Source organism: Marinomonas piezotolerans (genome assembly GCF_003362755.1).
Lineage (GTDB): Bacteria > Pseudomonadota > Gammaproteobacteria > Pseudomonadales > Marinomonadaceae > Marinomonas > Marinomonas piezotolerans.
Window position 1 is genome coordinate 632272 of sequence record NZ_QKRA01000002.1, and the last position, 57671, is coordinate 689942.

At 47.3% G+C, this 57671-nt stretch carries 50 protein-coding genes (2 of these 50 only partly in view); 21 read left to right on the forward strand and 29 right to left on the reverse strand.

Annotation, left to right across the window (positions count from 1 at the left end; translation table 11 throughout):
• Window positions 1-483, forward strand: partial view of a DUF547 domain-containing protein gene (locus DN730_RS06975; protein WP_245957912.1) — the 3' portion only. The gene continues 249 nt to the left of window position 1, outside the view; only the last 483 of its 732 coding nucleotides appear in the window; its start codon lies beyond the left edge, outside the window; its stop codon occupies window positions 481-483.
• A 129-nt stretch (window positions 484-612) separates the two neighbouring features.
• Window positions 613-984, forward strand: coding sequence for a hypothetical protein (locus DN730_RS06980; protein WP_115467378.1), 372 nt, complete (start codon window positions 613-615; stop codon window positions 982-984).
• Window positions 985-1048: 64 nt separating this feature from the next.
• Here the strand turns inward: DN730_RS06980 and DN730_RS06985 are convergent, their stop codons facing one another.
• The 4 genes from DN730_RS06985 to DN730_RS07000 all read right to left on the reverse strand — a co-directional run bounded on the left by DN730_RS06985 (window position 1049) and on the right by DN730_RS07000 (window position 2953).
• On the reverse strand, window positions 1049-1246 hold the full coding sequence (locus DN730_RS06985) for a zf-HC2 domain-containing protein (RefSeq protein ID WP_115467379.1): 198 nt from the start codon (window positions 1244-1246) through the stop codon (window positions 1049-1051).
• Window positions 1243-1869 (reverse strand): RNA polymerase factor sigma-70, encoded by a 627-nt coding sequence (locus tag DN730_RS06990; RefSeq protein ID WP_115467380.1) that lies wholly within the window; start codon window positions 1867-1869, stop codon window positions 1243-1245. Before DN730_RS06990 ends, DN730_RS06985 begins: the two co-directional genes overlap by 4 nt.
• A gap of 87 nt (window positions 1870-1956) precedes the next feature.
• Entirely contained in the window at window positions 1957-2412 is a 456-nt protein-coding gene (locus DN730_RS06995) for a hypothetical protein (protein WP_115467381.1), read from the reverse strand.
• Window positions 2405-2953, reverse strand: coding sequence for a gamma carbonic anhydrase family protein (locus tag DN730_RS07000; RefSeq protein WP_115467382.1), 549 nt, complete (start codon window positions 2951-2953; stop codon window positions 2405-2407). Before DN730_RS07000 ends, DN730_RS06995 begins: the two co-directional genes overlap by 8 nt.
• Before the next feature lie 163 nt (window positions 2954-3116).
• Between DN730_RS07000 and prlC the strand changes: the two genes are divergently transcribed.
• Both prlC and DN730_RS07010 read left to right on the forward strand, forming a co-directional pair.
• Window positions 3117-5147 carry an oligopeptidase A gene (gene prlC, locus DN730_RS07005; protein ID WP_115467383.1) on the forward strand — a complete coding sequence of 677 codons (2031 nt, stop codon included), beginning with the start codon at window positions 3117-3119 and terminating at the stop codon, window positions 5145-5147.
• A 9-nt stretch (window positions 5148-5156) separates the two neighbouring features.
• Entirely contained in the window at window positions 5157-5417 is a 261-nt protein-coding gene (locus DN730_RS07010) for a YheV family putative zinc ribbon protein (protein WP_115467384.1), read from the forward strand.
• Between the two features lie 34 nt (window positions 5418-5451).
• Here DN730_RS07010 and DN730_RS07015 read toward each other — a convergent pair whose 3' ends face one another.
• Entirely contained in the window at window positions 5452-5985 is a 534-nt protein-coding gene (locus DN730_RS07015; RefSeq protein WP_115467385.1) for a DUF3750 domain-containing protein, read from the reverse strand.
• A 110-nt stretch (window positions 5986-6095) separates the two neighbouring features.
• The gene (locus tag DN730_RS07020; RefSeq protein ID WP_115467386.1) at window positions 6096-7022 is read right to left on the reverse strand and encodes a LysR family transcriptional regulator; all 927 of its coding nucleotides are present in this window, start codon (window positions 7020-7022) and stop codon (window positions 6096-6098) included.
• A 198-nt stretch (window positions 7023-7220) separates the two neighbouring features.
• Here DN730_RS07020 and DN730_RS07025 point away from each other — a divergent pair, with 198 nt between their 5' ends.
• The 3 genes from DN730_RS07025 (at window position 7221) to DN730_RS07035 (ending at window position 10838) form a co-directional block, all read left to right on the forward strand.
• Window positions 7221-7421 (forward strand): hypothetical protein, encoded by a 201-nt coding sequence (locus DN730_RS07025; protein WP_115467387.1) that lies wholly within the window; start codon window positions 7221-7223, stop codon window positions 7419-7421.
• A gap of 160 nt (window positions 7422-7581) precedes the next feature.
• Window positions 7582-9522: a TRAP transporter permease gene (locus tag DN730_RS07030; protein WP_115467388.1), complete on the forward strand. Its 1941-nt coding sequence runs from the start codon at window positions 7582-7584 to the stop codon at window positions 9520-9522.
• 2 nt (window positions 9523-9524) lie between these two features.
• On the forward strand, window positions 9525-10838 hold the full coding sequence (locus tag DN730_RS07035) for a sulfatase-like hydrolase/transferase (RefSeq protein ID WP_211313840.1): 1314 nt from the start codon (window positions 9525-9527) through the stop codon (window positions 10836-10838).
• A gap of 97 nt (window positions 10839-10935) precedes the next feature.
• Here the strand turns inward: DN730_RS07035 and DN730_RS07040 are convergent, their stop codons facing one another.
• The 3 genes from DN730_RS07040 to DN730_RS07050 all read right to left on the reverse strand — a co-directional run bounded on the left by DN730_RS07040 (window position 10936) and on the right by DN730_RS07050 (window position 17779).
• A complete protein-coding gene (locus tag DN730_RS07040; protein ID WP_115467390.1) occupies window positions 10936-12849 on the reverse strand; it encodes a putative bifunctional diguanylate cyclase/phosphodiesterase in 1914 nt (637 codons plus the stop codon).
• Between the two features lie 86 nt (window positions 12850-12935).
• Entirely contained in the window at window positions 12936-15968 is a 3033-nt protein-coding gene (locus DN730_RS07045; RefSeq protein WP_158541186.1) for an ATP-binding protein, read from the reverse strand.
• Window positions 15950-17779, reverse strand: coding sequence for a two-component system response regulator (locus tag DN730_RS07050; protein WP_115467392.1), 1830 nt, complete (start codon window positions 17777-17779; stop codon window positions 15950-15952). The genes DN730_RS07045 and DN730_RS07050 overlap by 19 nt, the downstream gene beginning before the upstream one ends.
• Window positions 17780-17993: 214 nt before the next feature.
• Between DN730_RS07050 and DN730_RS07055 the strand changes: the two genes are divergently transcribed.
• From DN730_RS07055 to DN730_RS07065, 3 genes are all read left to right on the forward strand, one after another.
• Entirely contained in the window at window positions 17994-18500 is a 507-nt protein-coding gene (locus tag DN730_RS07055; protein WP_115467393.1) for a glycine cleavage system transcriptional repressor, read from the forward strand.
• Window positions 18501-18616: 116 nt separating this feature from the next.
• Entirely contained in the window at window positions 18617-19837 is a 1221-nt protein-coding gene (locus DN730_RS07060; RefSeq protein ID WP_115467394.1) for an MFS transporter, read from the forward strand.
• A gap of 127 nt (window positions 19838-19964) precedes the next feature.
• Window positions 19965-20258, forward strand: a complete 294-nt coding sequence (locus DN730_RS07065; protein ID WP_115467395.1) for a hypothetical protein — start codon at window positions 19965-19967, stop codon at window positions 20256-20258.
• A 75-nt stretch (window positions 20259-20333) separates the two neighbouring features.
• On the opposite strand, the gene DN730_RS07070 is transcribed toward DN730_RS07065, so the two are convergent.
• The 14 genes from DN730_RS07070 to DN730_RS07135 all read right to left on the reverse strand — a co-directional run bounded on the left by DN730_RS07070 (window position 20334) and on the right by DN730_RS07135 (window position 36868).
• Complete coding sequence (locus tag DN730_RS07070) at window positions 20334-20714, reverse strand: MAPEG family protein (protein WP_115467396.1); 381 nt, start codon at window positions 20712-20714, stop codon at window positions 20334-20336.
• A gap of 141 nt (window positions 20715-20855) precedes the next feature.
• A complete protein-coding gene (gene ahpF, locus DN730_RS07075) occupies window positions 20856-22403 on the reverse strand; it encodes an alkyl hydroperoxide reductase subunit F (RefSeq protein ID WP_115467397.1) in 1548 nt (515 codons plus the stop codon).
• A gap of 199 nt (window positions 22404-22602) precedes the next feature.
• Entirely contained in the window at window positions 22603-23160 is a 558-nt protein-coding gene (ahpC, locus tag DN730_RS07080) for an alkyl hydroperoxide reductase subunit C (RefSeq protein ID WP_115467398.1), read from the reverse strand.
• Between the two features lie 131 nt (window positions 23161-23291).
• Window positions 23292-24350: a response regulator gene (locus DN730_RS07085; RefSeq protein WP_115467399.1), complete on the reverse strand. Its 1059-nt coding sequence runs from the start codon at window positions 24348-24350 to the stop codon at window positions 23292-23294.
• Window positions 24351-24366: 16 nt separating this feature from the next.
• Entirely contained in the window at window positions 24367-28221 is a 3855-nt protein-coding gene (locus DN730_RS07090; RefSeq protein ID WP_115467400.1) for a PAS domain-containing hybrid sensor histidine kinase/response regulator, read from the reverse strand.
• The gene (locus DN730_RS07095) at window positions 28214-29461 is read right to left on the reverse strand and encodes an ABC transporter substrate-binding protein (protein WP_158541187.1); all 1248 of its coding nucleotides are present in this window, start codon (window positions 29459-29461) and stop codon (window positions 28214-28216) included. Before DN730_RS07095 ends, DN730_RS07090 begins: the two co-directional genes overlap by 8 nt.
• Window positions 29462-29718: 257 nt before the next feature.
• The gene (locus DN730_RS07100) at window positions 29719-30642 is read right to left on the reverse strand and encodes a 5-oxoprolinase subunit C family protein (protein ID WP_115467402.1); all 924 of its coding nucleotides are present in this window, start codon (window positions 30640-30642) and stop codon (window positions 29719-29721) included.
• Window positions 30632-31348 (reverse strand): 5-oxoprolinase subunit PxpB, encoded by a 717-nt coding sequence (gene pxpB / locus DN730_RS07105; RefSeq protein ID WP_115467403.1) that lies wholly within the window; start codon window positions 31346-31348, stop codon window positions 30632-30634. The genes DN730_RS07100 and pxpB overlap by 11 nt, the downstream gene beginning before the upstream one ends.
• An 8-nt stretch (window positions 31349-31356) precedes the next feature.
• The gene (locus DN730_RS07110) at window positions 31357-32097 is read right to left on the reverse strand and encodes a 5-oxoprolinase subunit PxpA (protein WP_115467404.1); all 741 of its coding nucleotides are present in this window, start codon (window positions 32095-32097) and stop codon (window positions 31357-31359) included.
• A 12-nt stretch (window positions 32098-32109) separates the two neighbouring features.
• Entirely contained in the window at window positions 32110-33417 is a 1308-nt protein-coding gene (locus DN730_RS07115) for a TRAP transporter large permease (RefSeq protein ID WP_115467405.1), read from the reverse strand.
• Between the two features lie 3 nt (window positions 33418-33420).
• A complete protein-coding gene (locus tag DN730_RS07120; RefSeq protein WP_115467406.1) occupies window positions 33421-33936 on the reverse strand; it encodes a TRAP transporter small permease in 516 nt (171 codons plus the stop codon).
• Between the two features lie 68 nt (window positions 33937-34004).
• Complete coding sequence (locus tag DN730_RS07125) at window positions 34005-34967, reverse strand: TRAP transporter substrate-binding protein (RefSeq protein ID WP_115467407.1); 963 nt, start codon at window positions 34965-34967, stop codon at window positions 34005-34007.
• Window positions 34968-35060: 93 nt separating this feature from the next.
• Window positions 35061-35861, reverse strand: coding sequence for a putative hydro-lyase (locus tag DN730_RS07130; RefSeq protein WP_115467408.1), 801 nt, complete (start codon window positions 35859-35861; stop codon window positions 35061-35063).
• 92 nt (window positions 35862-35953) lie between these two features.
• Window positions 35954-36868 (reverse strand): LysR family transcriptional regulator, encoded by a 915-nt coding sequence (locus DN730_RS07135; RefSeq protein WP_115467409.1) that lies wholly within the window; start codon window positions 36866-36868, stop codon window positions 35954-35956.
• Window positions 36869-37051: 183 nt separating this feature from the next.
• Between DN730_RS07135 and DN730_RS07140 the strand changes: the two genes are divergently transcribed.
• Window positions 37052-37630: a DUF502 domain-containing protein gene (locus DN730_RS07140; RefSeq protein ID WP_115467410.1), complete on the forward strand. Its 579-nt coding sequence runs from the start codon at window positions 37052-37054 to the stop codon at window positions 37628-37630.
• A 1-nt stretch (window position 37631) separates the two neighbouring features.
• On the forward strand, window positions 37632-37964 hold the full coding sequence (locus DN730_RS07145) for a hypothetical protein (RefSeq protein ID WP_115467411.1): 333 nt from the start codon (window positions 37632-37634) through the stop codon (window positions 37962-37964).
• A gap of 21 nt (window positions 37965-37985) precedes the next feature.
• On the opposite strand, the gene DN730_RS07150 is transcribed toward DN730_RS07145, so the two are convergent.
• From DN730_RS07150 to DN730_RS07160, 3 genes are read right to left on the reverse strand one after another with little or no spacing between them, the layout of a single operon-like run.
• On the reverse strand, window positions 37986-39122 hold the full coding sequence (locus DN730_RS07150) for an ABC transporter permease (protein ID WP_115467412.1): 1137 nt from the start codon (window positions 39120-39122) through the stop codon (window positions 37986-37988).
• A complete protein-coding gene (locus tag DN730_RS07155) occupies window positions 39112-40035 on the reverse strand; it encodes an ABC transporter ATP-binding protein (protein ID WP_115467413.1) in 924 nt (307 codons plus the stop codon). The genes DN730_RS07150 and DN730_RS07155 overlap by 11 nt, the downstream gene beginning before the upstream one ends.
• Window positions 40032-40973 (reverse strand): HlyD family secretion protein, encoded by a 942-nt coding sequence (locus DN730_RS07160; RefSeq protein WP_158541188.1) that lies wholly within the window; start codon window positions 40971-40973, stop codon window positions 40032-40034. Before DN730_RS07160 ends, DN730_RS07155 begins: the two co-directional genes overlap by 4 nt.
• A gap of 230 nt (window positions 40974-41203) precedes the next feature.
• Between DN730_RS07160 and DN730_RS07165 the strand changes: the two genes are divergently transcribed.
• The gene (locus DN730_RS07165) at window positions 41204-41932 is read left to right on the forward strand and encodes a glycerophosphoryl diester phosphodiesterase (protein WP_115467415.1); all 729 of its coding nucleotides are present in this window, start codon (window positions 41204-41206) and stop codon (window positions 41930-41932) included.
• A gap of 49 nt (window positions 41933-41981) precedes the next feature.
• On the opposite strand, the gene DN730_RS07170 is transcribed toward DN730_RS07165, so the two are convergent.
• Window positions 41982-44429, reverse strand: coding sequence for a penicillin-binding protein 1A (locus tag DN730_RS07170; RefSeq protein ID WP_115467507.1), 2448 nt, complete (start codon window positions 44427-44429; stop codon window positions 41982-41984).
• A 185-nt stretch (window positions 44430-44614) separates the two neighbouring features.
• Here DN730_RS07170 and DN730_RS07175 point away from each other — a divergent pair, with 185 nt between their 5' ends.
• From DN730_RS07175 to DN730_RS07210, 8 genes are all read left to right on the forward strand, one after another.
• Entirely contained in the window at window positions 44615-45469 is an 855-nt protein-coding gene (locus DN730_RS07175; protein WP_115467416.1) for a hypothetical protein, read from the forward strand.
• Window positions 45466-46170, forward strand: a complete 705-nt coding sequence (locus DN730_RS07180; protein WP_115467417.1) for a hypothetical protein — start codon at window positions 45466-45468, stop codon at window positions 46168-46170. The genes DN730_RS07175 and DN730_RS07180 overlap by 4 nt, the downstream gene beginning before the upstream one ends.
• A 2-nt stretch (window positions 46171-46172) precedes the next feature.
• Window positions 46173-47342, forward strand: a complete 1170-nt coding sequence (locus tag DN730_RS07185) for a type IV pilus secretin PilQ (RefSeq protein ID WP_115467418.1) — start codon at window positions 46173-46175, stop codon at window positions 47340-47342.
• Between the two features lie 41 nt (window positions 47343-47383).
• The gene (locus tag DN730_RS07190) at window positions 47384-47923 is read left to right on the forward strand and encodes a shikimate kinase (protein ID WP_115467419.1); all 540 of its coding nucleotides are present in this window, start codon (window positions 47384-47386) and stop codon (window positions 47921-47923) included.
• A 4-nt stretch (window positions 47924-47927) separates the two neighbouring features.
• Complete coding sequence (gene aroB, locus DN730_RS07195; RefSeq protein ID WP_115467420.1) at window positions 47928-49031, forward strand: 3-dehydroquinate synthase; 1104 nt, start codon at window positions 47928-47930, stop codon at window positions 49029-49031.
• A 25-nt stretch (window positions 49032-49056) separates the two neighbouring features.
• Window positions 49057-50616: an AAA family ATPase gene (locus DN730_RS07200; protein WP_115467421.1), complete on the forward strand. Its 1560-nt coding sequence runs from the start codon at window positions 49057-49059 to the stop codon at window positions 50614-50616.
• Window positions 50617-51027: 411 nt separating this feature from the next.
• The gene (gene gltB, locus DN730_RS07205) at window positions 51028-55479 is read left to right on the forward strand and encodes a glutamate synthase large subunit (protein WP_115467422.1); all 4452 of its coding nucleotides are present in this window, start codon (window positions 51028-51030) and stop codon (window positions 55477-55479) included.
• Between the two features lie 84 nt (window positions 55480-55563).
• A complete protein-coding gene (locus DN730_RS07210) occupies window positions 55564-56985 on the forward strand; it encodes an FAD-dependent oxidoreductase (RefSeq protein ID WP_115467423.1) in 1422 nt (473 codons plus the stop codon).
• Window positions 56986-57070: 85 nt separating this feature from the next.
• Here the strand turns inward: DN730_RS07210 and DN730_RS07215 are convergent, their stop codons facing one another.
• On the reverse strand, window positions 57071-57247 hold the full coding sequence (locus DN730_RS07215) for a DUF6435 family protein (protein WP_115467424.1): 177 nt from the start codon (window positions 57245-57247) through the stop codon (window positions 57071-57073).
• A gap of 86 nt (window positions 57248-57333) precedes the next feature.
• A protein-coding gene (locus DN730_RS07220; protein WP_115467425.1) for an SHOCT domain-containing protein crosses the window boundary here: on the reverse strand, window positions 57334-57671 show its final stretch. 442 nt of this gene lie beyond the right edge of the window; only the last 338 of its 780 coding nucleotides appear in the window; its start codon lies off the right edge, out of view; the stop codon is at window positions 57334-57336.

Below are 57671 nucleotides of genomic sequence, written 5' to 3' on the forward strand. Positions count from 1 at the left end.
GAGTCGATTAAAGACATTGGCGGTTGGTTTTCGAGCCCTTGGAAGCAAGCGTTTATATCGCTGCTCGGCGAAAAAGTGTCATTGGACCATATTGAACATACTTGGATACGTGGCGCAGGGCGCTACGAGGATCCCAGAATTCACTTCGCCGTAAACTGCGCTAGCATCGGCTGCCCCGCGCTGCGCAATGAGGCCTACACTGGCGCTCAGCTAAACGACCAACTCAACCAGCAAACACGACAGTTCCTGTCGGACCGCAGTCGGAATCGTTTGGATCAAGGCACGGTTTACCTATCTTCTATTTTTAAATGGTACCGAGAAGACTTTGAAAAAGGCTGGCGTGGTTATTCTTCTCTCGGCAGTTTCTTAGCCGATTATGGTGATGCGCTTGGGGCGACTGAATCGCAACGTCGATCGTGGCGGGAATCCACACCTGAGGTGTCCATTTTGTCGTACGATTGGCGTTTGAATTCAATTCGTTAGTCGGTTTATGTGACTAAGTGGTGATATCAATATTAAGTTTTTATGAATATTTAGATTTTTGTATTTATTTGCCTAGCTATGGCGTAATTTATAGCTCACTTATTACACCATGCCGTTAGGAGTGATCGCATGTCTAAAAAAGAAGTGAAGGCGATTAAATCAGAGATTAAAGCTCGCAAAGAAAAAGTTGCGAAACAAAAAGAGAAAATTGCCAAGCTTAAAAAAACGTTGGTAAAAAAGCTTGAGAAGAAGGCGGCTAGCAAGTCCGACAGCAAAGGCGCAGTGGAAAAAGCGGCTAAGTCTAATAAAGCCAGTCAGTCTAGCGATGTTGACAGCGCAGTTAAATCAGATCAAGTAGCACAATCTCCAGCTACTGACTCAACAGAACAAAGCCCTGATGTGACGCCTAAGTCTGCTGCTAAAAAAACGACGAAAAGTAAGCCCAAAAAACGGAGCACGACAAAAAAGGCTGAGACGAAAAAAGACACAGATCCTTCGTAATTTTAAGGGAATGTAAGGCGCAAGAACGGAGCATTAAGACTCCGTTGTTTATCAGATAGGCGTATTAGTCTTGGGAATCCGATTGTGAATCGGACTTCATGTAGTCTTGGGTAAGCTCTCTTAACGTGTGCATCTGTTTGCCAAACTGACGGCAAGCAGGGCACATGGCAGTATGGACTTTTAATGCGAACGCTTCTTTTTTGCTGAGCGGTCGATCGAGCGTTTCAGAGAGCAATTGCGTCGCTTGTTTGCACTTAATCATGTTGTCTTCTCCCCGTGAAACCAATTATCTTCTAGGCACTCGCGTAACCGCAGACGTGCACGATATAGAGTGGTGTTCAGGTTGCTAACAGTGACCTCTTCGTTGTCGCAGATCTCGTCCGTTGCAAGTTCTAAAAACTCCCTCATCATAAATAAGCGGCTGTATTTGACAGGCAATGCATTGAGACACGCATCAAATATTTTCCAAAAGTCCGCTGTTTCAACACCGTGATCAGGGGTGTCCCATTTCTTAGGTCGCTCATGTTTTTGCCAATGGCCACTTGCTTCGAATAACGCTTCGATCAGCTCATCGCCATTTTTATTCTGGCCTTGTTCTAACTCGCTGGCGTTGCTGTAGCGCTTTTCTTTACGTAACAGGTCGATGATCTTATTTTTCAAGATCGCGAATACCCATGTTTTGAGCGCTGCTTGTCGCTGAAAGCGATCAATATGGGTAAAAGCCGAGATCATGGCTTCTTGTACAGCGTCCTCTGCCAGTTGCTCGTGTCGTACTTGTAAGATCGCAAACTTGAGCATTTGTTTACGTAGATCCTCAATAAAGGCCGTGTCATGCAAAAGGTTCATGTGTTGCGCCGTATCAAGGCGCTCCGCAGGCTGCGTCATGGGTCATTCTCAACTAGTGATAAGGGTCTCATTAGCAATGTAACGGATTAGACGGTCAAAGCCGAGGGCTTGTTACACTGAAATGGGCTATTTATTCAATTTCTCTAATGCCGTAGCGACACGCCGTGCCGAATAAGGTGGCTGCAGAGAGCCTGCAAATTCGCCTTCAGGGTTGATCAGAAGTACCTTTCCTTGGTGGGCTGAATAGTTTGGCGCACTGAGTGTCGTCTCAATATCGTCGTAGGTTGGGGCTTGAGGTGTTATGACCTTTATACCCCATGACTTAGATTGTGCCATGTCGCCTTGGCAGATGGCGTCACAATAGTCAGGTTGTAACCGAGCCACAAACCATTTGCCTGCGTTCGATGAGTGGAGCGCTGGCAATGGACGTGGAAAGCTAAGTAAGCTTACGTTGATTTTGGCTTGTTCTGCGTCGCTTAATAAGGGCCCAGAAAAGTGCTGTTGGTAGGATTGAACAGCGACCCAAGCAGCGCCAGCGATTAAAGCAACGCCGATAAACGGTGCTGGTAGCCGTTTACTCATTGGTACTCTCAGCTTCTGCAAGGTATTCGTCTTTCAGTTTGACGTAATTCAACCCGGCGTACTGAAAGTACTCAATTTCTTTATCGCTGAGTTTGCGCGCTTGTTTTACCGGAGACCCCATATAGAGATAGCCAGATTCAAGCCGTTTTCCTGGTGGTACCAAAGAGCCAGCGCCAATGATGACTTCGTCTTCGATAACGGCCCCATCTAGAATGGTGGTGCCCATTCCAACCAACACTTTATTGCCGATGGTGCAGCCATGCAGCATTGCCATATGGCCGACAGTGACATCGTCACCTATATGCAGAGGGTGTCCCTCGGGTTTGTAATCGCTCGCATGTGTGATGTGCAGGCAAGAGTTGTCTTGAATACTGGTGCGCTGACCGATGCGAATTCTGTGCATGTCGCCACGAATAGCAACCAGTGGCCACACCGAACTGTCATCACCGATTTCGATGTCGCCGATCAGCTGCGCACTGTCATCGACCCAAACGCGCTGTCCCAATTTAGGCGTGAAGCCACGAAATGTTTTGATTGTCATGTATTTCGACCTTAGCACTCAAGGTGCAGCATTATTGAAAGCTATCGTTCTGATGGGTGGTGCCCATTGAAAAAGCGGAAAGACCACATATGTTATATACCAGAGCCAACCAATTTTAGCAGGCAGCCTTGGCTGTTTGCATGACCAAAAAGGATATCACGATATGACACAATCCGTATGGGATGCGACGACTCTCCCTGAATTTTCGAAAGTCGATCCTGCGAATATTGTAGCGGATCTAGACACTTTGCTAGAGAAGAATCGCGCTGATATTGATGCCGTGGTAAGCAAGAATACAGCACCAACTTGGGCATCGTTGGTACTGCCTTTAGACAACATTCATGATCGACTCAGCCACTTCTGGTCACCGATTAGTCATTTGAATTCTGTGCAGAATACACCCGAAATCCGTGAAGCCTACAATGCAAGCTTGCCAAAATTAAGCGAGTACTACACCGAACTTGGTCAAAATAAAGCACTGTATGAAGCGTATAAAGCATTGGCTAATAGTGATGAGGCAAAGCACTTAACAGCCGCTCAAACAGAAGCGTTGACGCAAACCATTCGTGATTTTGAGTTGTCCGGTGTTGGGTTAGAGGGCGCTGCTAAAAAACGTTACGGTGAGATCAGTGCACGTTTGTCGGAACTGGGCAGCCAGTTTGGGGAAAACGTACTGGATGCAACGCGGGCGTGGAGCAAATTGATCACGGATGAAGCTGAGCTTGCTGGGTTGCCTGAGTCGGCTTTAGCGCAAGCCAAACAAATGGCCGAGGCGAAAGGTAAAGACGGTTGGTTATTTACTCTCGATATCCCGTCTTACTTGCCAGTGCTGAGCTATGCCGATAACCAAGCGCTACGCGAAGAAATGTACACGGCCTATGCGACGCGTGCGTCTGAGCAAAGCGACGACGGTAAGTTTGATAACGCGCCTTTGATCGATGAAATCCTAGCGTTACGTCATGAAATGGCGCAAATCTTAGGCTTTGATAATTATGCTGAATTGTCTGTTGCTACCAAAATGGCGGAAAATGGACAGCAAGTTGTCGACTTTTTGGATGATCTCGCGGTGAAGTCAAAGCCTTCTGCTGAGCAAGATCTGGCGGGGTTGAAAGCGTTCGCTAAACAAGAGCATGGCGTCGATACATTGAATGCATGGGATGTGGGTTACTACGCTGAAAAACTACGCGAGAAGAAATATGCCATTTCGCAAGAGGTGCTGCGCCCTTATTTTCCGATTAATAAAGTAACATCAGGCCTGTTTTACGTGGCACAAACCTTATTTGGTGTCGATATTCGTGAAGAGTCTGATTTTGATACGTACCATCAAGATGTGAAACTGTTCACTATCTCCAAAGACGGCGTTGATGTCGCGCGCTTTTTCTTAGATCCGTTTGCCCGTGAAGGGAAACGAGGCGGTGCATGGATGGACGAATGTCGAGTGCGTCGTCGTATCGATGAGTCGCAGTTGCAACTCCCTGTCGCGTATTTAGTGTGTAACTTTACGCCACCAATCGGAGATCAACCTGCCTTGTTAACGCATGATGAGGTGACGACCTTGTTCCATGAATTCGGGCATGGTTTGCATCATATGCTAACCCAAGTGGATGTCTCGTCCGTATCAGGAATCAATGGGGTTGCGTGGGATGCCGTCGAGCTGCCTAGTCAATTTATGGAAAACTGGTGCTGGGAACCAGAAGCCTTGGCGCACATTGCGGGACATTTTGAATCAGGTGAGCCATTGCCACAGGATCTGCTAGATAAAATGCTGGCGGCGAAAAATTTCCAGTCAGGCATGCAAATGGTGCGTCAGTTAGAGTTTTCTTTGTTTGATTTCCGGTTACACCGAGAATATAAAGCCGGCATCAGTGTACAAGCTGTGCTGGATGACGTGCGTTCAACGGTTGCAGTCATGACGCCTCCTGCATTTAATCGCTTCCAGAATAGCTTCTCGCACATTTTTGCAGGAGGCTACGCTGCGGGCTATTACAGTTACAAGTGGGCTGAGGTTTTATCGGCCGATGCATTCTCTAAGTTTGAAGAAGACGGGATCTTCAATACCGAAACGGGGGCGCATTTCCGTGATACCATACTGGCAAATGGTGGTTCTCGGTCGGCGGCGGAGCTGTTTGAAGCGTTCCGTGGCCGCGAACCCAGAGTTGATGCCTTGCTACGACACAGTGGCATTGCGGCTTAAGAGGTAAATATGACGACCAAGCGCTTTATCGCGGGGGCAGTATGCCCTCGTTGTAGTGAAATGGATAAGATTCGTGCGTGGCGCGATGATGAGGCTGAAAAGCAGTTTCGTGAGTGTGTAGCATGCGGTTACCAAGATGAGCAGTCGACGGTAATACAAGCTCAACCTCAAGAGATTCCAACCCGCGTTAACCAGCCGCACACTTCAGCGCCCGATGTGGAATCTGCGGTGATTAATTTCATCCCTAATCCAGGTGATACCAAGCATTAACATTGGTATCACAAGTTCTTTTAAAGTGGCTAGGCTAATCAGCGTAGCCACTTCCAATCGCCCGAAAGGGCATATCAAGCTCTAATTCAGGCACTTGTAATCCCACCCAAGCAGGAAAGGTGTTGCTGTTCGGCCCCGGGAAGAGCGTGTATTCATTTGCCCAAGGGTAGCGTTGAATGGCTGATTCGATTTTCGGGATCAATTGTTGTGCTTCTTCACCGACAATGGATTGAATCTTCTCAGGCTTAGAACCGTACCAATAACGATCCGGTGTCGTTGTCCTATATGAATAAAGCGCAGGCTGGCCGCGTTCTACTCGCCAACCGACGACTTCGTGTACGGTGTATTCGTCAGCATTGGCTTCTTTGGTCGCAATCCAAGTGTGTACCGCAAACCAACCACGCCAGCTGAATGCATCGGCACCGTAGACTTCTATCACGGCCCGCTTTTCTGTGGTCGGACTCGGTGCGATGCCAGCAGGTTCGCGACTCGCCGTACGCCAATCTGAGTTAGAGGAACACGCGCTGAGCAATGCCGCTGCCACGGCTAAAATGAGACCTTTGTACATTGAAGAATTCCCTCTACGCTGTATCGAATACCATAAAGGCCTACGATAATGGTGTTTTCATAACCCTTTATACGCATTACGGAGACGTTTTGGATTGTTGTCTCCGTCGATTATCGCTCGCTTATTTCCCGCTGGCACTCTGCGAATACTTCATGTGTTATTTCACTAAGTGATTGATAAATAGGCTGTTCTGTGAGGGAATCGTTGCATAAGATGAAGGTGCTTCGGTCAATCGAAAGTGTTGGCATTAGCTGCACTTCCTTGACTTTAAACGTATGGGTTAAGGTCTCGACGGGAAAGCGCGGTAACGCTGCGAGGTATTTGCCAGACGCGAGCATTTTCATCAACATGACCGCATCATTGCGAAAAACGACTTTTGTGTTGCCCGTTCTTATGCCGCGCTTTTCGAGTATGTCGGTAATTTGTTTTTCAAAATACGTTGCAATACTGAGGCTGATCCAATCTTGGTCTTTGAGATCTTCAATCGTAACGTTGGCGACATTGGCCAGAGGATGGCTCTCACCACAATAAATAGTGACTTGATCGTCCATGATCCACTCTTTGTGGATGCTGGCGGTGCTTTTATTGGGGGCTTGTGGCGCAATGATAAAATCTAGTTTGTCATCAATTAAACATTCTATCGCGCTTGATGGGGTAATACAGGTGGCAGTCAGTGCGACTTCTGGATGCCTTTGGAGCACTCGTTCAATGATTCGAGGCATCACTTCTACCGATAGAAGTGAACCCGATGCAATACTCAGGCTCTGTTTGATTCCTAATCGGTAGCGAGAGACTTGCTCTTCTGCGGAGTGAAGCAGTTGCGCAATCGCTCGCCCTTCTCTAGCCAATGAATGCCCTACAGGGGTGCTCGAAACACCAAAGCGACTGCGTGTGAACAGCTGGGTGCCTGCCTGCATTTCCAGCGTCGCCATGGCTCGCGTTAATGTTGGTTGAGCAATATTGAGATGCTCTGCTGCAGCACTGATGGAGCCTTTTTCAAGAATAACAGACAAATATACGAGATGTTTCGATTCCATAATAAACGGCCTATAGCGGTGTCGCGTTCGCTTATCAAAAGATGGAGATAAATGGTTTCTGTTAATGTACCTGAATTTGGTGGTTTTTATTATCCATTATTGATTGATTGACTGTCTAATTTGGTATTTTACGTATAGTTTAAAGTGGCGTAACGTATTTCAATGCTAGAAAAACAATAAAAGTTAGCGGGAGATCACATGTTAAAGTCAAAACAATGGCAGCGAAAAAGTGGCTATGCGTTGAGTGTAGGCGCACTTGTCGTTCCTACGAATCATGCCGAGCAGATTGGAATGGAATCCACATCGTTGAACAGCTCTCAAGGGATGGCACCTAAAGCATTGACACCTTATTGGTCTGCGCAAGGTGTCGACATCCAACCGTTACTTAATAAACCTTAATCAAATTGCTGTAAAACTTGCTAAAGGCAGTTTGGACTCAGCCGTGGTCAGCGTTTTCTGCTCGGTCATTCCTGTAGAACTCGTGCCTTGTTAGCATTCTCAATTTATTAAATCAGCAACACTTGAACGAGGGTACAGCCTTCGTTAAGAGGGGAGATTTATGTCTTCTATTTCAAGTATGTCGCTCCGCGTCGTGTCGGCGTTGGTTGCGGTATTAAGTCTACTCATATGTTTTTATGGCTTGGCGAATGTAATGCCAGCGATTGGCGATTTTCGTTTGGGGCCGTTTCCGATGGTGTCATTCCGAGCTTCGTTCTTCGCATTATGTGTGATCACCATTGCATTATGTATGGTCGAAAACTACCTATTAGGTAAAGCGAACATTGTCGTCGCAGTGATCAGTACGATTCTAATGTTTATTATGCTGTGGTGTTGCTGGTCGTTCTATCAAATCAGCAGTGCATTGGATGACGGCATGATCTTTTTTAGCTCTCATGAAATGTGGATCGCAGTCTTAGCATCCGTTGGTGCATTGTTTTTCTGCTGGCGTATCTGGGGAATCCCTGTCGCGTTATTAGGTGTCTTTGGCATCTTGTATATGGCAACTGGACAATACTGGCCTGGCCCATTACAGACCGTGAACCATGATGTTAACGAGACGTTAGCGCAGAATTTACTCTACAGTTTGGATACGGGCATTTTAGGCAGCACATTTGCCATTGTAATCACCACCGTATTCCCATTCATCATATTGGGTGCATTGCTAGAAGGAGTAGGCGCTGGGGATTCGATGATCCGCATAGCGTTCCACTGGATGCGCAAGACTGCAGGTGGCCCCGCTCATGCGGCGGTTCTATCCTCTGCGCTATTTGGTACCGTTTCGGGGAGTGCCGTGGGTAATGTTGTCGGCACGGGTGTGATTACGATCCCGATGATCAAGCGTCGAGGCTTTTCTGCTAACTTTGCTGGCGCCGTCGAAGCATCTGCTTCAACGGGTGGGCAAATCATGCCTCCGATCATGGGCGCTGCTGCGTTGGTGATGGCGGATTTCGTTGGTGTAAACTACATGACGATTATCATTGCCGTACTGGTCCCTTCTATCGCTTATTACGGCAGCTTGTTCGCTATGATCGTATTTGAGTCACGCCGTCTAAATATTAAAGCAGACGACGAGTTCGAAGGTGTGGATAAGCCAAGCCAACAAGACTATCTCAATCTGTTACTTATTTTTGTTCCGTTAGCCATTATTGTCGCCCTGTTGTTGTATGGATTATCACCGTCAGGTGCATCCATCGCTGCGTTGGTCTGTTTGTTTCCGATGAGTTTAATCAATCCTGAGATTCGCAAAGCACCAGTGAAATTGGTTAAGAGCCTGTGTGTGGGGGGGCGTACATTTGCGGGTCTTTTGATGGCGATTGCCGCAGTGAGTATTGTGATCTCTGCTCTATCGGCAACGGGAGTACCGGTCAAATTCAGCGTACTGTTGTCGAGCATTGTCTCTGATTCGTTGTTGTTGTCGTTGGTCATTGCGGCGGTTTGTTGTGTAGTGCTGGGTATGGGAATGCCGACTTTGCCTGCTTATGTCACGGTCGCAACGATTGCTATTCCAGCAATGGAGTTGCTTGGTTTAGCGCCCATTACAGCGCATATGTTTGTCTTCTTTATTGCGGTGGGGTCCGCCATCACTCCCCCTGTTGCCATCGCAGCCTTTGCCGCGGCTACCATTGCCAAAGGTGGCCCTATCGGTACCTCCGTACAAGCCTCGAAAGTGGGCATCATGATTTTCATTATTCCATTCACCTTTGCTTTCAACCCGCTTTTATTAACTGTAGAAGACTCAGGTGTGTCGTTTGAACTGTTAGCGTGGCTATGGCTACTGGTTAAGCTGGCAGTGGGGATCGTATTAACGGCGACGGCTTTGACTGGCTATCACACTCACAAATTGCGCGTTTACGAAATTTGCCTACGACTTGCTGCGGCAGTGATGTTATTCGCTCCTAGCGTGTTTTGGGACCAAATCGGCATGGCATTGGCAATCGTGGTGTGGATCTGGCACGTGCGCTATGACCTTAAAACAATTCTTAGAACAAAAGGAGCATAACTATGCCTAACATTATTTACATTGTTGCAGATGATCTCGGGTATGCGGATCTCGGATGTTACGGTGGACGTGAGGCGCAGTTTGGCCAAGTTTCTCCAAATATTGATAAGTTGGCAGAGCAAGGGATGATGTTTTTAGACGGGTATGCTAACTCTCCAGTGTGCTCACCGACCCGTTTCGCTTTGATGACAATGGCCTATCAATATCGCTTTCGCGGTGCGATGGAAGAGCCAATCAATAGTAAAAGTCGTGGCAGTGATACGCTAGGGTTGCCTCCACACATTCCAACTCTGCCATCACAATTGAAAAAGGCAGGGTATTACACAGGATTAATGGGCAAGTGGCATTTAGGTTACCCACCACACTTTGGCCCACGTTCGTCTGGTTATGATGAGTTCTTTGGGATTATGGCAGGAGGAGTCGATTACTTCTCCCATAACAGTGGCTATGGCGATCATGACTTATGGATTAATGAAGAAGAACATAGAGAAATTGGGTATCTCACGGACCTTATTTCCGAGCATTCGTTAGACTTCATTCATCGTCGAGCGGGAGAGAATTCAGGCCAACCGTTTTTCTTGAGTATTCATTACACTGCGCCTCATTGGCCTTGGGAAACTCGTGACGATGAACACTTGGCAGACAGCATTGAGTCGTTGTTCCACTTAGAGGGTGGGAATATTCATACCTATCGTAAAATGATACACCATATGGACGAAGGCATTGGACGTATCATGGAAGCTCTAGAACAGCATGGTATTGCAGACGATACATTGATTGTGTTCACCAGTGATAATGGCGGAGAGCGCTTCTCTGATAATTGGCCATTAGTGGGGGGCAAAATGGATCTAACGGAAGGCGGTATTCGTGTGCCTTGGGTCGTTCGCTGGCCTGGAGTTGTTGAGCCCGGCTCGGTGAGTTTGCAGCACTGTATGACAATGGATTGGTCGCGGACTTTGTTAGAAGCGGGTAATGGGCCTTTTGATCCAGAGTACCCAGTAGATGGTGTCTCTCTCATGTCCGTGTTGAAGGGAGAGGAGGAGCGCTTTGAAAGGCCGTTATATTGGCGCATGAATCATCGCGATCAAAGAGCACTGCGTGTGGATGATTGGAAGTACTTAAAAGTTGATGAACACGAGTACCTGTTCAATATTACGAATGATGCACGTGAGCGTGCCAATTTGGCGAAAAAGTATCCTGAAAGGTTGGCTGATATGAGGCAGCAGTGGTTGGCTTGGAATGACACCATGCCCCAGATACCTGACGATGCAAACGTGAGCCTTTGTTATACCTTAGCAGACATGCCCCAGCGCTAAATTGCAGCGTAAAGGTAACTGCGAGAGTTGGCCTGCAAGCCAACTTGATTGCCAGCTATTGACCACGTTAATAGCTGGCTTTTTTGCTTTGAGAAGGCTACGAGAGTCGCAGTGTTAACTCTTCTTCAGACAGCGGCTTTGAAAATAGGAATCCTTGTATATACTTAATGTTGAGTTCACTTAGGATACGACGTTGTGCTTCCGTCTCAACGCCCTCGGCAACTACGTAATAGTCGAATGAGCGCGCAATCTGAGTAACGGCCTCGACGATAGCCAGCCCGCCTTTATCCATTGACCAAATGAATGAACGATCAATTTTGACACAATCCACATCAAACTCTTGCATCGAAGACAGCGAGGAATACCCAGTACCAAAGTCATCGATGGAAACCTGGACACCGCTAGCCTTGAGCCGATTAATATTGTCGATGAGACGGCGTTTATCATGTGCAAACAGAGATTCAGTGATTTCAAGCATTAATCTGTTCGCCTCTAAACCGGTTTGTTTAAGGATCACTGATACGTCGTTAGGGAAGTGGTCATCTAATAACTGTTGAATAGATACATTGACGCATACCGCAAGTTCAGGGCTGAGAGCTTGTAGACGTTTGCCAGCCATACATGCTTCGCCAAGTACCCACAGCCCGATTGGTTTGATTAAGCCGTACTGCTCTGCAATGCTAACGAACTCATCTGGTGGGATGAGTTCAGTATCAAGTTGCCAACGCAACAGTGCCTCGACTGCCACAATTTTATCGCTATTGGTCTCTATAATGGGTTGATACATTAAAAAAAGCTCGTGACGATGGATGGCGTTCTCGAGATGATCGCGTAAGTGTATTTCTCGTAGTAATTGCTCTCGCAGTGACTCGTTAAATAGGCCGACTTTACCCTTTTCATTGCGCTTTTGATCATACATAGCCATATCGGCCCGTTGAATCAAGCGTTCATGATCATTGCCATGTGCAGGGTAATACGCAACACCGATGGTTGCACCGATTTGTAGCTTAGAGCCGTCGATGTGATAAGGCTCTGATATCTGATCAATGAGATGCTGTGCACGGATAAGCGAGTTGTCATTCAAATCGATGGCGATTAAGAATTCGTCTCCCCCCCAACGACAAATTAGATCTTGGCTGTGACTTGATCTTGAAATTCGGTTCGCGGCGTCTGTGATAACGATATCGCCCACCTCATGCCCGAGGGAATCATTAATTGTTTTAAAGCTGTCTAGGTCGATAAATAGAATCGCTAGCTCGTTGCTTGGTTGCGTTTGAAGCCGATAATCGAGCTTTTCGACAAAGGCTTTGCGATTATAGAGTCCTGTTAGGGGGTCGATATTAGACAGAGCATAGATTTCTTTAGTGCGTTTGGAGACTTCTTGTTCCATGTGCTTAAGCAGGTGATCATTTTGATGCTTGAGGTGAATTGCATGGGACGTGAACTTCGCCGCTTTGTTCACACTGATGGCCATAATGATTGAAAATGTGACGGCTAACAGACCAATCTGATTGTGAAACACCGAGTCAGATAGCAGCAAAGCAATGGAATAGGGCAGCGTTAAAATGAGCGAGTAGGTCAGCGATACCCTTCTAGATCCTGAGAGAATATTCGCGGAGCCGCCGGCAAATGCGGAGATAACAATGCTGATAGCGGCGAGTTCAGTGACGGTTGTATAGGGCAGTAGGGCAATCGCATAAACGGCCCATAGAGTCGCTGTTAAGAGTATGCCAATAGAAAATCGAGTAAAGGCTCTGCCGTAATCAAAGTGGTTGGATGAATGTCGAACGCGGCGATAGAAATACACTATATCGACAAGGCGTAGCACTAGTATTGAGATAAATACCGCGAGCCAAGCATACTGTAATGTACGTACGACTCCTTGATGGTCAAACACGTAAACAAGAACCGATGCTGCAATAAAAGTGCTGACAAGCCCTGCGCTGATGTTTGCATAAAGGATGTCTATTGCATCGTTCCGTTCGCTTTGCGATACATTTAGTGATGACATATGAATATTGTTTCGTCCTTAATGAATATTGTCTCTCGATACCAAATGGATATATCTAGGGCGGCTAACGCTTAGTGATCAATATCTCAGTATAGGTTAATCGTCAGGGCTGCGTCGAAGTCGTATTGCTCGATGCTAGCTTTTAACATGGTCAGCTTATCGGCGGGTAAGGATGTATGCTGAAGTTTTTCTAAGAAAAATAAGGCGTCATCGGCATTACCAAGTTGGCAGGCATGTTGAAATCGATTGACCAATGCATGTATCTCACCTTCATCAACGATGTGAGAAGGCGCTGAGGTTGTTGTATCTGGGGGATCGATTTGTGGTGTCTCAGAGTCTGGTTTGGCTGTGGTCACTTGCTGCATTGGCAGAATTTTTTTAATGGCACGGTATAGCTGTTCAAGCTCGACGGGCTTTGGGACAAAGTCCGTAAAGCCATTTTTCAAATAAAAATGTTTTTCGTGCTCAAAGCTTGAAGCCGTCACAGCGATAACAGGCGTTTTAGTTAAATGCTTCTGGGAGCGAATATGATTGATGAGCGTGAGCCCATCCATATTTGGCATGCGGATATCGCTGAATACTATGTCAATGGGGCGGTCTATATAAGTGAGTGCTTGCTCACCATCCTCTGCAATAATTGTCTGAAATCCCATTTGCTCAAGCATGTGTTGCATCAGGCTTCGGCTGAGTTCGTCATCTTCGATGATCAGCGCTGTGACGGTATGTTTCAATCGCCAAGTTTGAGCCTGTAGGGAAACTGGTCCTTGTTGTTCAGAATGTAATTCAATTGGCAATTTAATGTGTACCTGTGTTCCTTCTCCGACGACACTGCTTAATGAAAAGCTGCCGTTCATCGCATCCGCTAAACGACGCGCTAAGACTAACCCGAGTCCAGTGCCCCCATGCTGTGTACCACTTTGTCCTTGGCTAAAGGGTTGGAATAGATGTTCTAATTCATCTTGATTGATACCAGGTCCGGTATCCGACACCGTCATACAAAGGTGTTGCTGCACATATTCCGCTTTTACTGTGACGGAGCCAGTATTAGTGAATTTAATCGCATTATCCACAGCATTTAATACAATCTGCCCAAATTTGGTTCTATCGATTGACGCATAATCTTGAGCACTAAGCCTGATATCTTCTTTAAACAATAAGCCTTTTGCTTCGGCTCGCTGACGGTGAAGCGCTAACAGTTCATCAAGTTCATGGCGTAAGGCGATGTTTTCTGGATTAAATTGCAGCTTCCCTGCCTCAATTTTCGATAAATCTAAAATGTCATTGATTAAGCTGAGTAATCGGCGACCCGCTGAATGCACCCGCTGGACTTGGCGAGCGGCTTCTGGATCTAGGCGTTCATTTTGAGTCAGAATTTGCGCGTACCCTAAAATAGCATTGAGAGGGGTTCGAATCTCGTGGCTCATATTGGCTAAAAAAACGGTTTTACTGGCGTTCGCTTGGTCGGCGATATGTTTGGCAGACTGCAGTTCTTGTTGTAGCAAGAAATTATCAGTGATATCTCGTGCGACTGAAAAAATACCGATGACGTGATTGTGTTCATCAAGAAACGGTATTCGTAGAACACTAAAGTAGGCTTTTGTCGCGTCGGTTGGCGTGAGCCATCCGGAGAAGTGGCTGGTGTGTTTGTGCTTTAGTAACGTTTGCAGTTGTTCCTGCCATACTTTTTTCTGGTCTGGCGGTAGCGTGTCGAGCGGTGTTTTATCTGAAAAGAAGCGTAAGTAAGCCTTATTCGCGATAAGTTCCTTTGGCTCAAATAATTCCAGCCACATAAGGTCAGGCACAGAATCATAAAGTAACGTAATCAATTTGTCGGTGCGGTTTTTCTCGATTTCTATTTGCTTGCTATGCGTCACATTCTCAATCGTGCCCGCTAGATAAGGACGTCTCGTGCTGCCAATCGTGCTGCCTTTTAATCTCAGCCAACAGGTATTTAGACTGTTGAGACGAAATGCGACACTTAATTGAGTGTCAGGGTTATTATGAGCCTCCCGAAATGCGTCGTGCACTGCACCTTGATCACGCGGGTCGATGATTTGTAATAATTCATTGAGGTTTGTCGGGTGTTTGGGTTGGCCCGGTACAATGTTGACAAATCCTCGCGCTAGTTCCAAATGAGCAGAGTGTTTGGGCATTTTCCATTCGACGGCATGGATGGCTGCTAGCGCAGTTTCAAAACGTCGCTTGTGCTGACGTAAAGCGGCTCGATTTGTCAGACCGTATGCAATGAGAGCGAGTAGGATTGCGATGATGAAAGCTAGCCACGCGACGTAGGTCCAGTTTGTCTTTTCTTTGGAGAAAAAGTCTGTGTTGTCGAGATACCAGTTTTCAGCAATTTGATAGCGCTGTTCTGGTGATAGAGAGTTGATCCAACGATTGTATAGCGCGGTTAGCTCTGGCCAGTCATTACGTACGGCGAACGCGAGATGGGTTTCGACGGGTAATTCACCTCGTAAATGCAATCCAGTTTTATCGAGCGCGGCTAATTGAAATTGGCCCAGAGCGTACGTGGTAACGAGGTAGTCAAAGCGATGTGATTCGAGAGCTGCCAAACCCTCCTGAATGTTTTCGACTTCAACAAATTTCGTGTTCGGGTAGCGCTCATATAGCTCCCATGTGTAGCCATAGGCTTTGATAAGTCCGATTTCGACATCACCTAAAGCTGGGATGTCATTGATTGGCGTGCCGACAGCATTGGAAATGAGTACTAAGTTATTTGTTAAGTAGGAATCGGAAAAAGTATGGGTACCAAACAGCACGGCGCTGCCAAGAACATCTGAGATGACATCAACTTGCTGTGAAGAGGCAAGCTCAAGCGTTTCCGCCCAAGTGCGGGTGGGGTGGAAGGAAATCGTTATCCCCGTGTCCTCCGTGAAGTGCTGCAGGAAGGAAGCTACAATCCCTATATATTCCCCGCTTTCTGTAAAGGCTTCAAAAGGGAGCCAGTTTGGATCACCCGAAAATGTGATGGTAGGGTGTTGGTTGATCCAATTTTGTTCGTCCTGAGTTAATTCAAAGCGAGTCTCCAATTCTTCTGCCAGTGCGATTGGAGCAACCCAGAGCAAAAAACTGCAAACAATCGCTAATGTGGTTCCATGCATTCTTGGACTCCCACTAAACATTTTTGCATGTTTTCTACGGTGAGTTCTTCAGGCTTATGGAAAAAGTACCCTTGTCCCCATTCTATTCCCATGTTGGTGAAGCGAGTCGCTAACGCTTCATTTTCGACAAACTCCGCGACGCATGGCTTTTTGAGTTTTTTAGCAACATCTAGTATGGACTGCACCATCGCCAAGCTGGATTCAGAGTGCTCGACTTCGCGCGCAAACATGCCGTCAATTTTGATGTAATCAAATGGGAACTCACGTAAATAGCTGAACGTGGAATAGCCACTTCCAAAATCATCAATTGCAATGCTGCAACCCAGCTCTTTAATTTGTTGGAGTACGGATGAGGTCTCAGAGACATGAATGATTTGCTCTGTTTCTGTGACCTCGAAACAAATCTTACGAGGATCTATTTGATACTGTGCAAGGGTATCGCAGATGTAATTAACCAAATATTTATCGCGTAATGTCGATGGGGAAAGGTTCAGAGCAACGTTATCAATTTTGTTCGTTATGTTTGGGTTGTGACTCATAAATTCGGCGACTTTTCGAATCATCCAACGGTCAATATCGGCAATCAATTGGTAGCGCTCAGCCGCATATAAAAAGCTGTCAGGAAACAGAAGTTTGTCTTGATCAGGTGCATACAATCGCACGAGGGCTTCGAGTCGAATACCGCAAGCGGTTGTACTAAGTGGGCTGATTTGTTGGAAGAAAACGCGAAAGTGGTCATATTTGATGCCATCGATCAGTCGTAATGCCCAATTTTGACGATTGTTTTGCCGCGCATCATCTGCTTCTAAATCATTGGCATAGCGCACACATCGCCCACCGTCACGCTTGGCGCTGTACATAATATCATCAGCCAGCATCAATACTTGATCAAAGGATGTGATGGAGTCATCGATTTGTACCACCGCAATGGTGGTACCGATATCAAATTCACGCTCATCCCAATTGAAAGTGAAATTTTCGAATTCAGAATGGATAAGGTTAGCTAGGGAAATGGCTGCCTCGCGTTCAGACGTCGGGTAAACGACAGCAAAGCTATCACCACTGAGGCGTGATACGAACGCTTGATGACCCGCAATGGTGGAAATACGTTCTGCAGCCTCACTCAATAGTTCATCTCCAGCGATCAACCCGCAACTTTCATTTACGACGCGGAAGCGTGATAAATCAATTGATAGATAAAAGACGGGTGCAAAAGTCTCGGCATCTTGGCTAATGATGTCGGCAATGTGAGACTCTAATGCGGTACGATTGTAGGTGCGGCTTACGAAGTCGTGATCGGCAAGGTAACGCAGACGATCTTGCATGTAACGTCGTTCGTTAATTTCTTCTCTTAGTTGCTTATTGGCAGTGACCAATTCCGAAGTACGTTGCCTGACGCGCTCTTCGAGTTCACCGTTTACCGTGCGTAGCTGTTGTAACAGTTGATGTCGCTCTTGGTGGTGCTGCACCCGTGCGATAACTTCATCCGCACTGATGGGTTTAGTGATGTAATCATTACCGCCGACTGCAAATCCTTGGCTGATATCATCCGTCCTGCCCGTGACAAAAATGATCGGAATCTCTTTAAAACGAGCATCTTTTCGAATTAGGCGACATAGCTCGAAGCCGCTGATCCCAGGCATCATAACATCAAGTAAAATGAGGTCTGGGACAAGCTGCTCAAGTATGGTTAAGGCTCGCTCACCGGATGTTGCAACGGATACATTGCAATCCAATGGCGCGATAACTTTGCGAAGTACATCTATGTTATCCGGAACATCGTCTACGATGAGAATAGTGAATGCCTTCATGTCGGTCCTTTACTGGGTGCCTGCATTATTTAAGAGTCGTTCATTTTGTACGCAAAGTCTAGTGTATAAATTCCTTCATATTTATTATAAAAAAACGTCAACTTGTCATTAAAAAGAAGATACAGTCAAAGAGTGTAACGCCCACGATTGACATACGTCCTAGATCCGATCAGGGTGATACTTTGGATAAGAATCAGAAATATAAGGTGATCTTATGACACAGCATTTAGTGTTAACGGTAATTGGTGACGATCGACCAGGGTTAGTCGAAGCTTTGTCAGACGTTGTAGTAGCACATGAGGGCAGTTGGAGCGAGAGCCGAATGGCTCATTTGGCGGACAAATTTGCTGGTATCGTTACAGTGGAAGTTCCAAGGGAGCAGGAGCAATCGCTAATTCAGGCACTTGAGGCCTTGTCTTCGGTTGGCTTAAAAGTGTCTGCAGAGAAAGCGTCACATGTGGCCAAGCTGGGTGAATCTGCGATGTTGTCGGTCATGGGTAACGATCGTACTGGCATTATTCGAGAAGTGTCCAAGACATTGAGTGGCTTGGGAGCCAATGTAAGAGACTTAAACAGCTATTGTGAGCCGGCGCCGATGAGTTCAGAGATGCTGTTTAAAGCGGAGCTGGAAATCAGCCTTCCCGACGATGTATCGATTGAAACATTGGAAGCCGCCGTTGAAGAAATCAGTAGTGATTTAGTGGTCGAGATCCAGAAATAATCTCTCTTTCAATAGGCGTCATATTAGGAAACATTGTGATGCCTATTGCAGCATTTCTAGAACCTGTTTCAATGGTACAATTTGTGGCATGATCTGGGGTTCTATTCGACAATCTAATGCATTTACCTTCTACTTTCCGCGCACTCGCAAATCTTGATTTTCGCCTCTGGGTTATGGGGGCATTCATTTCCAATATCGGTACGTGGCTACAGCGTACTGCCCAAGATTGGATCGTCATTTCTCAATTATCTGAAAACAATGCGGCAGCGGTTGGGACAGTCGTGCTATTGCAGTTCGTACCGCAAATCATTTTGCTTCCGGTAACGGGGTGGACAGCGGATCGTTTAAATCGACGTAAGTTGCTGATCACAACACAAGTGTGCATGGCTCTGTTAGCGCTGATTTTAGGTGTACTTGCTATCACGCAAATTATTGAGCTGTGGCATGTTTACGTATGTGCATTATTGCTCGGAATTGTGGCGGCGTTTGATGCGCCAGCGCGCCATGCATTTGTCTCCGATGTTGTCGTTGAAAAGGAGTTGACGAACGCCGTTGCATTGAATTCCGTTTCGTTTAACTCAGCACGCTTAATCGGCCCCGCAATCGCAGGGTTATTGATCGCTGTCGTGGGAGCGGGCTGGGTATTTATTATCAACGTGGTGTCATTTATCCCCTTGCTCACCGCTCTGGTGATGTTAGGTCGACGGGCCCTTAAAGGCATGCAAAGCAAGCATAGCTCGCATTCTAAAATGGGCTTTTTGGACGGATTTCGTTATCTAGCCGCTCACAAAGAGATGATTGTGGTGCTTGTGATGCTGTCGCTAATATGCGGCTTTGGGATGAATTTTTCAGTGTATTTGTCCGCCATGACCGTGACTGAATTCGGTGGCCACGCCAGTCAATATGGCCTACTGGTCTCGATGATGGCCGTCGGGTCCATTACGGGCGCAATGGTCACCGCGAGTCGACCCAAACCCAGCTTTGGCTTTATGGTATGCCTACCAGGTGTTTACGCGGTCGCCAGTTCATTGGTCGCTGTGAGTCCGAGTTTGATCACATTCTCATTACTGCTTGTTGTTCTTGGATTGAGTTTGCAATTGTTTACGACGTCTTCCCATACCTTTATGCAAACCGCAACGGAGCGAGCTTATCGTGGCCGGATCATGGCCATTGTGGTTGCTACAGCTTTAGGAAGTACAGCATTGGGGGCTCCACTAGTTGGTTGGATAGCCGATACCTTTGGTGCACGTTGGTCGATCGGAGTTGGTGGACTATCGGGGCTGATGGCGTTTGCACTGGGCGCTTATTATTTTCGCACGTCTTATCGCGCACCCTAAGTGTAAGTACCAGGTGATAGAGTCGTAGTGCCGATCAGAATTTACATACTTCAGACTCGTGTGAATGGCACGGTAGTGGTAGCATCACTGTTCAAATTTTGAGTCCTTTTTAGTAAGAGAATATTTCATGCCAAAGTACACTGTTTTAACTCGCGAACATCTTATTCGAGCGGAATCTGATGAGGAAACCATTGAGCGATTTAAACGTTGTGGTTATCAAAGCGTTGCCGAGTATGAGACAACCACCGCGGGCGGAGCATTAGGACAATACCGTGAAGAGCATGCAAGTGAACTTAACACCACGCCTCCAAAAATGTCACCGCGTATGCGTAAGGCACTATGGTTCGGTGGCGTTGGCGTGGTGCTTTGGGCAAGTTATTTGATTTTTGGATTATTACCGTTAGCGTTTGTTAACGAGTAGCGGTTACTCGTTAACGCTGGTTGCCTTGATAGTGAATCACTCTGAGTAGTAGATTGCGAAGCGGCTATTTGAGACTTAAATGATGTATTTCAAGACAATACTAAAAGCACTGATTAGCATGACGCTGAAAGTGATGACCATGCCTGCTTGGCGGAATGTCAGCGTTTCGTTCTTTTGACTGACGCCGTAGGCGTGCAGCAACCGCCCAACACACAGCAACGCACCGAGAATGAGTACCAACATCGGTGCGCCATTCATACTTTCGTACATCCAGAGTAGCAACAGAGCAAACGGCACGTATTCGCCAAAGTTGGCCTGTACTCGAATAGCACGCTGCAACAAGGGATGATCGCCATCGCCGATCCCAACTTGGTATTTAACACGCAATTTGATGATTCGCGCGCTAAGAAAGACATAAAGCAGTGCCAGTAAGGCCGCATAAATAGGAGTGATCATACGTTCATCCTTGATTGGAGGGGCAGGGTTAAAGAGTACACTCGTTGCGCGTTGGCGAAAAGCCTACTCATAATAAGACTTAATTAGAAAGCCGGACTCAGGCTCCTGAGTCCGGCTTTCTGTGTGGTATTTCATAGTCCGTTAATTACGGATTAAATAGTCGAAAGCACCTAGGGCTGCGGTGGCGCCTGCGCCCATGGAGATGATGATTTGTTTGTAAGGTACGTTAGTCACATCACCGGCAGCAAACACACCGTCCATTGAAGTGCGACCGTGAGTGTCGATGGCGACTTCACCACGCTCCGTCAATTCAATACTGTCTTGTAAAAACTCACTGTTCGGAACCAGACCAATTTGTACGAAGATCCCCGCCAGCTCCAATGTGTGTGATTCATCGGTAGTACGATCCGTGTAGATCAGACCTTTGACACGCTCGCCGTCGCCTAATACTTCAGTGGTCATCGCATTTTTGATGATGGTCACATTCGGTAGCGAGTTGGCTTTTTTCACCAAGACATCGTCGGCACGTAAGGTATCGCTGAATTCAAGTACGGTGACATGTTCCACTAGCCCCGCTAAGTCGATAGCGGCTTCGATACCTGAGTTACCGCCGCCGATAACCGCGGTTTTCTTGCCTTTGAACAATGGACCATCACAGTGTGGGCAGTACGCTACACCCTTGCCTTTGTACTCTTGCTCGCCTGGTACGTTCATTTCTCTCCAACGTGCACCCGTTGCCAATACAATGGTCTTACTTTTCAGCACGGCACCGTTTTCAAGCGTTACTTCAACCATCTCTTTTTTCTCGATGCGAGCCGCGCGTTGGGTTTTCATCACGTCCACGTCGTAATCTAAGACGTGTTGCTCAAGGTTGGCGACCATTTTCGGGCCATCGGTGGCTTGTACCGAGATGAAGTTTTCAATGGCCATAGTGTCGGCGACTTGGCCACCAAAGCGCTCAGCGACGATGCCGGTACGAATGCCTTTACGTGCGGCATAGATCGCTGCAGCGGCACCCGCTGGGCCACCCCCCACGATTAAAACATCGTATGGGTCTTTTTCGGACAATGCTGCCGCTTGTTTTTCGCTGGCACCGGTGTCTACTTTGTTAAGGATTTCGTCCAATGTCATACGACCTTGGCCGAAGTGTTCGCCGTTAACGTATAGCGACGGTACGGCCATGACGTTGCGCTGCTCAACCTCATCAGGGAACACGCCGCCATCGATCATGGTTGCCGTCACTTTCGGGTTTAGTACGGCCATTAGGTTGATGGCTTGAACCACGTCTGGACAGTTGTGGCATGACAATGAGATGTACACTTCAAAGTTCAGCTCAGTGTCTAGATTCTTAATTTGCTCAAGCGTTTCTTGTGCGGCTTTAGATGGGTGACCACCTGCTTGGAGAAGGGCTAGCACAAGGGATGTGAACTCGTGACCCATTGGTACACCGGCAAAGTAAACGCGAGCTTGTTCACCTTGTGGACCAACCGACATCTGCGGCGCGCGGCCTTGTGGATTATCGTCGATGGTTAGGGTGATTTTAGAGCTGTTCAGTTCTTGGATTTCAGTCGCAAGTTCTTGTAGCTCTTTTGATTTGTCGCTGTCGTTGGTGGACACAGTAATCTCAATCGGATTAACGATGTTTTGAAGGTATGTGCCCAACTGTTGTTTCATATTTGCGTCTAACATAATAATTAACCCGTTTTTTAGTTGAGAGTGATTACAGTGCCAATAAATTTCGGGCGAGAGAGGTCAGCACCTGTCTTCTGAAGGAGAGGGAGGCGTGAGGTTCCTTGGCTCGAAAATATGTTGTGGGCTTTGTTTCGCCTTGCACTGGAAGGCAAAGCCCGATGTTGGGCGCTAGGCGCCCAACACTGGAAGAGGCGTCTTAGATTTTGCCTACAAGGTCTAGAGATGGAGCAAGAGTCGCTTCACCTTCTTTCCATTTAGCTGGGCAAACTTCACCTGGGTGTGCAGCTACGTATTGAGCAGCTTTCACTTTACGCATTAGGTCTTCAGCGTCACGGCCGATACCTTCTGCAGTGATTTCCATTGCTTGGATAGTACCTTCTGGATCGATCAAGAAAGTAGCACGGTCAGCAAGACCTTGACCTTCACGTAGAACACCGAAGTTGTTCGTGATCGTCGCAGTTTGGTCACCTACCATGTAGTAGTTGATTTTGCCGATTGCTTCAGACGTGTCGTGCCAAGCTTTGTGACAGAAGTGAGTATCTGTAGATACAGAGAATACTTCAACACCCATAGATTGTAGTTCTTCGTACTTGCTCGCTAGATCTTCAAGCTCAGTTGGGCAAACGAAAGTGAAGTCAGCTGGGTAGAAGAAGAATACGGCCCATTTGCCTAGCACGTCCTTTTCAGAAATCTCTACGAATTCGCCTTCTTTAAATGCTGTTGCGTTGAATGGTTTGATTTGAGTGTTGATCATGTTTATCTCCTAAGTAAGTGTGTTCGCTCATTGCGTTACCGACACTGGTTATACTAAGGAGACCGATGATATTAGTGAAATTGTTAATAACTAAAATGTTAATTAGTTAAAGCTATAGGGTGGCAGGACGTTTACTCGTCTGGGTATTGGGCACGTATATCTTGAATTTGTCCAAAGATGGGCAGTGTAAGCGCAACAAGCTGGGGGTCAAAGTGTTTACCTGATTGTTCCGTTAGGTACTCAAGCGTCTGTTCCGCGCTCCATGGCTCTTTATAAGGGCGTTTGGACAGTAATGCATCAATGACATCTGCTAACGCTACGATACGACCTTCTAAGGGGATATGTTCGCCTTTAAGTCCATACGGGTAACCAGTGCCATCCCACTTTTCGTGGTGACTTAACGCAATAGAGCGTGCCATTTTTAACATGGGGTCACTGTCTTGGGAGAGAATTTCTGCGCCATAAATGGTGTGTTTCTTCATCAGTTCCCATTCTGCCTCGTTCAACCGTCCGGGCTTTAAAAGAATGGAATCTGACACGCCGATCTTACCTACATCATGCATGGGGGAAGCTTGGAAAATTCGTTCGATCCAATCATAGTCATCCACACATTGTTCAGCGATAAGTCGGGTAATGTGACTCATGCGAATAACATGAGCGCCTGTTTCATTATCCTTATATTCCACAGCACGTCCGAGGTGGTGAATGATACGCAGCTTGCTTTCTTGCAAAGCTTTGGTGCGCTCTTGTACTTTGAGTGCCAGTTGGCGATTTTGGTCATAGAGCGCTAAATGGGTTCTGACGCGTGCCTTGACCGAAGGCGGACTAATCGGTTTGGAGATATAGTCAACGGCTCCAAGCTCAAACCCTTTCTCTTCATCCGGTATGCTGTGTTTTGCGGTCACAAAGATAATTGGGATGCTGGCCGTAAGCGGATCACTCTTGAGGCGTCTGCATACCTCATAACCGTCCATGTTTGGCATCATCACATCGAGCAGAATAATGTCTGGTTTTGGGGTGCTACGCGCAATAGCAAGCGCTTGCTCACCTCGTAAGGCGACTTTAATAACATAGTTGTCTTGCAACGAAGCGGCTAATATATCGATATTTTCTGGGGTGTCATCCACGACAAGCACGGTGGCCTTTTGTAGGTTAGCTGCAACCGAATGCGCCTTAGAAATCTTATTCATCTTTTAAAACCTGTCTTTATTCTTGTGTTATACGAGATTTCAGCGCTGCTAGATGTTGGGCAGCTCTATCAAAATCGTAAACATTGACCGTGTGGATGATTTTTTGCATCAGCTTTTGTTCTTCAGACCCTGTGAAATAATGCTCTATATCGAGCGCAATGTCTTTCGCCTCGATTAAATTTTGCGAAATATAGCTGCTTAACTGATCTAGCATTGCACATTTCTTGCCAACGTTAGCCTCCATGCCCGAGGCGGTTGTACTTAATGTGGGTAATGTCGCTTCCCATTGTGTGAGAGCCTCAATAACTTGGTCGAGTTCATGGTTTAAGGCTGTTAATTCTGCTTGATGCTCTTGCCCTCTCTCAATTGCCGTCTCGAGTGTTTTCGCCTGTTTGGCTACCGTTGATATACCTAGTGTAGCGGATGTACTGTAAAGCGTGTGAGCAAGTCTTGTTGCAGATGTGTAATCTGAGCGCTCTAAAGCGAGCTGAAATCCGTCTGTAAAGGTTCTTTGCTCTTGCAGAAAACGGCGAAGTAAGCGTTTGTAAAGCTCCGGTGTTTGGGTGTGCTCCAAACCTAGGTTGGTATCAATCAAGGTGCAATCTGGCAACTCAGAGATATCTGTGTCATGAGTTGATACGTCACTAATGAGGGGCGGCGTAATAAGCTTTTGCCCCTTCGATAGCCACTTCGATATCGTTGAAAACATCTCATTAATAACAATGGGCTTGGCGATGTGATCATTCATTCCAGCAGCCAGTGCATGGTGAATGTCTTCTTTGATGACATTGGCTGTCATGGCAATAATGGGCAGGTCGGCAAACCTCGCCTGTTTGCGTAGTTCTCTGGTGGCTTGGTAACCGTCCATGACAGGCATTTGACAGTCCATCAACACTAAATCAAATGATTTTTCTTGAAGAATATTTAGGGCATCTTCACCGTTCACCGCAATACTTAAATGAATACCTGTCTGAGATAGCAAATCAGTGGCTAGCTCACGGTTAATCTCATTGTCCTCAACTAACAGGATTTTAGCGCCTTTTAGCTCTTCATAGTGTTTTTCATCCGATTGAGATGTTGATTCTGAGGTCGTCAAATGCTGCATTCCATAGGTGTTTGCGATGCAGTCAAATAGGTTGGACATGGTAATGGGCTTGGTGAGAAAACCCGCTACGGGCATATTTTGAGACGCGGCTTTTACATGGTCGAGATTATGGGCAGTCACCATGATAATGGTTGGAGGGGTATCCTCGTCAGTGTGTGCTGCAATAATTCTGCGGCAGGTTTCGACGCCATCAATATCAGGCATTTTCCAATCGACTAAGATCAGTTCGTAAGCACTGCCTTGCTGCTTCATGGCAGCTAACTTATCAAGGGCTTCTATGCCACTTGAAGCGCAGTCACACGTCAGGCCAAGCGCCTCAATATTGGCGCTAAGCACGTCACTTGCACTCTGGTTATCATCCACCACAAGGACTTTATGGATGTCGAGTTCCTGAGACCAGTGATAATCAGGGATTTCATCTTCAACGCGATCAAAGCGTATCGTAAAAGCAAATGTACTGCCTTCATTCTCAACACTTGATACTTGAATGTCACCATCCATCAGCTCAACGAGTTGCTTCGAGATGGCTAACCCTAATCCTGTTCCACCAAAGCGCCGTGTAGTCGACGTGTCTGCTTGTGAGAAAGATTGAAACAGCTTGCTACGCTGTGCGTCTGAAATACCGATCCCAGTATCTTGAACAGAGAACTTTAGGGTGATGTGTTCACCTGTATGATTCAGATAAGCGGCCTTGATAATGACTTCGCCAGACTGTGTGAATTTAACGGCGTTATTACCTAGGTTTAGCAACACCTGTCTCAGGCGCGTGGGGTCGCCAGCAACGACCTGTGGTACGTCTGGGTCGATGTCAAAGATCAGCTCTAGGTCTTTTTCTTCCGCTTTTAAGCCTAGGGTACTGGCTACTTCCTGCATCACTTCTTGCAAGCGGAAAGGAGTGGTTTCAATGTCGACCTTACCCGCTTCAATTTTAGAAAAATCCAAAATGTCATTGATGATACTGAGTAGCGAGACCGCAGAATTTCGTACTTTTTGGATGTAATTACGCTGCTTACTATCTAGGTCCGTTTGCAGGGCAAGATAGGACATACCGATGATTGAATTCATCGGCGTCCGTATTTCATGGCTCATGTTAGCTAAAAAGTCGCTTTTAGCGTGGCTGGCGTTTTCTGCTGTTTCCTTTGCTTCTTGAAGCGCACGGGTTTGATCTGCAATTTCTAGCTCTAGTTCTTCTTTATAGGCCTGTAATGACTGTTGCCTGTTGTAACGGTCGGTGATGTCTCGCCATGTGCAAATGATGGCGGGTGAGTCATGGTACATGACACGAATTAGTGTCATGTCGACATAAAGCTGCTGACCAGTTTTTTGGCAAAAACGCCAATCACAGCGATAATGCCCGTGTTGCTCAACTTGGCTGAATACATCATTGAGATACGATTCATACTGAGGGTCATCGAGCTGACCCGATGGCGATAGATCCTCTAACGTACGTGATATAAGCTCAAATTTGTTCCCATAGTCGAGTGTGTTAACGGCCGCGTCGTTACACTGGGTGATGGCTCGGTTGACGATGATCCAAGCTGGGTCTGGCGACGTTTCAAACATTGAGCGGAAGCGATCCTCACTTTCGCTTAATTCTGCGAGTTGGCGTTTCACGCGATGAGAAATGGCCAATGCAAAAAGGGTCAGTACTGTAATCGTTAAAGCACAGATCCAAATGATCGTATGGGAGACGCGAGACAATTGTTGATTCATTTGTACTTCGAATTCGCTTGCTCGCACACGCGCGATGTCACTGACTTCATCTAGATATTTAGGCAAAGGTAAAAAAATGATTTCCAGTGCTTGGTTCAATGCTGTTTTTTGCGTTTCTAAGTTTAACGCTTGTAGGCGTTCAGCAAAGAGCCCCCGAGCTTCTAAGTTCAGCACGTTAGCGTCGTAGTCAATATCGCCTTGCTCACCTACGAGTATGGCTTTGAGTTCTTTCAATAAACGCTTAAATTCCTGAGTGCTTTCTGGGTATTCATTATTCGCTTGGGACGCGACATAACTTAATTGGTCAAACGCTGGACTAAATTCATTGTTAAGTAGGTGATGTAGCTGCTCCGGTGTCGTGGCGGTGGAGGCTAGATTAATCGTGACTTCGAGCGTGGCAATGTCGTCTACGATGGTTTTTAAGGAAGACTCTAATCTGGAGGACTGAAGGTCCATATATTGACGCGCAAGTGCGAGCTGCTCAGACGGATCACTTGATCGATAGAAGAAATAGAGCATGCGGCTTTCTTTTAGCCGGTTACGGCCAGAGAGGCCATAGAGTACTTTTTTTAGGGCATCGGCCTTGAATAGTGCCTTTTCAAGCAGGTTGTTACTGGCGACTTGTCGCTCGAATTCTGATTTTGTTTGATACCAAGTGTTTATTTTCGCAGTAATCTCTTCGATATCGAGTCCGCGATTGTGCATCGCGTTTCCGACAGAAACTGCCCTAGGATTTTGCGGCATGGCGGAGCGGAGAGTATCAACAGCGGCGGTATAGCGATCGGTTCGCTCTTGGTCATCTTGTATCTGATTGGCCCCATCAAACAGGGCTTGCCGTAGGCGGCTGCGTTTTTCTGGGACAATTTCTCGTAGCTCTGCCGCAGCGTCTAGGATGGTTGCTTGTTGTGTCCGAATCTCTTTTTGTTTGCCACGTAGATCTTGCATCGTGTTCGTCAGTATTATTGTGCCGACAATCGATGAAAGAAGACCAAGCGTCGCGAGAATCCATACCAACGAGGATACGGACACTTGTGTATGCAGAGGTTTACTCATTCTGCGCTCCTACAGAGAATGGTATCGCTTCTATGTGGATTGAGGCCTGTTGATTGTTGGATACGCTCACGGCTTCACCATCCAGTACCGCACTTAGCCAAATTTTGGGTGGCGCTAACGTATCGGAATTGATTTTTCTTGAAAGGGAAAGCATCGTCTCTAACCCTAAATCAAACTCGTCTAAATTTTTTAACGTTGTAATGATCTCTGTACTGGTTGGTGGTGTATTGGGGTGGTACTTGCTAAGAATATACCCGAAAAAACGTGCTGAGATATAGCCATCTAACTCCAGGGTGGTAGGGGCCGAGGCGTCCTGGCTGTACCTTTCATAGTCTTCTAAAAACTCTTTGATCAAAGGGAGGTTGGTTTCTGTTAAGGGCGGAGTAACTTGTGACACGAGAGTCGTAGCACGTGTGGTTTGAGTGAATGTTGCTAACGATTCCAAGCCGCTGAAAGAGAGGGCCGCAAATAAAGGTGAGATGCCTACTTCATCTAGGTTTTTAATGAGTTGTGCGCTGGTCGCGGATGTACTTACGAGAAACACTACCTTTGGCGTAGGAAAGCTCGATACAATATCCGCCGCAGCGTGGGAAGCCGAAGTATGGTTACGCAGGTAACGAATTAATAGGACGTTGTCCGCATTCTTAACGCCATAGTGATTGAGCGCCGCCATCAGACCTTGTACCCCCGCATCGCCATAGGCATCTTTCTGGGCCAGAATGGCAATTTCATCACCGGTAATATCTAGGTTACAAATGAGAGTTTTTACCAAATAGAATGATTCTTCTTGGTACGTTGTACGAAAACTGAAGATATGACGACTGGCGCGCTCGGTTCTCAATATATCCGCACCAGTGATCGGCGCAATCAGGGGGATGTCATATCGCTCTAAAATGGGTAGCGATGCAATGGCGGTCGGTGTGCCGATGCTGCCGACCAGCGCTTGCACCTTAAAATCATGGATGAGCCGATTAACCGTTGTAGTGGTTTTCTCTGGGTTATATTCATCGTTTAAAGCAATAAAGGACACGTCATAATTGAGCGTCTTGGCAGCGTTTGTATGTTGTATGCCTAACCGTAGACCGTGCGCAACACTGTCACCCAAGAACGCATTAGGTCCTGTAAAGGGGCCGGTAAACCCTATTTTCAGGGAATCTGCATACCCAGCTCCGCCTAGGCTGAATGCCGCACAGAGCATAAAAAAAATGCGGTGTATTAGGCGTCTGTGCAAATTTGTCATGACACAATATTCTCTTCGGTTCATCGAATTAGCAGTATCGAGGATATATTCGTATTAGCTTAAATAGTAGACATTAATTTTAGTAGCACTAATGTCTTGTCGTGTAGGGGATTTGTCACGTTCTGTTAAACGCTTAAGTTGTCATTGTAACCAAAAGGCGATTTGGCCGTAGGAGAAGAGAGTCAAAATAGCTTTTCGTAAGGAGCGCTCTAGGCAAAGCAATATGACTAGAGCGCTTGATGAGATGGATTAAATGACTAGCGCCATTGCGCGATACGAGCCAGTTGTAAATGACGCTCTCGCTCGGCTTGATCCACGGAAACACATTGAAAACCGATCGTATCACCAGGTTGTTTCTGTGATAGCAGGCCGCCGCTAAACGATGTGACACAGCCTATTTTCGGGTAGCCGCCAATGGTCTGACGATCACGTAATAAGATGATAGGTTGGCCGTCATTGGGAATTTGCACCGATCCATAAGCGATGCCCTCAGAGATGATCCCTTTTTTATTACCATTGATGGCTTGTCCACTCATTCGATAACCCATTCGATCGCTTTGTGGTGTAACCGTAAACTCACTACCAAAGAAGCGTGCGCGATCCAGCCCCGAAAATGTGTCAAATTGATAACCCATTACCACAGCGATGTCTTTACTGTCGTAATTTGGGATGGCAATGCGAGGCACAATTTTCTGATCGTGCTTTGACGTAGCGGTATAGGGCAGCACGTCCCCTTTTTGTAGCTTATGACCTTTGCCCGTTTGCCCCCCCAACGACTCCCGCATAACCGTTGCAACGCTGCCTAATATTGGTGCAACGTCAAAGCCGCCTTTAACGGCCAAATAGGCCCGCAAACCATGTGAAGGTTGTTTGAACTGCAGAATGTCGCCTTTTTGAATCGCATGCGTTTGCCATGGCAAAATTGGGCGATCATTTAGCGTGGCACCCAGATTAGCCCCTGTCAGTGCGATGCTGGTCGGCGCTTGAGCCTCCAGCGTGAACATTCCAAAGGTTATCTCGATTTGCGCACTGTTATCTGGATTATCCAATAATGCGTTGGCCCAACGAAACGCGAGCTCGTCCATCGGCCCACCTGTGGTGACACCAAGGTGTTGATAACCATGACGTCCTAAGTCTTGCACAAGCGCCAGCATACCGGATTTTAAAACATTAAAAGCCATCGAGTGTGCCCCCTTGTGCTAAAAACTCATCCCGTGAAATGGGCTCAAATCTGACTGTGTCGCCCGCTTCAATAAGGGCTAGACTTTCACTCCCCCAATCCACGAGTTGTAATGGTGTGCGACCAATGATTTGCCAACCTCCAGGCGTACTAGAAGGGTAAACCGCGGTTTGCTGTTCCGCGACAGCAACACTGCCTGTTGGGACTTTTAATCGCGGAGTATCTTTACGCGGACAATGTAGGGCCTCAGGCGTATTACCTAAGAACGCAAACCCTGGGGTAAAGCCAATAGCATAAGCTCGATAGGCCGTTTTTGAGTGCTGCGCAATCACTTCTTCTACCGTTAAATGGCAATACTCTGCTAAGTATTCTAAGTCTGGACCGACTTCAGAACCGTAGTAAACAGGAATCACCACTTCGCGGGCATCTTGGTCGGCGGCGGTATCAAAGTCTAATGATTGAACAAGCGTTGTCACTTGTCGGCAAATGGCAAAACGATCGTAGTGATCCGTATCAAAAATCACGAGTAGCGTTGTGTATGATGGAATCAAATCGATGATGCCTGCGATCTTTCTCAAATGATGTGAGACTATCGTGATTTGATCTGCCGTCTTGTTACTGATGGTTGCCGAAAATGTCAGGCGACATGCTTGCTCGCTGACCATATCAATGCGAACCTCAGGTGTAGTAGGCGTAGTATTATACATAGGAGCTCTTACCCATTTGAGCCTTCGACAACGGCGCGGATGCGTTTGACGGCGTCAACAGCGTGAGCACCATCACCGTGAACACAGATCGTATTTGCTTCGACCGCTAGTGACGTACCGGATTCGGTGGTCAAGGTGCCGAATTGACTTAACTGCAATACTTGCGCCTCAATTAAATCAAAGCTTTGGTGGACCGAAAGTGGTTGACTGCGCGGCGTCAGTCGGCCGCTATCGCTGTACAGTCTGTCTGAAAAAGCTTCGAACCATAACTGAAGGCCGTATTTTTGAGCGAGGACTTTCACTTCCTCTACTTCGGGGATCGCCATGACCATTAAGATCAATGAGGAATCCAGCTCACTGACTGCCTGCATCACTGTTTCAAGCACACTGAAATCTTTCATCATTGTGTTATACAGTGCGCCGTGAGGTTTCACATAGGCCACCTCAACACCCTGTGCTCGACAGATGCCTTGCAATGCGCCAACTTGATATTGGATCAAGGCTTTCAATTCTGTAGAGGCGATGTCCATATTGCGACGCCCGAATCCTACTAGATCTGGGTATCCTGGGTGGGCGCCAATGGTGACTCCGTGATGCTTAGCTAATGCCACTGTTTTGCTCATGGTAAGGGGATCAGAAGCGTGGAAGCCACACGCAATATTGGCTTGATCAATATAAGGCATGATTTGCTCGTCTAGCCCCATGGGCCATGCCCCAAATGCTTCGCCCATATCACAATTAAGTTTCATAAAACGCTCCTGTTAACTTTGCGACATCGTTGTGGGGAGATACGTGACGATCTCGGGAAACAAGCTCACTAGCACGATGGCCGCAGCGATCAGTAAGAAAAAAGGTAAAGCTGCACGTGCAACATAAAGAATATCTCGTCCAGTGAGAGCTTGTATGACAAATAAGTTGAATCCTACGGGTGGGGTGATTTGTGACATTTCTACTACTAATACGATGAAAATGCCAAACCAAAGTAAGTCGATGCCCGCTGCTTGCACCATTGGTAAGACGACTGCCACGGTGAGTACGACGACGGAAATACCATCAAGGAAGCAGCCTAAAATGACGAATAGAATGGTCAAATAAAGGATCAATGCCATGGGTGACAGATCCATGCTGCCGATCCATACCGCCAACTCTTTTGGTATGCCCAAGAAACCCATTGCTAAGGTCAAAAAGTGCGCACCCACTAGGATGAAGGTGATCATACAGGAGCTTTTCACCGCGCCCATCAGACTATCTAAAAAGCTAGCTTTGCTTAACGAGCCGGTGACAGCTGCAATAAACAATGCACCCGTAACACCTATCGCTGCCGCTTCAGTTGGCGTGGTGAGACCGCCATATATTGATCCTAAGACAAAGCCAATTAAGCCGATTACCGGAAGTAGCTGTTTTAGTGCTTTGAAGCGTACCGACCAGCTGGCTTGCGCTTGGGTTTGTTTTGGTAGTTCGTCTTTATGTAATAGCCCCCATATCATGGTGTAACCCATAAACAGGCTGACTAGCAGTAAGCCAGGCAGCGCGCCGGCGATAAACAGGCGGGCAATCGAGACTTCCGCCGCAACACCGTACACAATCAAAATGATGGAAGGAGGAATGAGCAGGCCCAATGTACCCGAACCAGCGAGTGTACCGATAGCCATACGCTCGCTGTACCCTTGTCTTTTTAACTCAGGCAGGGTCATTCGACCAATGGTTGCAGCGGTGGCGGCAGATGATCCAGATACAGCAGCAAAAATGCCACAACTTAAAATATTCACGTGAAACAATTTACCAGGTACACCGCCCAACCAAGGTGATAAACCTTTGAATAGGTCTTCTGACAAACGTGTACGGAAGAGCACTTCACCCATCCAGATAAACAGCGGTAATGCCGTTAACGACCAAGCAGTACTTGCGCCCCATGCGGACGTGGAAAACAACAATCCAATTTGGTAATTCTCAGACAGCACCAAGCCTAAGCCGCCAATAAAAATCAGAGTAAAGGAGACCCAAACACCGAAGGCCAGCATAGCGAGCATGCCCACGGCTAGAATAATGGAGATTAATGTAAGGTCCATGACTTATTCCTCTAGCGAGAGTTCGTCTTCGTGACGAATGTAGTTGGGAGACTGTCCACGGATAGCGCTAAGCCATGCATCGAATACAGCCAAAACCAAGGCAACGGCGCCGCTTGCAACAAGTAACTGGGGCATCCAAAGGGGGATGGGTATGTAACCATAAGAGACTTCGTCATAGATATAGGACTCGTACACCATGTAACAGCATGAATAAGCAATGAAACCTGTGAGCCCAAGTGCCAGCGTAAGGATGGCGGCTTCTTGTACTTTTCGTTGGCCTTTATTCAGACGTTGAATCAGCAATGTCACTCGAATGTGGCCTCCTTCATTGAAGGTATAAGCAAGACCGAAAAAAGTGGACGCCGCTAATGCAAACCCTGCAAAGTCTTCGGCGGATGGGACGATGAAGCCAAAAAAACGTCCAACGATTTGTGCCAGTAAAAGTAGCGTGATGGCAACAATGCAGAAGCCAGAAAGCCAGCCGGATAATTGATAACAAGTCTCTTTGAATGTCTTCATGATGATCTCGGGTTTAGCAAGCGCCTCCCAATGGGATAGGGAGGCGCGAGGCGTTTATACGCGGTTTTTTACGGATTATAACGGTCTAAAATAGCACCTACTTCCTTAGGATCTTCTGCTTTCCATTCGTCAACCATGGTGTTGCCGATTGCTTGCAATTCACTGATAAGCTTCGCAGAAGGGTCGCTTACATTCATGCCATTATCGATGAGTTTTTGTTTGTCACTTGCGGCGCGTTCGGCCACTTTTTCCCAGCCCATTTTTTCGGCGTGCTCAGCGGCCGTTAGGATGGCTGATTGTACATCTTTGTCTAGTCGGCGGAACGCGCGTTTGTTGACGACGACAATGTTTTTCGGAATCCAGGCTTTAACATCCGTGTAGTAGTTAACATAATCCCACGCTTGGCTATCCACACCCGTAGATGGGGAGGTGATCATAGCTTGGATGATACCTGTACTGAATGCTTGCGGGATGTCAGGTACTTGGATAGTGGTTGGTGTCGTACCCATCAGGTCTGCGAGACGAGACGTCGACGGGCTGTAAGCACGCATTTTTGAACCACTTAAATCACTTAATTGATTGACTGGCATGTCGGTGTAAAGGCTTTGTGCTGGCCATGCAACCGCATAAAGTAGTTTCATGCCGCGTTGGTCCAGTTGCTTTTCAACCGCCGGTTTAGCCGCTTCCCACAATTTTTTAGAGTCCTCAAAGGAGGTGGCTAAAAATGGGATATTGTCATGCTTAAACACAGGGTGCTCGTTGCCTAAAATACCTAGAAACACCTCGCCAAGCTGTACTTGACCGGTTTTCACCGCGCGGGGGATTTCGGTATGTTTGACCAAAGATCCGCCTGAATGGACGGTTATCTCCAACTCTCCACCGGTTGCGTCTTGGATGTCTTTGGCAAAGCCATAAGCAATTTGTGTCGGCAGATTGCCATCCCCATAAGGGGTAGGCATGTGCCATTTATCGGCGATGGCGGCGGTAGACATGAGGCTGCCCATGACAATTGCTGTGGTTAGTTTTTTCATTGTTCCTGTCCTTTCGTTGTGAAGGTTAGTGTTGTTGTGATGAAAATCGCCGCTCGTCAGAGCCAAAGTCTAGCGAGCGGTAAAGCAAAAAAATTAGAGCACTGCTAAATCAGTATCGAGGATGTCTGTAATCAGCATCTTGCCCGGTGCATGAGTAATACAGATTGGTGGTTTTGCGTTGCGAATGGCGAGTTGCGGCGTGACGCCACACGCCCAGAAGACGGGGACTTCCTGATCTTTGATAGTGACCGGATCGCCGAATTCTGGCTGACTTAAATCGCGAATGCCAATGGCTTCAGGGGAACCAAAATGCAGTGGCGCACCATGAGCTTTTGGAAAGCGTGTGGTGATTTGAATGGCTCGTATCGCATCTTTTGGTGTGTAGGGGCGCATAGTTACCACGGTGTTGCCGTGAAAACGCCCCGCAGGCACGGTTGCGATATTCGTTTCAAACATTGAGACATTGACCCCTAACTCAATGTTACGAGGCGGAAGGCCAGCGGTTGACAGAGCGTGCTCGAATGAAAACGAACAGCCTAGAACAAAGGCCACCATGTCCTCTTGCCACAGAGCTTCGATGTCGTTGAGACTTTCGACTTTCACACCATCGCGATAGACATAGTACTCTGGTACATCGTGGCGAATGTCGATGTCGTGGCCAAGTGTCGGAAGACGGTAGTCGCCGACTTCGGACACACCAATTAAGGGGCAAGCAACGGGGTTTTTTTGACAGTAGAGTAGGAATTCGTTGGCGTATGCTTGCGGTAAAATGACAACGTTACCTTGCATGGCTCCTGTAGCAAGGCCGCTGGTTGGCCCCGTATGCTCTTGGCGACGGATGGCTTGGCGTAATTGGGCCGTTTCAATAAGCAGCTTAGATGACGAATGAGACATGCTGGCTTCCTAATTATTATCACAGTTGGTGTGAATTAAGAGTAGAAGCGCTCGCTATAAAAAGTCTAATCGTGTTTTTTTGGTGTTTTTGATCAATTATTTTTATCAAGCAAGGTTTTCGCGTATTCATTTGCTGTCTCCGCAGCAATACGAGCGGCGACCTCGGCAATCGGGTTAAACGGCTCATTCGAGTACGATGCCGTAAATTTAAGCTCCGTTGGCGTCCAGATCGCGCGAATTCGTTTCAACGAGCCTTCCTCTAAATCTTTCTTAATCATGACATCAGGCATCGTAGCGATACCGACACCATCGAGCGCTAAACTGCGGCATGCGGCCAGCGAAGTAGAGGTGAAAAAGTGTACTGCTGGTCCATCCAGCTCTCTAAACTTGTGAGAGATTTCGACAAACGGCTTACTGTTTCTCGCATAGGAAATAATTGGCCAAGCAGATAGCTCCTCTAGATACAGTAGTCGATCTGGCAAGTCGAGCTGTGGGCTGGCGGCCCATGATAAGGAAAATGTACAGAGATCTAAGTTAACAATATTAGGATCATTAAGCGGCCCCATGAGAAAACCGAGATCGATGGAGCGATCTTTGATCCCTGCCGACAAAGTACTGGTAATTTCAACGGTAAGTTCGACGTCTAGGTTGGGCATTTCGCTGTGAAGACGGCCTAAAAAGGTTGATAACCAAGTGTGTGCGATGGTTTCTGAAACCCCCAATCGTAATACGCCTGAATACGCTGAGGTGCTGCCTGCCCGTTTACGGAGCTGCTCTGACTGGTAAAGAATCTTCTCCGCATAAGGAAGAAGATCTTTGCCTTTGGCCGTTAGCACGATCGGGCTAGAGCCTACTTCTCGCTCGAAGAGTTTGACTCCTAACTCAGATTCTAAGTTGGCGATTCGGGCTGAAATGGCAGGTTGGGTCGTATGCATACGCTCAGCGGCTTTGCGAAAACTTCCCAGCGAAGCAACCCAGACAAAGGTTTCTAAACGTTTGTGATTCAAATGGTATCTCCTAGCTAATAGCACTCAGAGTACTTAGCTATGGTGAGCGCGACAAGGGAATTAACAGTGTGCTGCGTGAGAAATGCGCTTAATTGACACGCTTCTTGTCAAAAGATTTCTATCACGGCGCTATCTAACGCGGCATGGCTTTTGTATGCTCTGAGTATCTGTTTGGAGCATATTATGAACCGTCTCATTACATTGATGTTAAAAGGGTTAGTGGCCGTATTGCCAATAGGGCTGACCGTCTATCTGTTGTTTTGGATATTATCGACCGCGGAAAGCTTGGCCAAGCCGTTGGTCCTGCTGGTTGTCCCTCAAGATTATTACTTTCCAGGGTTGGGGCTTGCAACCAGCTTAGTATTATTGGCTATGATTGGCCTGTTCGTGAACCTTTATGGGGTTCGCTACTTGATGAAGCTGAGTCACCGCATATTTGAGCGTATTCCATTGGTGAAATCCATCTATGGCGCAATTCGAGATATGATGACGGTATTTAATCTTTCAAAGAAACAAGAGCTGCAAAGTGTGGTCTCATTAGAGATTCAAGGGATGCAGGTCATCGGCTTTGTGACTGGGGAAAAAACCGGTCAGCGATTATTCGGTGACGCAGACTTAGTGGGCGTGTATTTACCGTTAAGCTACCAAATTGGTGGGATGACGGTCTATGTTTCACGTGAAAAACTGACCGCTCTTGACTTAACGATGGAAGAGGGCATGCGCATCGCTGTGACCGGTGGTGTGCAATCAACGAGTACTTGATATGCAATTAGAACAAATCGCTGTGTTGCTGGAGGAAAAAGGTTACCCAGCAAAGTTAAAGACCTTTCCAAGACGGATTTATGTCGGCTCAATTGGCTCCTTTTATGGTGTGACCATTGTACAGAATGAGCAGACTGGAGCGCTTAAAGTGTCTTATCAGCCGTTAATATTGATTTTCGGTAGTTGTCTACTGATCTACAGCTTCATTATCAGTTATGGCAATGATGACATGTTGTCCGCATTAATTGGTATTACAGCAGCATCAGTGATTGCTAACTTCTTTAAATCGCGTGCAAAGAAATACGAAATTGAAGCGATTCTGGCTGATTTGTAGCGCCTTTGAGGGTTGGGTTGATTACAATTTTTTCCGAAATCTTAGCGATGCCGCCAGCAAGCCAACTAAGATAAACCCGAGTAGCCAAAAGGCATCAAACTCTACAGAAGAGAGCGTTGCATCACGCAATACTATCGCGCGTGCCATGCGGATAAAGTGGGTAGCGGGAAGGCCTTCTGCTATCCATTGTGCTGGCACGGGCATCGCTTGATATGGAAACATAAAGCCAGACAGCAAGATGGAAGGCAGTAATATAAACACGGTCAGTTGCATCGCTTGAAGCTGAGTTTTTGCGATGGTAGAGATGACCAATCCTAGTGTCAGGCTGGCGAATATAAATAATAAGGACGCACCAAACAGTGACATTAACCCGCCACGAATGGGTACGTGAAATAGAATGTGCCCGACCGCGAGTATAATGCTTACCTGAATCAATCCTGCGAAGACATATGGGATAATCTTACCCAGCATTAACTCAAAAGAGCGAATCGGCGTATTGATTAAGAATTCCATATTGCCGTGTTCGCGCTCACGTACGATGGCAGCCGATGTAAATAAAATCATCGTCATGGTGAGAATAACGCCTAGCAGCCCGGGAACGATATTAACCACGGAGCGTTGTTCAGGGTTAAACCATTGAACTACCTCAAACGTGGGTGGAAGCGTTTGAGGGGGGTGACCCGATACATCATTCAATGGCATCGTTCGTAGGCTGCGTACCGTTGCCGCAATGAGAGTGTCAGATCCGTCTACCAGCCATTGGCCAATAGGACGAGCTAACGTTGTTGATGTGCTTTGGGCGGCGCTATTTGGGTGTAGCAAAAGTCGTCGGTCTAAGTCTTCAGGAAGTATTAAAACCGCCTTCACCTCACCTCTTACAATGGCACCACTGGCGGCTTGAGGTGAGAGATAGTTGTGGTTGAAACGAACCGCTTGGGTCGCTTCCACTGCTTGCAAAATGGATCGGCTGGTTTGGTTGCTCGCGAGATCAACGACACCAGCAGGGATATGCCGCGCATCGGTATTGATGGCATACCCAAACAGCATTAACTGAATCAGAGGGATCATCACAATCATGCCAAAGGTCATGCGATCTCTAGACAGTTGCTTGAGCTCTTTGAGCATTACCGCCCAGATTCTCGCTAAACTAACCCACATGACGACCTCCGGTCGAAGCGACAAAGACATCTTCTAGGCTGGCACGGGCCAACTCAAAATGATGACTTGAACTCAAACTTTGCAAGTAACCTATGGGGTCGTTGATGTCTTGGCGTACGAGCAAGCGAAGTCTGGCCCCTATCTGAGCCGCGGACACGATGGTGCTGTGTCGACTGAGGGATTGCTTTAGACCACGTAGATCATTACCACTGGCCTCCACTACCGTCGCAGGCATACTAGCCATCAGATTTTTTGGGGAGCCATCGGCGCGTTTATTACCTTCTTCTAGAATTGCTAGTGCATGACAACGCTCGGCCTCATCCATATAGTGAGTGGAGACGAGAATTGTGGTGCCTTGATCGCATAGATCAAAAAGATGCTCCCAAAAATCACGCCGATTCTCGGGGTCCACAGCCGAGGTTGGCTCGTCAAGAAATAGAAGTTCGGGCTTGTGTAATGTGGCACAGGCTAAGGCTAGACGCTGTTTTTGGCCTCCGCTCATCGACCCCGCTAATTGCTTCTCTCTCCCTAGAAGGTCATAACGTTGCAGAAGTTTCTGAACACGAGCTTTACGATGTGTCCGTTTTAGTCCGTAGATCGCTGCGACAAAGTTGAGATTCTCTAAAACGGTTAAATTGTTGTATAGAGAAAATGCTTGAGTCATGTAGCCAATACGCTGCTTGAGTGCCTCTTCGTGGTGTTTGATGGGAATGCCAAATAACTCGATCTCACCTGATGTCGGTTCCAATAGACCCGTTAGCATCCGTATAGTGGTCGATTTTCCACAGCCGTTAGGGCCGAGGAATCCATAAATAGTGCCTTTGGGTATACTCAGGTCAAGTTGATTAACAGCGGTACCAGAACTGAACGTCTTGGTTAATTGACGACTTTGAATGACCACATCTTGGCTCATTTCAGAACGGCCTCCAATGGTGTGCCTGTTGGCACTTGTTCCGCGTTTTGGAGTGTAATTTCAGCTAAATATACCAATCTGGCTCGCTCTTTTTCATTCAGCGCGTAGTAAGGTGTGTAAGCAGGCTCGCTACGAATATTACGTACAATGCCAACGAAAGGGTCTGTATATCCCGAGATGTTAATCCTGACTTGCTCGCCTTGATTCAATGTCGTCCTCGCCGCTTGCGGCACATAAATCCGAGCGTAAGGTGTGCCATTCTTGATAAGTCGAAACAGTGCGGCCCCCGTGGTCACAGAATCTCCTGATTGCCATGGTGCGCTATCAACAACCGCGTCTTGTGGCGCAATAATCCGGTACCGGGTAAGGGTTATCTGTGCGGCGTTGAGCTGTGCCTGCGCTGCATCAACCTGTGCTTGTAGGCGCTGTAATACTTCCTCACGAGTCCCATTTTTGAGCTCAAGCCATTGCTGCTGACTTTGGTTTGCTTGGGCCAGTGTTTGGTCACGCAACGCCCTAGCGTTGTCGAGTACCGCTTGTCCAACCGCGTTGACGGCAAACAGCTCTTGACTGCGTTGATATTGTCTTTGTGCATCTATTTGGCTCGCTTGTGCGGCCTGCCAAGCTGCGTAGGCTGAGGCTACTTGTTCTGAGCGCGCGCCGTGTTGGGCTTCATCAAGGGAAGCCTGTGCCTGTTTAAGTTGCGCTTCGGCTAATGCCACTTGGGTTTGCGCGTAGCGATCATCAAGTTTGGCCAATAGCTGACCTTTCGTAACGTGATCCCCTTCATCAACTAGTATGTCAGTAATGGTTTCACTAACTAGCGCATTAATACTTATGTGGTTGCGTTCAAGGGTGCCTAATGCGAGATGCTCTGAGTCGTCTTGGCATGCACTAAGTATTAGGCAAACTGAAGTGATGAAAAGCCGCTTTATCATTGTCGTAATACATCCTAATAGACGGTTATAGAAATAATATAGCGCTAAATACAGCATTCATATATTGATTCGTATGGGATTTCTTCAGGATAGACCGAACAACGTAATGTTTTATATGTCGGCAGTTAACAGGTGGCGTGAATCAGTAGGCAGTTGTAGTACGATAGTCGAGCAATCGTTTATTTGAAGACGGCTGATTCTGTCGAGACACAATAGGGAATTGATTGAGTATGCAATTGAGCAAAGTAATCGGACATCGTGGCGCGGCTGGTTTAGCGCCAGAGAACACTTTGGCTTCGATCCGGGCCGCTGCGGAAGTGGGTGTTAAGTGGGTTGAAATTGATGTGTATCCCATTGCCCAAGGTGGTTTGGTAATTTTCCATGATGATACGTTAGAGCGGTGTACTAATGGTTCTGGACTGACTCTAGATGCAAATCTGGAAACCATTTTGTCTTTGGATGCTGGCGCATGGTTTGGGGAGGCGCATCTTGGTGAAAAAGTGCCGACATTAGAACAGGCGCTTGATTGTATTCAGTCACTAGGGTTGGGATTAAACTTAGAAATAAAATATGAAGGTGCTGATGTGGAGGCTGTTGTACCGCCTATTCTGGCGGTATTGGCGGAGCGCTGGCAGGACAATGAAAAACTGTTAGTCTCAAGCTTCAATTACGCTGCATTGGAAATGTGTTTTAAGGTGAACCCGCTGCGCCATTTGGCGTATTTGGTGGAAGAGGTACCCAGTGATTGGTTACTGAAACTTGCGGCCATCCAAGCATACAGTCTGAATTGCTATTACCTGCCACTTACAGAAGAGCAAGCTGTTGCGGTGAAGTCTGCCGGATACAAGCTACTTTGCTACACTGCCAATGAGCCAGATCTTGTCGCACAACATTGGGAATGGGGGATGGATGCTGTGATCACCGACGACCCCCGCCAGTTCATGCATTTGGAGCACTAAGTGAACGCTCACTTAGTGCTTACATGTGAAATAGAAGCCTGAAACTGCGTTAGAATAAGTTCTCTAACGCAGTTTCAGTACGATTTTCCTGAACTTCTGAGTCGCGCTCGCCAACCCCTTCCGCGATCGGTGTCGATACAATGCGTTGCGGTGGTACGTGTTCCTTACGGAAGATTTCAAAGATCGCATCCTTCTGTCCAGGTAGAGCCCGTTCACCGGTTTTAGGATCAATTCTTACTGTCACCAGTGACGAAGGTTTGTCGATATAGCTTTTCGGCGCTTCAGCCAGTGCAGGGCGCATGTAGTTGATCCACGTAGGAAGCGATGCTGAGCCCCCCCATTCACCGCGACCAAGCGGAGACATGTCGTCAAAGCCAGTCCAGACGGACGTGACAATGTCACCGTTATAGCCCGAAAACCAAGCATCTCGGCCATCATTGGTGGTACCGGTTTTGCCTGCGATGTCATCGCGGTTTAGCACGCGTGCGCGGCGTCCTGTGCCATAGCGAATCACGTCTCGCATAATATCGTAAATGATGTAGCTGACCTCAGGATCTAACACGCGTTGGGCGACAGGTAAGGTTTTGAAACCATTTGGCGTGTTGAAAAGCCCGACTTGTTGTTCATCTGGACTGCTTTTATCTAGCAGAGTGCAATCATGACAAACCGTTGTTGGGTTGGATTGGAAAATGGTTTCGCCATTTCGATCTTCAACGCGCTCGATAAGGTAAGGTTGAATGCGGTACCCTCCATTTGAAAACACGCTGTAGCCAGAGGCAATTTGCAAGGGTGACAAGTTGGCACTGCCGAGTGACAAGGAAAGGTTGTGTGGCAGCTGATCAGGGTCAAACCCAAATCGCTTCAGAAATTCTAATGTGGGTCGCACGCCCATTTCATCCAGAAGACGAACCGAGACGACATTTTGTGAACGATAAAGTGCTTGTCGCAGGCGCGTTGGACCATAGAATTTACCGCCATCGTTAGTAGGGCGCCACGCTTGAGCGAGGTTGCTGTCATGAAAGACAACGGGCGCGTCATTGATCACTGTCGCAGCTGTGTAACCACGGGATAATGCGCTTGAATAGATGAATGGCTTAAAGTTGGACCCAGGTTGACGTTTCGACTGTGTCACACGGTTAAATTTATTGCTGAAATAGTCGAAGCCGCCAACCAATGATTCGATGGCGCCATCTTTACTGTCTAACGAAATGAGTGCGCTCTGTACGGTAGGTGTTTGCGCCAGACGCCAAACGGTTTTGTCGTCGGGGCGGAGCTGAATGATATCGCCTTTGACTAGAACGTCGCTAACCTTCTCTGGCTTCGCTCCATGGGAATCTTCATTTATGTAGGGGGCGGCCCAACTTATTGCGTCCCAAACCAGCTCAACTTGTTCACCGTTGGCTAGCCTAACCTCTGCGGTCTGGTCAGTAGTGCTTAGAACCAATGCAGTGGTCCAATCAGGCATACTTGAATGGGATTCAAGCTCAGATTGCTGCTGATCGACAGGTTGATCGACCAACTCTGGGTTGGTGGCAATGGTGCCGCGATAGCCATGGCGTTCATCGTATGCCAACACACCGTCGTAAACAGCTTTGTTCGCATCTTTCTGGCGTTGGGAATTAATCGTTGTGTAGACCACTAACCCTTCAGAATACAATGCGTCGCCATAGGTTTCGTATAGTTGGGAGCGTACCATCTCGGCAACGTAGTTCGCTTCTACATCAGGCGCGACGCCATAATTTTTTGCCGTAACCGGTGTTTCTACAGCGGTTTGATACGCTTCTTTGTCAATCATGCCGAGAGACAACATGCGCTGTAAGATCCAATTACGGCGAATCAACGCGCGAGAGGGGTTCACAACAGGATTGTAACGGGAGGGGGCTTTGGGGAGACCTGCGATCATAGCGTATTGCGCCAAATCGAGCTCAGATAAAGGTTTACCATAGTAAACTTGGGCTGCGGCTTCAAAACCATAGGCTCGTTTTCCTAGGTATATCTTATTCATGTAGAGCTCAAGAATTTCGTGCTTACTAAGCTCTCTTTCCATTTTAAGTGATATGAAAATTTCGGTGAATTTACGTGTGAAAGTCTGCTCAAAGGATAGAAAATAATTTCGCGCGACCTGCATTGTGATGGTACTACCACCGCCTTGTATTTCGCCTGTTGCGACGAGCTGATAAACCGCTCGCAGCAACCCCATAATATCGACACCCGGATGATGATAGAAGTTGCTATCTTCCGCTGCGAGTACGGCGTTTTCGAGATCAGTGGGTACGTCTTCGTAACTCAGAGGAGTGCGGCGTTGCTCTCCGAACTCGCCAATCAGCTGCTCGTCTCGAGTGTATATGCGCAGCGGGATTTTTAGCTCAATTGCCTTCATTTCCTCAACAGTCGGGATGCGATCTTTGACGTGATTATAAACGCCATATGTGATCCCGGCGGCGGCGATAACACCCAGAATAAACAGTATTACTAGGATTTTAAAAGTCTTGGCCATGATGAGTCGCTGGTTTAATTGGTGTGCGGGCATTATACCTAAGTTGGCATAGCATTGGAGCTTGTTCGAAGACAAAATCGTGGTATCTTTGCCAGAGTCTTCTGACGTGAGTGTTTAGCGATAGTTCCTAAATGCCACAAAATTTTTATCACAAGGATAGTGATAAGCGACTTCATGGAGGAAGTATGTTCGATATTCTCACACGCCCAAAGGTGCTGGTGTGGCGATCTGATGCGTGGCAACTTATTCATTTACAGGACCTGTCTCCGAGCGATACGGATGCTAAGAATGATGTTGCGACATTGGTTGGTGCATTAGAAAACCTATCAAAACGGATCGTTAGGCGCTGCCACGGATTGATATTGCCTGATTCCGTTGCTCCCGTTTTAAGTCATCAACTAGACCCCAAAATGCCCGCTCAATTGTACTCGCTCGCTGTGCATACCTACGCCGAACAGAGCATCGATCTGAGAGCAGATGAGCGTGCATTGAGTTATGCCGCCAGCCTACTTGAGCCACCTCTATTACATTACTCGGTGCTTCCAATTGATCTATTTAGATCCTTAAAACAGCAAAGTGCACTCCCTATATTTAGCGAAGGGGTGGTACTTGCGCGAAGCGAAGTCCGTTCTTTGCGTCATGTTGCGCCTTTCGCACTCTTCCAAGCTGATGATCTGGAGCGTGCTGAGTGTCGTCAGGCAGTTCGTCGTTTATGTTTCGGTTCGCTGGCTATGATTCTTTTGACAGTCGCGGCGCTACAGTGGGTGAAGTGGCAGCCAGCCGCTGATCACCAAGTATTTCAGTGGCCGTGGTCAAAAATGAACTATCAACATCAGTATGTGAATGCCGCCCTGCGTTACTTGCGCGTGCTACCAGCACGCATTCGACTCGACTCAGCTCTGATCACGGCAAAACAAGTCAAGGTTGTCGTTACAGGCATAGACTCTGATCTAGATGCCTGGCATCAGCACTGGCCAGAACAGCTTCCTCCTCTAAACCTTACCCATGTTCCCGTCAAAGACAAGGAGGGGGAACGATGACATTAAAACTTGCTCAGCTAGTGAAACGCCTGACACTGGCTTATGCCAATTTATTGTTGGTGTTTCTAGCATTGATCTGCGTAATGATTGTTCATCGCGAATGGCAAGCCTATCAAACAGCGCAGGCGACACTCAGACAATATGCTCATAAAGCGGCAATGTTTGATCAGCAGACACAGTTACTGACGCAGTTAGCGCAAGAACTGGACGGCACCCTCCAGTTTTCGGAAGACGATCCCGTGTTAGTGGCGGGACTTCAAATCGTTGACTCGATGTCTTTATCAAACTGGCAGTCTCTGTTTACTCGCTTACAACAGAGTTTATGGTTGGAAGTCGAATCGATGCAGTGGCGTCGGGACATGGAGCATTCGGGTCATTGGCAAGCGGATATTGTATGGCAACTGAGACGCCCCGCGACGTTGAAACCTGAGCAAAATTGGCTCCCGATTAATGTGTTCAGTGATGAACAGAGAGGAGGGAGCTTGTTGACTGTTTTAGGTGGTATTCGCCCTGCTGCCTTGGTGCAAGTCGGACAGGTTCAACAGTGGGTGCATGAAGGGGGCTGGCTGCCAAGCTTGGCTGCGACCGTAGAGCATATTAGCAATAAAGGTCTGACGTTACGTTACCAGTCGGGTCAAGAGGCGACCTTAAAACTCGCGAATGATGAGCAAGTGGTATTTACGCTCGGTGAGGAAGATTAAGTATGAGAAAAATATTAATGTTACTCAGCTTAGTCATCTGTCAAGCGACTTGGGCGCTGGATGTCTTTGTTCGAGACCAACCTATTCGGCAAGTACTGCCGCAGCTCGCCGCGGAATTGGGTAAAAGCGTGTCATTGGATGATGCCATCGAAGCAAATCTGACACTGTCGATACAAGACGCAAGCTGGGAGCATGTGTTGAGTGCTATAGCAAAGCAAATGAACCTAGAGTTAAGTTGGCAAGATGGGATTGCGATTTTAACGCCATCGCCTAAGGTTGACCCCTCAATACGAACAGCAAAGTTATCGCACTGCAAGGATGATATCTGGCCGTTAAAGCATGCCAAAGCCAGCAAAGTAGGAGAGCACATTAAACAGTATTTTCCTGAGATAAAAGTCATTGTGGATGGCCGCACCAATGCATTGATGACACATTATTGTGGTGATGCAAGTGTGTTAGAGCGTGCGATAGTGTGGTTAGACAGTCCAATGAGGCAGATCGAAATTGCGGCTGAAATCGCACAAGTAAGGGACAGCGTCCAGCAACAACTCGGCGTGAATTGGCAAGGTGCGTTATTGGATAATGCTGCTAATGGCGTATTAGGAAGTGTTGAACTGGGGATCGCCAGTGCGCCGGTATCACTCGGTGTGACAGGTAGCAGCGGAGACCTATCGCTTTCTGCTACTCTGGATTGGCTGGAACGAGAAGGCTCAGCAACCGTCATTGCTCGGCCTAAGATTGTTACCTCAGAAGGTCAGCCAGCTCGTATAGAGTCGGGTACGGAAATTCCCTATCAAGTCATGAACGACGATACTTTAAGCGTCGAGTTTCGCCAAGCAGGGTTGGTGCTGGAGGTGACCCCTGAGGTTAAAGACGAGCAAACACTGTTGCTCAATTTAAAAATACACCAAGATGCAGTGGGTGATATGGTCAATGGCGTTCCCAGTTTAGAAACCAATCGAGTGCAGACGCAGGTCGAGGTAAAAGACAGTGACACGTTGGTGTTAGGCGGCATTTTCCGAGAAGAAACGCTGGTGAGCGTGAGTAAGGTTCCGGTATTGGGAAATGTTCCAATATTAGGCCAGTTGTTTCGTCGTGAGACGCAAAAGCAAGAAAAGGTGGAATTACTTGTATTTATTACGCCAAAACTGCTAAAAATGTCGGTAAACTAGGCAACAGCCAAATACAGTTTAACTTCGAAGTACATATAACAATGATTAATGCCCCCACTATTATACTGGTGGGCCCGATGGGCGCAGGAAAAACGACCATCGGACGCCTACTGTCCCAACATTTGGGCAGAGAATTCTTCGACTCAGATAGAGTAATTGAAGACAATGCGGGAGCGGACATTCCTTGGATCTTTGAAAAAGAGGGTGAGGAAGGGTTTCGACGCCGTGAGACTCATGCGTTGCAAAGTATGCTTGAGCAAGACTTGCCGCCCGTTGTGTTAGCGACGGGAGGCGGTATTGTCATGAAAGAAGAAAACCGTGAGTTACTAAAACACCAAGCACTCGTGGTTTATCTTTCTGCATCGGTCAATCAGCAATTACAACGCACATCCAAAAGCAATAATCGACCTTTATTGAAGCAAGGCAACCCGAAAGACACCTTAAAACGTTTGTTCGCGATTCGAGATCCTTTGTATCGTGAAGTGGCCAGTGTGGTTGTGGAAACAGATGCTCGACACCCTAAAGCGGTTGCTAATAAAGTCTTGGATGCCATCAAAAAGTATTTAAAAACGGAGGCCTAGCCGAATGCGTACGCTTACGGTAGATCTTGGAGATCGTAGTTACCCTATTTACATTGGTTCGGGAATTCGTCAAAACAAAGCATTGTTTAGTGATGCTATTCGCGGCAAGCAAGTAATGATTGTGACCAATAGCACGATCGCGCCACTTTATTTAGATGATCTAGTCTCTGTGTTAGGGGACGAATATCAAGTGGATACTTGCATTTTACCGGATGGTGAACAGTATAAAACGTTGGCAACGTATGAAACGATTTTATCCGCATTACTAGAAGCGAAGCATAATCGTACAACGACCGTGATCGCGTTGGGTGGCGGTGTGGTTGGTGATATGGCGGGGTTTGCAGCGGCTACGTACCAGCGTGGTGTGCCATTTATCCAAGTTCCGACGACACTTCTATCTCAAGTTGATTCATCGGTAGGTGGTAAGACCGGGGTCAATCATCCATTGGGTAAAAATATGGTGGGTGCTTTTTATCAACCGCAAGCGGTTGTGATTGATACCGACTCGCTAAAAACACTACCCGCTCGCGAGCTCTCTGCTGGCATGGCTGAAGTGATCAAATATGGTTTGATATGTGATGCTTCGTTTTTTGCGTGGTTAGAGGATAACATTGGCCCTCTCATGTCCCTTGAAGAAGAGGCGATAACGCACGCTATTTATGAGTCTTGTTTGGCCAAGGCGAAAGTCGTTGCGCAAGATGAGAAAGAGGGTGGCATTCGCGCTATTTTAAATCTTGGGCATACCTTTGGTCATGCGATCGAGACTGAAATGGGATATGGTCAGTGGTTGCACGGTGAGGCGGTTGCAGCCGGAACCGTTCTAGCCGTAGACTTGTCTTGGCGCTTAGGTAATGTCAGTGAGCAAGATGTAGCGCGCAGTGTTACTCTGCTTCAAAAAGCGAATTTACCGATCTTGCCACCACAAGGCATGTCGCGTGAGGCATTTATCGAACGGATGTTACTCGACAAAAAAGTACTAGACGGAAGCTTGCGCTTAGTTTTGCTAAAAGCACTTGGAGATGCCTATGTGACGTCTGACTTTTCGATTGATGATTTCAACGCTTGTCTGGATGATGCCATTGAAGCAGCCAGTGCGAGTGCTCCCTAATTAAACGGAATACTTGAGGATAAGCATGGCGGAGCCAAACTTTCAGTTCGATCTGGAGGAAGCCTTAGATCAGCAACCAAAAGTGATGCTGAGGAATCCATTTGGCTCGAACGATACTCAAGTGTTTTTTGCGAGTGAAGAACGCAACCAACAGCTCGGTATGTTAGAGCACCTCAGCCGCTACTCCAATTTAATTTCTGTGATATTGGGCGATAGCGGCAGTGGTAAAACGCGTTTTCTGCAAGAATTCATACGCCTTCAATCTGATAGCGCTGTCATCGCACACGTTAACGCGACGATGCTAATGACAGCAGGCCAATTACTTCAGGCTATTTATAAGGCTTACGCAGACGTATTAGATAGTACGGGCGGCGATTCATCATTTGGCCCGCTATTAAAGTTTGCGCATGAAACGGAAGCCAAAGGTCAGAAAGCGATTGTTCTGGTGGACAATGCCCATGAACTGAATACTGATGCGGTAACTATGTTGATGGATATGATGTCCTTAGCGACGGAGTCGCAGGAGGTGCCTCATGTTGCTTTGTTTACCGAAACCTCTCCAGCACGTAATTTAGATACTTATCAGCGTACTCGCTACGACCAGCTTAGCCATGAGTTACGGTTAGCTCCATTCACGTTAGAACAAACACAAGCGTATTTACTGCACCGAGTGCGAGCGATTGGGGGGGGGATTAATTTGCCCTTTACAGATCGCCAAGTTAAGAAAATTTACCAACAGTCGCAAGGTATGCCGGGGCGTATCAATAGCGTTGCGATGAGTATGATGACAGGTCAACCTGATAGTGGGGCGGCGGGACAAAAATCAGGCTTCTTTAAAGGTGGTCTATCATTTGGGTTCCCAGTTGTTCATATGGCGCTAATGTCCATTATTATGCTGGGGATATTAATCGCCGTACTGTTTAGTGGCCCAGAGGATGAAGTGCCGAATCGACCAAGTAACGCTGCCATTGCGCCGATTAGCAAAGCGCCAAGACAGGCCAGTTCTGAAACGATTGCCCGTATCGAAGCGATGCAACGTCAAATAGGGCAAGAATCTCCGGTGTCTCTTCCGCCGATTCCAACCGGCGCACTGCCAGAGAACAATACAACAGAACAATCCTCTGCTTCTGCTCCCATTGTGGAGTCGGCACCGATACGAACAACCACACCAGAGTTAAGTTCTCCGCAAAATAATACTGTTCCTCAAGCCGAATCACCTAGGCTGCAGACGGAGCCTGTTGAGCCGGAGCCAGAACCAATCATTGAAGTGGCGACCAAAGATCGTTTCGATAAAACCAATGAGTGGCTGGAGCGAAACCCTAATCGATACACATTGCAGCTGTTGGGAACATACAACAAAAGTACCGTGCAGGAATTTATCCGTGACCAAGGCAGCTTAGAGGCGTTTAGTTATTTCCAGACGATACATAATGATCGCGATTGGTATGTGGTTGTCTACGGTGAATATCGTAACCGCAGTGAAGCCATTGCCGCAGTAGAAAGCTTGCCAAGTGATCTACGCGGACTCAACCCATGGGCACGGAGTGTTCGTGGTATCCAGCAAGATATCAGGAAGGCTAATTAATCAGGGCCTTGGTCTCGTCGAAAGCGTATATTTTTTGCTCGTTTGCATAATTCCTGCATTTTATTCGGGGGATTTTGATAAAAAAACTAAAAAAAAAGCAAAAAAAACTATAACCACCTGATTTTCAATGCATGTCAGTGGATTTTTCTGTTGGCACAATAGCGAACCATAGAAAACACTGAAATGTTATGAGAACTGTTCTTGTTTAGCGTTTGAAACGCCTGATTTTCCTCAATTTTCCCCTCACCAAATTTGAGCGCTTAAGTCTCCCAGAGTAGTATGACTCACCGTTTGAATGGTTAGGTGTGTCTATAACAAACATTTCGCAAGCACTTCAGATGCTTGTCCACCTAGCTGAATATGAAGTAAATCGAGTAGAGTTTTCTACGTTTTAACTGTGGGAGTTGGTGTATGAATGCAGGCCTTTATCGTCCTGGCGAGTTCAAAGACAACTGTGGGTTTGGCCTAATTGCTCACATGGAAGGTACGACTAGTCACGACCTTCTTAAGACCGCAATCGAATCTTTAACATCTATGACACACCGCGGCGGTATTGCTGCCGACGGTAAAACAGGTGATGGCTGTGGTCTTTTAATTCAAAAGCCTGACACCTTCTTACGCGAAGAAGCCAAAGCACTGTTCGATCACGTGTTCTCTGACCTTTATGGCGTTGGTATGGTCTTTTTAGATCAGGATGAAGCTCTCGCTTCAGAACAACGTGATGCACTGACCAAACACTTGGAAACAGAAGGGCTTAATGTCGTAGGTTGGCGCGAAGTGCCAACTGACGCTTCTTGCTTGGGTACCATTGCTTTGGACTGTTTGCCTCGTATTGAGCAGGTATTCGTTGACAGTAACCGTTTAGATGCGCGCACTTTTGCGACGCGTTTGTTTGTTGCTCGTCGTCGTACTGAGATTGAGCTTGAGCAGTTTGAAAACTTCTACATCTGTTCACTATCAGACAAGGTATTGGCATACAAAGGTTTGATGATGCCTGTTGATTTGCCTACCTTCTACAAAGATCTAGGCAACGAGAAGCTGAAAACAGCGATTTGTGTATTCCACCAACGCTTCTCGACTAACACCGAGCCTAAATGGCCCCTTGCACAACCATTCCGTATGGTCGCGCATAATGGTGAGATCAATACAATTGATGGTAACCGTAACTGGGCCATCGCTCGTGGTAGCAAGCTTCGCTCGCCTCTAATTCCAGAACTAGCAGATCTTCAGCCTATTGTTAACCTGACAGGGTCTGATTCGTCTTCTATGGATAACATGCTGGAATTGTTAGTGACGGGCGGCATGGATATCTTCCGCGCGACACGTATGATTATTCCACCTGCATGGCAAAACGTAGAGAACATGGACGCTGATTTGCGTGCTTTCTACGAATTCAATTCTATGCATATGGAACCTTGGGATGGCCCAGCAGGTCTGGTTATGACCGATGGCCGTCATGCGATCTGTATGCTGGATCGTAACGGACTGCGTCCTGCTCGTTGGGTTGTGACTAAGAATGGTTACATCACTTTGGCGTCCGAAATTGGTACTTATAACTACAAAGCCGAAGATGTTGTGTCGAAAGGGCGCGTTGGCCCAGGTCAGATGCTGGTTGTCGATACTCAAAACGGCAAAGTTCTGCACACCAATGACATTGATAATAAGCTCAAGTCAGCGCACCCATACAAAAAATGGCTGAAGCAAGAAGCGTTACGTATTGAAGCTCTCTTGCAAGAGCACTCTATGGAATTTGTTCCCTTCACGCCTGAGCAGATGTCGACGTATCAGAAGATGTTCCAAGTCTCATTTGAAGAGCGGGATCAAATCTTCCGTCCACTTGCTGAAAGCGGTCACGAAGCAGTCGGTTCGATGGGTGACGATACGCCAATGGCGGTTATGTCTAGCCAGACGCGTCCTGTATCAGATTACTTCCGTCAAAAATTTGCACAAGTAACCAACCCACCGATTGATCCGCTACGTGAATCTGTTGTCATGTCGCTGGAGACGCTTATCGGGGTTGAGCGTAACTTGTTCGAAGAAACGCCGAAACACGCCAACCGTATTATTCTGTCTTCGCCAGTATTGTCTGCGCGTAAGTACAGCCGACTGTTGGCAATGGAAGATCACCGTTTCCGTTTGGTGCGTTTGAACACAAACTACAATCCAGACGAAGTATCCCTAGAGCAAGCGGTTCGTAACTTACAAATTAGTGCTGAAGAAGTTGTTCGCAATGGCGCCGTAATTGTTGTTCTGACCGACCGAGATATTGAAAAAGGCTGCTTACCTATTCCAGCTGCAATGGCGGTGGGTGCAGTACATCATCATCTTACCGCAACAGGTTTACGTTGTGATTCAAACATCATAGCAGATACTGGTTTTGCGCGTGATCCGCATCAATTTGCTGTATTACTCGGATTTGGTGCAACAGCGGTTTACCCGTACCTATCGTACCGCCTGATTAACGATATGATCGATCGCAATGAAGTGTTGGGCGACCCGATTATGTGCCACCAGAAATATCGTAAAGGTATCAATAAAGGCTTGATGAAAATCATGTCTAAGATGGGTATCTCAACGATGGCTTCTTACCGTGGAGCCCAGCTATTTGAAGCGGTTGGTCTAGACAGCAAAGTAGTTAGCTTGTGTTTCAAAGGGGTTCCAAGCCGAATTCAGGGTGCTACGTTTGAAGACTTCCAGCGCGAACAAGCGAGTATCGCGGTTAACGCATGGAAAGCACGCAAGCCGATCATGCAAGGTGGTTACCTGAAGTATGTGCACGATTCTGAGTATCATGCCTTCAACCCTGATGTGGTGCGCAACCTACAAACGTCTGTGAGCAGTGGCAAGTTTGAAGATTTCAAAAAATACACCGAGCTTGTCGATACTCGTCCTGCGTCTATGCTGCGTGACTTATTTGGTATTAGTGAAACTGCCAAAGCAATCGCTCTGGACAAAGTCGAGCCAATCGAAAATATACTACCGCGCTTTGACTCAGCAGGCATGTCGTTAGGGGCATTGTCTCCTGAAGCTCACGAAGCGTTAGCACAAGCGATGAACGAATTGGGTTGTCGTTCTAACTCTGGTGAGGGCGGTGAAGACCCTGCTCGCCACGGTACAGAACGCCGCTCTAAGATTAAGCAGATTGCATCGGGTCGTTTTGGTGTCACGCCGGAGTACCTAGTGAACGCTGAAGTGCTGCAGATTAAAGTCGCACAAGGCGCGAAACCAGGTGAAGGTGGTCAGCTCCCAGGCGGTAAGGTAAATGGCTTGATTGCGCGTTTGCGTTACGCAGTGCCGGGCGTTACCTTGATTTCGCCACCACCGCACCATGACATCTACTCAATCGAGGATTTAGCGCAGCTTATTTTCGACTTGAAGCAAGTTAACCCTGATGCATTGGTATCGGTGAAACTAGTGTCTGAGCCAGGTGTTGGCACGATTGCTGCGGGTGTAGCGAAAGCCTACGCAGACCTCATTACGATTTCGGGCTATGACGGTGGTACAGCAGCGTCTCCGCTTACATCGATTCGTCATGCTGGCTCGCCTTGGGAGTTAGGCTTGGCCGAAGCGCAACAAGCGCTGCGTGCTAACGACTTGCGTGGCAACATTCGCTTGCAAACAGACGGCGGCCTTAAAACCGGCTTAGACGTTGTTAAAGCGGCTATTTTGGGTGCGGAAAGCTTTGGCTTCGGTACCACACCAATGGTGGCGATGGGCTGTAAGTTCTTACGTATTTGTCACTTGAACAACTGTGCGACAGGTGTTGCGACACAAGATGAAGGATTGCGTGCCGATCACTTTATCGGAACAGTTGAGATGATCAAAAACTTCTTCCGCTTTATGGCTGAAGATACGCGTCAATGGATGGCTAAACTGGGGGTTTCCACGCTAGCTGAACTGATTGGTCGTACCGATTTACTCACGTTGTTGCCAGGTGAAACGTCGAAACAAGTGAACTTAGATCTGTCGCCAATTCTGAATAACGATGCGATTTCGGCGGATAAGCCCCAATACTGTCAAGTGAAGCAAAACCCTCCGCATGATAAGGGTCTTTTGGCTGAGGCAATGTGGCAAGAAGTGCGCGCAACAGTAGAAGAGAAAGAAGGCGGCGAGTACGCTTTCGCTGTGACCAACTGTGATCGTTCTATTGGTGCTCGTCTATCGGGTGAGATTGCTAAGCGTTATGGCAACCAAGGAATGGTAGACGCGCCGTTAACACTGAAACTGACAGGTACTGCTGGTCAGTCATTCGGTGTTTGGAATGCTGGCGGTTTGCATATGTACTTAGAAGGCGATGCCAACGACTACGTAGGTAAAGGTATGACGGGCGGTAAGCTGGTCGTACGTCCACCGAAAGGCTCGGCGTTTGAATCGCAAAATTCTGCCATCATCGGTAATACCTGTTTGTATGGCGCAACGGGCGGCAAATTGTTTGCAGCCGGCACCGCTGGAGAGCGCTTTGGTGTACGTAACTCCGGTTGTCATGCGGTGATAGAGGGCGCTGGCGATCACTGTTGTGAATACATGACAGGCGGTTTGGTGACTGTACTGGGTAGCACAGGCTACAACTTCGGTGCAGGTATGACCGGCGGCTTTGCTTATGTTCTCGATCTAGATCGTACATTTGTTGATAAATATAACCACGAGTTGGTCGAAATCCAGCGCGTGGGTACAGAGATTACTGAAGAATACCGTTCGCACCTACGCAGCGTGATCGAAGAATATGTTCGCGAAACTGATAGCGAGTGGGGCCGAGAGATCTTAGAAAACTTCTACGACTACATCGGTAAGTTCTGGTTAGTGAAACCAAAAGCAGCAAGCTTAGGGCAACTATTGGCGAATACTCGTCAGCGCCCAGAGTAAGGTGTAATAGAAACGTTCCTAACCCAGTGTTTGACCCATTTGAAAGAGTGCCGCCGAGAAGGCGGCCACAGGAGATAGCAGCTTATGTCAGAGCGCTTGAACAACGTATTTCAATTTGTTGAAGTAGATCGTAAAGATCCAAAGAAAAAACCCTTACTGACGCGTAAATCTCAGTTTGTGGAGATATATCGTCCATACGAAGAAACGGGTGCTCAGAATCAGGCGCACCGTTGTCTTGAGTGTGGTAATCCATACTGTGAATGGAAATGTCCCGTTCATAACTACATCCCTAATTGGCTGAAATTGGTCAGTGAAGGAAACATTCTGGAAGCCGCGGAGCTGAGCCATCAGACCAACTCGCTGCCAGAAGTATGTGGCCGAGTGTGTCCACAAGATCGTCTTTGTGAAGGGGCATGTACCCTTGGAGAAGGTGGTTTCGGTGCAGTGACCATCGGCTCTGTTGAAAAATACATTACGGATACTGCCTTCGCATTGGGTTGGCGCCCTGATATGTCTCAGGTTGTGCCTGTGGACAAAACGGTTGCCATCGTTGGCGCAGGTCCTGCTGGGCTTGCATGTGCGGATATCTTGGTTCGTAACGGTGTTAAACCTGTTGTATTTGATAAGAACCCAGAAATCGGCGGATTGCTCACGTTTGGTATTCCAGAATTTAAGCTTGAAAAATCCGTGATGACGCGTCGCCGTGAAATCTTTGAAGAGATGGGCGTAGAGTTTGTCTTAGGAACAAGCGTCGGCGATGACGTACCGTTTGAGCACATTCTTGAGGAGTACGATGCAGTATTTTTGGGGATGGGTACTTACAAATACATGAAAGGTGGCTTCCCTGGCGAAGATCTTCCAGGAGTGCACGATGCATTAGACTTCCTTGTTTCAAACGTAAACCATTGTCTTGGTTTCGAAGAAGATGAAGACGACTTTGTCACCATGAAAGGTAAGCAAGTAGTTGTACTGGGTGGTGGTGATACAGCAATGGACTGTAACCGTACGTCGATTCGCCAAGGCGCTAAGACTGTTACCTGTGCTTACCGTCGCGACGAAGAGAACATGCCTGGATCACGCAAAGAAGTGAAAAACGCGCGTGAAGAAGGCGTCCAGTTCTTATTTAATCGTCAGCCCGTAGAGATTATCGGAGATGGCAAGGTTGAAGGCCTGAAAGTGGTTGAAACCCAGATGGGTGAGCCTGATGAAAATGGTCGTCGTCGCGCTGAAATCATTGAAGGCAGCGAACAGATTATTCCTGCGGATGCAGTCATCGTCGCATTTGGTTTCCAACCAAGCCCAGCGCCTTGGTTTGAAAAATTCGGCATTGAAACAGATGATCGTGGTCGTGTTAAAGCGCCTAAATCAAACAAGTTCATGTATCAAACAACGAACGAGAAAATCTTTGCCGGCGGCGACATGGTGCGCGGTTCCGACCTTGTTGTCACAGCGATCGATGAAGGTCGTAAAGCAGCAGAAGGCATCATGGATTTCTTAGACGTTTAACAGTTCGTCATGTGATGCTAGTCACTAGCGTCTCATCTAGGCCTCTACCCTCACGGGTAGGGGCTTTTTTTTGTTTTAGAAAAAACTATTTAGTTTCAGCTTCAAGTTTCTGGATTTCTTTATAGAGCGTTTCTGACTCTTCTGTTAATTTGGCATAACCTCGTATATCACCATTACGCTGAGCATGCATAGCTTCTTCCAGCTTTTGGGAATATTGCTTCTTCAGTGCTTTCAATGGATCAGATTTGAATAGACCAAACATAATTCAACTCGTTGTGTAGAGAATGTACGGATGTATACGCATCGGTTGGTTAAACCGATGACTGTATTTTTACACATGAGCAAATATTAGATGCGGTTGAGAAGCTCGGCTTTCTTCGCATTGAACTCGTCTTGAGTCAGTATGCCTGCGTCGAGTAACCCGCCCAGCTTTTCCAGTAACGCAAAGACTTCGTCGCTGTTTATTGATGATTGATGATTAGGCGTACTCTGCGAGGTATTAGTGTTGGATTGTGAGCCATAGGTTGCCGATTGGCTCGGTTGCGCAAAGTTGGTTTGTGGCGCTGGCGTGGCAGGTTGTGAGCCATTGCCAGACACCACGGGTAAGCTATCAACCGATACGGAGCCGAATTGGCTGCTGAATGTGAGTGATTGATTCCCGCCTTGCTGTTGGCTGACACTACCAA

Coding starts and splice junctions, on each gene's coding strand:
- DN730_RS07120 (WP_115467406.1), bottom strand. CDS start 33,936: ATGAAGACATTCAAAGAGACTTGTTATCAATTATCCGGCTGGCTTTCT.
- DN730_RS07115 (WP_115467405.1), bottom strand. CDS start 33,417: ATGGACCTTACATTAATCTCCATTATTCTAGCCGTGGGCATGCTCGCT.
- DN730_RS07035 (WP_211313840.1), top strand. CDS start 9,525: ATGCCTAACATTATTTACATTGTTGCAGATGATCTCGGGTATGCGGAT.
- DN730_RS07020 (WP_115467386.1), bottom strand. CDS start 7,022: ATGGAATCGAAACATCTCGTATATTTGTCTGTTATTCTTGAAAAAGGC.
- DN730_RS07145 (WP_115467411.1), top strand. CDS start 37,632: ATGCAATTAGAACAAATCGCTGTGTTGCTGGAGGAAAAAGGTTACCCA.
- DN730_RS07170 (WP_115467507.1), bottom strand. CDS start 44,429: ATGGCCAAGACTTTTAAAATCCTAGTAATACTGTTTATTCTGGGTGTT.
- ahpF (WP_115467397.1), bottom strand. CDS start 22,403: ATGTTAGACGCAAATATGAAACAACAGTTGGGCACATACCTTCAAAAC.
- DN730_RS07030 (WP_115467388.1), top strand. CDS start 7,582: ATGTCTTCTATTTCAAGTATGTCGCTCCGCGTCGTGTCGGCGTTGGTT.
- DN730_RS07065 (WP_115467395.1), top strand. CDS start 19,965: ATGCCAAAGTACACTGTTTTAACTCGCGAACATCTTATTCGAGCGGAA.
- DN730_RS07060 (WP_115467394.1), top strand. CDS start 18,617: ATGCATTTACCTTCTACTTTCCGCGCACTCGCAAATCTTGATTTTCGC.
- gltB (WP_115467422.1), top strand. CDS start 51,028: ATGAATGCAGGCCTTTATCGTCCTGGCGAGTTCAAAGACAACTGTGGG.
- DN730_RS07040 (WP_115467390.1), bottom strand. CDS start 12,849: ATGTCATCACTAAATGTATCGCAAAGCGAACGGAACGATGCAATAGAC.
- DN730_RS07165 (WP_115467415.1), top strand. CDS start 41,204: ATGCAATTGAGCAAAGTAATCGGACATCGTGGCGCGGCTGGTTTAGCG.
- DN730_RS07095 (WP_158541187.1), bottom strand. CDS start 29,461: ATGACAAATTTGCACAGACGCCTAATACACCGCATTTTTTTTATGCTC.
- DN730_RS06980 (WP_115467378.1), top strand. CDS start 613: ATGTCTAAAAAAGAAGTGAAGGCGATTAAATCAGAGATTAAAGCTCGC.
- DN730_RS07125 (WP_115467407.1), bottom strand. CDS start 34,967: ATGAAAAAACTAACCACAGCAATTGTCATGGGCAGCCTCATGTCTACC.
- DN730_RS06995 (WP_115467381.1), bottom strand. CDS start 2,412: ATGAGTAAACGGCTACCAGCACCGTTTATCGGCGTTGCTTTAATCGCT.
- DN730_RS07045 (WP_158541186.1), bottom strand. CDS start 15,968: ATGCATGGAACCACATTAGCGATTGTTTGCAGTTTTTTGCTCTGGGTT.
- DN730_RS07140 (WP_115467410.1), top strand. CDS start 37,052: ATGAACCGTCTCATTACATTGATGTTAAAAGGGTTAGTGGCCGTATTG.
- DN730_RS07015 (WP_115467385.1), bottom strand. CDS start 5,985: ATGTACAAAGGTCTCATTTTAGCCGTGGCAGCGGCATTGCTCAGCGCG.
- DN730_RS07180 (WP_115467417.1), top strand. CDS start 45,466: ATGACATTAAAACTTGCTCAGCTAGTGAAACGCCTGACACTGGCTTAT.
- aroB (WP_115467420.1), top strand. CDS start 47,928: ATGCGTACGCTTACGGTAGATCTTGGAGATCGTAGTTACCCTATTTAC.
- DN730_RS07090 (WP_115467400.1), bottom strand. CDS start 28,221: ATGAGTAAACCTCTGCATACACAAGTGTCCGTATCCTCGTTGGTATGG.
- DN730_RS07010 (WP_115467384.1), top strand. CDS start 5,157: ATGACGACCAAGCGCTTTATCGCGGGGGCAGTATGCCCTCGTTGTAGT.
- DN730_RS07160 (WP_158541188.1), bottom strand. CDS start 40,973: ATGATAAAGCGGCTTTTCATCACTTCAGTTTGCCTAATACTTAGTGCA.
- DN730_RS07070 (WP_115467396.1), bottom strand. CDS start 20,714: ATGATCACTCCTATTTATGCGGCCTTACTGGCACTGCTTTATGTCTTT.
- DN730_RS07185 (WP_115467418.1), top strand. CDS start 46,173: ATGAGAAAAATATTAATGTTACTCAGCTTAGTCATCTGTCAAGCGACT.
- DN730_RS07150 (WP_115467412.1), bottom strand. CDS start 39,122: ATGTGGGTTAGTTTAGCGAGAATCTGGGCGGTAATGCTCAAAGAGCTC.
- DN730_RS07000 (WP_115467382.1), bottom strand. CDS start 2,953: ATGACAATCAAAACATTTCGTGGCTTCACGCCTAAATTGGGACAGCGC.
- DN730_RS07190 (WP_115467419.1), top strand. CDS start 47,384: ATGATTAATGCCCCCACTATTATACTGGTGGGCCCGATGGGCGCAGGA.
- DN730_RS07100 (WP_115467402.1), bottom strand. CDS start 30,642: ATGGCTTTTAATGTTTTAAAATCCGGTATGCTGGCGCTTGTGCAAGAC.
- DN730_RS07215 (WP_115467424.1), bottom strand. CDS start 57,247: ATGTTTGGTCTATTCAAATCTGATCCATTGAAAGCACTGAAGAAGCAA.
- DN730_RS07155 (WP_115467413.1), bottom strand. CDS start 40,035: ATGAGCCAAGATGTGGTCATTCAAAGTCGTCAATTAACCAAGACGTTC.
- DN730_RS07110 (WP_115467404.1), bottom strand. CDS start 32,097: ATGAAACTTAATTGTGATATGGGCGAAGCATTTGGGGCATGGCCCATG.
- DN730_RS07175 (WP_115467416.1), top strand. CDS start 44,615: ATGTTCGATATTCTCACACGCCCAAAGGTGCTGGTGTGGCGATCTGAT.
- DN730_RS07200 (WP_115467421.1), top strand. CDS start 49,057: ATGGCGGAGCCAAACTTTCAGTTCGATCTGGAGGAAGCCTTAGATCAG.
- DN730_RS07210 (WP_115467423.1), top strand. CDS start 55,564: ATGTCAGAGCGCTTGAACAACGTATTTCAATTTGTTGAAGTAGATCGT.
- DN730_RS06985 (WP_115467379.1), bottom strand. CDS start 1,246: ATGATTAAGTGCAAACAAGCGACGCAATTGCTCTCTGAAACGCTCGAT.
- DN730_RS07130 (WP_115467408.1), bottom strand. CDS start 35,861: ATGTCTCATTCGTCATCTAAGCTGCTTATTGAAACGGCCCAATTACGC.
- DN730_RS07050 (WP_115467392.1), bottom strand. CDS start 17,779: ATGAAGGCATTCACTATTCTCATCGTAGACGATGTTCCGGATAACATA.
- DN730_RS07085 (WP_115467399.1), bottom strand. CDS start 24,350: ATGAATAAGATTTCTAAGGCGCATTCGGTTGCAGCTAACCTACAAAAG.
- pxpB (WP_115467403.1), bottom strand. CDS start 31,348: ATGTATAATACTACGCCTACTACACCTGAGGTTCGCATTGATATGGTC.
- DN730_RS06990 (WP_115467380.1), bottom strand. CDS start 1,869: ATGACGCAGCCTGCGGAGCGCCTTGATACGGCGCAACACATGAACCTT.
- ahpC (WP_115467398.1), bottom strand. CDS start 23,160: ATGATCAACACTCAAATCAAACCATTCAACGCAACAGCATTTAAAGAA.
- prlC (WP_115467383.1), top strand. CDS start 3,117: ATGACACAATCCGTATGGGATGCGACGACTCTCCCTGAATTTTCGAAA.
- DN730_RS07055 (WP_115467393.1), top strand. CDS start 17,994: ATGACACAGCATTTAGTGTTAACGGTAATTGGTGACGATCGACCAGGG.
- DN730_RS07025 (WP_115467387.1), top strand. CDS start 7,221: ATGTTAAAGTCAAAACAATGGCAGCGAAAAAGTGGCTATGCGTTGAGT.